Annotated in this window: 55 protein-coding genes and 1 tRNA gene (1 of these 56 only partly in view); 32 read left to right on the top strand and 24 right to left on the bottom strand. The window is 63.3% G+C overall.

Features of this window, described 5'->3' with window-relative positions; translation table 11 throughout:
• On the top strand, positions 1–1,746 hold the 3' portion of the coding sequence (locus CXY83_RS01520; protein WP_104195656.1) for a DEAD/DEAH box helicase. 138 nt of this gene lie to the left of the window's left edge; only the last 1,746 of its 1,884 coding nucleotides appear in the window; its start codon lies off the left edge, out of view; it ends in the stop codon at positions 1,744–1,746.
• 470 nt (positions 1,747–2,216) lie between these two features.
• On the opposite strand, the gene CXY83_RS01515 is transcribed toward CXY83_RS01520, so the two are convergent.
• Both CXY83_RS01515 and CXY83_RS01510 read right to left on the bottom strand, forming a co-directional pair.
• Positions 2,217–3,248: an NADPH:quinone reductase gene (locus tag CXY83_RS01515; protein WP_104195683.1), complete on the bottom strand. Its 1,032-nt coding sequence runs from the start codon at positions 3,246–3,248 to the stop codon at positions 2,217–2,219.
• Positions 3,249–3,613: 365 nt separating this feature from the next.
• Entirely contained in the window at positions 3,614–4,243 is a 630-nt protein-coding gene (locus CXY83_RS01510; RefSeq protein WP_104195655.1) for a DUF1992 domain-containing protein, read from the bottom strand.
• Between CXY83_RS01510 and CXY83_RS17285 the strand changes: the two genes are divergently transcribed.
• Positions 4,242–4,676: a hypothetical protein gene (locus CXY83_RS17285; protein WP_146069806.1), complete on the top strand. Its 435-nt coding sequence runs from the start codon at positions 4,242–4,244 to the stop codon at positions 4,674–4,676. The genes CXY83_RS01510 and CXY83_RS17285 overlap by 2 nt on opposite strands.
• On the opposite strand, the gene CXY83_RS01505 is transcribed toward CXY83_RS17285, so the two are convergent.
• Entirely contained in the window at positions 4,580–5,710 is a 1,131-nt protein-coding gene (locus tag CXY83_RS01505; RefSeq protein WP_104195654.1) for a DMT family transporter, read from the bottom strand. The genes CXY83_RS17285 and CXY83_RS01505 overlap by 97 nt on opposite strands.
• An 84-nt stretch (positions 5,711–5,794) precedes the next feature.
• Between CXY83_RS01505 and CXY83_RS01500 the strand changes: the two genes are divergently transcribed.
• Positions 5,795–6,379: a CGNR zinc finger domain-containing protein gene (locus tag CXY83_RS01500; protein WP_104195653.1), complete on the top strand. Its 585-nt coding sequence runs from the start codon at positions 5,795–5,797 to the stop codon at positions 6,377–6,379.
• Here the strand turns inward: CXY83_RS01500 and CXY83_RS01495 are convergent.
• A complete protein-coding gene (locus tag CXY83_RS01495) occupies positions 6,345–7,325 on the bottom strand; it encodes an NAD(P)-dependent alcohol dehydrogenase (protein ID WP_104195652.1) in 981 nt (326 codons plus the stop codon). The two genes, CXY83_RS01500 and CXY83_RS01495, sit on opposite strands and share 35 nt — an antisense overlap.
• Before the next feature lie 215 nt (positions 7,326–7,540).
• Here CXY83_RS01495 and CXY83_RS01490 point away from each other — a divergent pair, with 215 nt between their 5' ends.
• Positions 7,541–8,428: a 1,4-dihydroxy-2-naphthoyl-CoA synthase gene (locus CXY83_RS01490; protein ID WP_104195651.1), complete on the top strand. Its 888-nt coding sequence runs from the start codon at positions 7,541–7,543 to the stop codon at positions 8,426–8,428.
• Between the two features lie 267 nt (positions 8,429–8,695).
• A complete protein-coding gene (locus CXY83_RS01485; protein ID WP_104195650.1) occupies positions 8,696–10,567 on the top strand; it encodes an FAD-binding monooxygenase in 1,872 nt (623 codons plus the stop codon).
• A 33-nt stretch (positions 10,568–10,600) separates the two neighbouring features.
• On the opposite strand, the gene arfB is transcribed toward CXY83_RS01485, so the two are convergent.
• From arfB to CXY83_RS01455, 6 genes are all read right to left on the bottom strand, one after another.
• On the bottom strand, positions 10,601–11,023 hold the full coding sequence (gene arfB / locus CXY83_RS01480; protein ID WP_104195649.1) for an alternative ribosome rescue aminoacyl-tRNA hydrolase ArfB: 423 nt from the start codon (positions 11,021–11,023) through the stop codon (positions 10,601–10,603).
• Positions 11,024–11,142: 119 nt separating this feature from the next.
• Positions 11,143–11,910 (bottom strand): SCO1664 family protein, encoded by a 768-nt coding sequence (locus CXY83_RS01475; RefSeq protein ID WP_104195648.1) that lies wholly within the window; start codon positions 11,908–11,910, stop codon positions 11,143–11,145.
• The gene (locus tag CXY83_RS01470) at positions 11,910–12,449 is read right to left on the bottom strand and encodes a DUF3090 domain-containing protein (protein ID WP_104195647.1); all 540 of its coding nucleotides are present in this window, start codon (positions 12,447–12,449) and stop codon (positions 11,910–11,912) included. Before CXY83_RS01470 ends, CXY83_RS01475 begins: the two co-directional genes overlap by 1 nt.
• Before the next feature lie 132 nt (positions 12,450–12,581).
• Positions 12,582–13,502, bottom strand: coding sequence for a pseudouridine synthase (locus tag CXY83_RS01465; RefSeq protein WP_104195646.1), 921 nt, complete (start codon positions 13,500–13,502; stop codon positions 12,582–12,584).
• A 227-nt stretch (positions 13,503–13,729) separates the two neighbouring features.
• Positions 13,730–14,395 (bottom strand): SDR family NAD(P)-dependent oxidoreductase, encoded by a 666-nt coding sequence (locus tag CXY83_RS01460; protein ID WP_104195645.1) that lies wholly within the window; start codon positions 14,393–14,395, stop codon positions 13,730–13,732.
• A 70-nt stretch (positions 14,396–14,465) separates the two neighbouring features.
• Entirely contained in the window at positions 14,466–16,154 is a 1,689-nt protein-coding gene (locus CXY83_RS01455; protein ID WP_104195644.1) for a long-chain-fatty-acid--CoA ligase, read from the bottom strand.
• Positions 16,155–16,435: 281 nt separating this feature from the next.
• Here CXY83_RS01455 and CXY83_RS01450 point away from each other — a divergent pair, with 281 nt between their 5' ends.
• Complete coding sequence (locus tag CXY83_RS01450) at positions 16,436–17,503, top strand: NAD(P)-dependent alcohol dehydrogenase (protein ID WP_104195643.1); 1,068 nt, start codon at positions 16,436–16,438, stop codon at positions 17,501–17,503.
• Positions 17,504–17,615: 112 nt separating this feature from the next.
• Entirely contained in the window at positions 17,616–18,593 is a 978-nt protein-coding gene (locus CXY83_RS01445) for an aldo/keto reductase (RefSeq protein WP_104195642.1), read from the top strand.
• Positions 18,594–18,597: 4 nt separating this feature from the next.
• On the opposite strand, the gene CXY83_RS01440 is transcribed toward CXY83_RS01445, so the two are convergent.
• The gene (locus CXY83_RS01440; RefSeq protein ID WP_104195641.1) at positions 18,598–19,476 is read right to left on the bottom strand and encodes a helix-turn-helix transcriptional regulator; all 879 of its coding nucleotides are present in this window, start codon (positions 19,474–19,476) and stop codon (positions 18,598–18,600) included.
• Positions 19,477–19,750: 274 nt separating this feature from the next.
• On the opposite strand from CXY83_RS01440, the gene CXY83_RS01435 reads away from it, so the two are divergent.
• Entirely contained in the window at positions 19,751–20,476 is a 726-nt protein-coding gene (locus CXY83_RS01435; protein WP_199184851.1) for an SDR family oxidoreductase, read from the top strand.
• 67 nt (positions 20,477–20,543) lie between these two features.
• Here the strand turns inward: CXY83_RS01435 and CXY83_RS01430 are convergent, their stop codons facing one another.
• Positions 20,544–21,305 carry an MOSC domain-containing protein gene (locus tag CXY83_RS01430; RefSeq protein ID WP_104195639.1) on the bottom strand — a complete coding sequence of 254 codons (762 nt, stop codon included), beginning with the start codon at positions 21,303–21,305 and terminating at the stop codon, positions 20,544–20,546.
• Between the two features lie 150 nt (positions 21,306–21,455).
• The gene (locus CXY83_RS01425) at positions 21,456–22,154 is read right to left on the bottom strand and encodes a bifunctional 2-polyprenyl-6-hydroxyphenol methylase/3-demethylubiquinol 3-O-methyltransferase UbiG (protein WP_104195638.1); all 699 of its coding nucleotides are present in this window, start codon (positions 22,152–22,154) and stop codon (positions 21,456–21,458) included.
• Between the two features lie 199 nt (positions 22,155–22,353).
• On the opposite strand from CXY83_RS01425, the gene CXY83_RS01420 reads away from it, so the two are divergent.
• Positions 22,354–23,361, top strand: a complete 1,008-nt coding sequence (locus tag CXY83_RS01420) for an NYN domain-containing protein (protein ID WP_104195637.1) — start codon at positions 22,354–22,356, stop codon at positions 23,359–23,361.
• On the opposite strand, the gene CXY83_RS01415 is transcribed toward CXY83_RS01420, so the two are convergent.
• Positions 23,358–24,098, bottom strand: coding sequence for a hypothetical protein (locus CXY83_RS01415; RefSeq protein ID WP_104195636.1), 741 nt, complete (start codon positions 24,096–24,098; stop codon positions 23,358–23,360). The genes CXY83_RS01420 and CXY83_RS01415 overlap by 4 nt on opposite strands.
• Before the next feature lie 381 nt (positions 24,099–24,479).
• On the opposite strand from CXY83_RS01415, the gene CXY83_RS01410 reads away from it, so the two are divergent.
• Both CXY83_RS01410 and CXY83_RS01405 read left to right on the top strand, forming a co-directional pair.
• Positions 24,480–25,388: a hypothetical protein gene (locus CXY83_RS01410; protein WP_104195635.1), complete on the top strand. Its 909-nt coding sequence runs from the start codon at positions 24,480–24,482 to the stop codon at positions 25,386–25,388.
• A gap of 40 nt (positions 25,389–25,428) precedes the next feature.
• The gene (locus CXY83_RS01405; RefSeq protein WP_369831113.1) at positions 25,429–26,058 is read left to right on the top strand and encodes a class F sortase; all 630 of its coding nucleotides are present in this window, start codon (positions 25,429–25,431) and stop codon (positions 26,056–26,058) included.
• Here CXY83_RS01405 and CXY83_RS17980 read toward each other — a convergent pair.
• The gene (locus CXY83_RS17980; RefSeq protein WP_233200510.1) at positions 25,955–26,407 is read right to left on the bottom strand and encodes a DUF6328 family protein; all 453 of its coding nucleotides are present in this window, start codon (positions 26,405–26,407) and stop codon (positions 25,955–25,957) included. The two genes, CXY83_RS01405 and CXY83_RS17980, sit on opposite strands and share 104 nt — an antisense overlap.
• A gap of 145 nt (positions 26,408–26,552) precedes the next feature.
• Between CXY83_RS17980 and CXY83_RS01400 the strand changes: the two genes are divergently transcribed.
• A tRNA-Pro gene (locus CXY83_RS01400) sits at positions 26,553–26,629 on the top strand.
• Between the two features lie 235 nt (positions 26,630–26,864).
• On the opposite strand, the gene CXY83_RS01395 is transcribed toward CXY83_RS01400, so the two are convergent.
• From CXY83_RS01395 to CXY83_RS01385, 3 genes are all read right to left on the bottom strand, one after another.
• Entirely contained in the window at positions 26,865–27,170 is a 306-nt protein-coding gene (locus CXY83_RS01395) for a hypothetical protein (RefSeq protein WP_146069805.1), read from the bottom strand.
• Between the two features lie 581 nt (positions 27,171–27,751).
• Positions 27,752–28,462, bottom strand: a complete 711-nt coding sequence (locus CXY83_RS01390) for a hypothetical protein (RefSeq protein ID WP_104195632.1) — start codon at positions 28,460–28,462, stop codon at positions 27,752–27,754.
• Positions 28,463–28,767: 305 nt separating this feature from the next.
• Complete coding sequence (locus CXY83_RS01385; RefSeq protein WP_104195631.1) at positions 28,768–29,226, bottom strand: DUF732 domain-containing protein; 459 nt, start codon at positions 29,224–29,226, stop codon at positions 28,768–28,770.
• 243 nt (positions 29,227–29,469) lie between these two features.
• Here CXY83_RS01385 and CXY83_RS01380 point away from each other — a divergent pair, with 243 nt between their 5' ends.
• From CXY83_RS01380 to CXY83_RS01340, 8 genes are all read left to right on the top strand, one after another.
• Positions 29,470–29,952, top strand: a complete 483-nt coding sequence (locus CXY83_RS01380) for a hypothetical protein (protein ID WP_104195630.1) — start codon at positions 29,470–29,472, stop codon at positions 29,950–29,952.
• A gap of 707 nt (positions 29,953–30,659) precedes the next feature.
• Positions 30,660–31,202, top strand: a complete 543-nt coding sequence (locus CXY83_RS17975) for a hypothetical protein (protein ID WP_233200509.1) — start codon at positions 30,660–30,662, stop codon at positions 31,200–31,202.
• A 23-nt stretch (positions 31,203–31,225) separates the two neighbouring features.
• A complete protein-coding gene (locus tag CXY83_RS01370; protein WP_104195629.1) occupies positions 31,226–32,374 on the top strand; it encodes an SPFH domain-containing protein in 1,149 nt (382 codons plus the stop codon).
• A 452-nt stretch (positions 32,375–32,826) separates the two neighbouring features.
• Complete coding sequence (locus CXY83_RS17780; protein WP_199184850.1) at positions 32,827–33,510, top strand: PASTA domain-containing protein; 684 nt, start codon at positions 32,827–32,829, stop codon at positions 33,508–33,510.
• Between the two features lie 433 nt (positions 33,511–33,943).
• Positions 33,944–34,144, top strand: a complete 201-nt coding sequence (locus CXY83_RS01360; RefSeq protein ID WP_233200508.1) for a helix-turn-helix domain-containing protein — start codon at positions 33,944–33,946, stop codon at positions 34,142–34,144.
• Positions 34,145–34,880: 736 nt separating this feature from the next.
• Complete coding sequence (locus CXY83_RS01350; RefSeq protein WP_104195627.1) at positions 34,881–35,225, top strand: hypothetical protein; 345 nt, start codon at positions 34,881–34,883, stop codon at positions 35,223–35,225.
• Positions 35,226–35,234: 9 nt separating this feature from the next.
• Positions 35,235–35,759: a hypothetical protein gene (locus tag CXY83_RS01345; protein WP_104195626.1), complete on the top strand. Its 525-nt coding sequence runs from the start codon at positions 35,235–35,237 to the stop codon at positions 35,757–35,759.
• Positions 35,760–35,859: 100 nt separating this feature from the next.
• Positions 35,860–36,327 carry an SRPBCC family protein gene (locus tag CXY83_RS01340; RefSeq protein ID WP_104195625.1) on the top strand — a complete coding sequence of 156 codons (468 nt, stop codon included), beginning with the start codon at positions 35,860–35,862 and terminating at the stop codon, positions 36,325–36,327.
• Positions 36,328–36,437: 110 nt separating this feature from the next.
• Here the strand turns inward: CXY83_RS01340 and CXY83_RS01335 are convergent, their stop codons facing one another.
• The gene (locus CXY83_RS01335) at positions 36,438–38,351 is read right to left on the bottom strand and encodes an ABC transporter ATP-binding protein (RefSeq protein WP_104195624.1); all 1,914 of its coding nucleotides are present in this window, start codon (positions 38,349–38,351) and stop codon (positions 36,438–36,440) included.
• A gap of 567 nt (positions 38,352–38,918) precedes the next feature.
• Here CXY83_RS01335 and CXY83_RS01330 point away from each other — a divergent pair.
• Both CXY83_RS01330 and CXY83_RS01325 read left to right on the top strand, forming a co-directional pair.
• Positions 38,919–39,167, top strand: a complete 249-nt coding sequence (locus CXY83_RS01330; protein WP_233200507.1) for a helix-turn-helix domain-containing protein — start codon at positions 38,919–38,921, stop codon at positions 39,165–39,167.
• 189 nt (positions 39,168–39,356) lie between these two features.
• Complete coding sequence (locus CXY83_RS01325; protein WP_104195622.1) at positions 39,357–40,001, top strand: hypothetical protein; 645 nt, start codon at positions 39,357–39,359, stop codon at positions 39,999–40,001.
• 7 nt (positions 40,002–40,008) lie between these two features.
• Here CXY83_RS01325 and CXY83_RS01320 read toward each other — a convergent pair whose 3' ends face one another.
• The 3 genes from CXY83_RS01320 to CXY83_RS01310 form a co-directional block, all read right to left on the bottom strand.
• On the bottom strand, positions 40,009–40,470 hold the full coding sequence (locus CXY83_RS01320) for an SRPBCC domain-containing protein (RefSeq protein WP_158251795.1): 462 nt from the start codon (positions 40,468–40,470) through the stop codon (positions 40,009–40,011).
• A gap of 285 nt (positions 40,471–40,755) precedes the next feature.
• Positions 40,756–40,977 carry a hypothetical protein gene (locus CXY83_RS01315; RefSeq protein ID WP_233200506.1) on the bottom strand — a complete coding sequence of 74 codons (222 nt, stop codon included), beginning with the start codon at positions 40,975–40,977 and terminating at the stop codon, positions 40,756–40,758.
• Positions 40,978–41,109: 132 nt separating this feature from the next.
• The gene (locus CXY83_RS01310) at positions 41,110–42,540 is read right to left on the bottom strand and encodes an NAD(P)/FAD-dependent oxidoreductase (RefSeq protein WP_104195619.1); all 1,431 of its coding nucleotides are present in this window, start codon (positions 42,538–42,540) and stop codon (positions 41,110–41,112) included.
• A gap of 85 nt (positions 42,541–42,625) precedes the next feature.
• Between CXY83_RS01310 and CXY83_RS01305 the strand changes: the two genes are divergently transcribed.
• From CXY83_RS01305 to CXY83_RS01265, 9 genes are all read left to right on the top strand, one after another.
• A complete protein-coding gene (locus CXY83_RS01305) occupies positions 42,626–43,264 on the top strand; it encodes a class I SAM-dependent methyltransferase (RefSeq protein ID WP_104195618.1) in 639 nt (212 codons plus the stop codon).
• Positions 43,265–44,000: 736 nt separating this feature from the next.
• Positions 44,001–44,351 carry an NADH-quinone oxidoreductase subunit A gene (locus CXY83_RS01300; RefSeq protein ID WP_104195617.1) on the top strand — a complete coding sequence of 117 codons (351 nt, stop codon included), beginning with the start codon at positions 44,001–44,003 and terminating at the stop codon, positions 44,349–44,351.
• Positions 44,342–45,544 (top strand): hypothetical protein, encoded by a 1,203-nt coding sequence (locus tag CXY83_RS01295; protein ID WP_146069802.1) that lies wholly within the window; start codon positions 44,342–44,344, stop codon positions 45,542–45,544. Before CXY83_RS01300 ends, CXY83_RS01295 begins: the two co-directional genes overlap by 10 nt.
• A gap of 10 nt (positions 45,545–45,554) precedes the next feature.
• Positions 45,555–46,490, top strand: a complete 936-nt coding sequence (locus CXY83_RS01290; protein WP_104195615.1) for a complex I subunit 1 family protein — start codon at positions 45,555–45,557, stop codon at positions 46,488–46,490.
• A gap of 2 nt (positions 46,491–46,492) precedes the next feature.
• The gene (locus CXY83_RS01285; RefSeq protein WP_104195614.1) at positions 46,493–47,056 is read left to right on the top strand and encodes an NADH-quinone oxidoreductase subunit J; all 564 of its coding nucleotides are present in this window, start codon (positions 46,493–46,495) and stop codon (positions 47,054–47,056) included.
• Positions 47,053–47,355 (top strand): NADH-quinone oxidoreductase subunit NuoK, encoded by a 303-nt coding sequence (gene nuoK, locus CXY83_RS01280; protein ID WP_104195613.1) that lies wholly within the window; start codon positions 47,053–47,055, stop codon positions 47,353–47,355. Before CXY83_RS01285 ends, nuoK begins: the two co-directional genes overlap by 4 nt.
• Complete coding sequence (locus CXY83_RS01275) at positions 47,352–49,313, top strand: proton-conducting transporter membrane subunit (protein ID WP_104195612.1); 1,962 nt, start codon at positions 47,352–47,354, stop codon at positions 49,311–49,313. The genes nuoK and CXY83_RS01275 overlap by 4 nt, the downstream gene beginning before the upstream one ends.
• Before the next feature lie 3 nt (positions 49,314–49,316).
• A complete protein-coding gene (locus CXY83_RS01270) occupies positions 49,317–50,807 on the top strand; it encodes a NuoM family protein (RefSeq protein WP_104195611.1) in 1,491 nt (496 codons plus the stop codon).
• A gap of 6 nt (positions 50,808–50,813) precedes the next feature.
• Complete coding sequence (locus CXY83_RS01265) at positions 50,814–52,259, top strand: NADH-quinone oxidoreductase subunit N (protein WP_233200505.1); 1,446 nt, start codon at positions 50,814–50,816, stop codon at positions 52,257–52,259.
• Between the two features lie 399 nt (positions 52,260–52,658).
• On the opposite strand, the gene CXY83_RS01255 is transcribed toward CXY83_RS01265, so the two are convergent.
• Positions 52,659–55,007, bottom strand: coding sequence for an FdhF/YdeP family oxidoreductase (locus CXY83_RS01255; protein ID WP_104195609.1), 2,349 nt, complete (start codon positions 55,005–55,007; stop codon positions 52,659–52,661).
• 67 nt (positions 55,008–55,074) lie between these two features.
• Complete coding sequence (locus CXY83_RS18495) at positions 55,075–55,332, bottom strand: formate dehydrogenase accessory sulfurtransferase FdhD (protein WP_146069801.1); 258 nt, start codon at positions 55,330–55,332, stop codon at positions 55,075–55,077.
• A 512-nt stretch (positions 55,333–55,844) separates the two neighbouring features.
• Here CXY83_RS18495 and CXY83_RS17545 point away from each other — a divergent pair.
• Entirely contained in the window at positions 55,845–55,985 is a 141-nt protein-coding gene (locus CXY83_RS17545) for a hypothetical protein (protein ID WP_158251793.1), read from the top strand.
• Positions 55,986–56,316 lie beyond the last annotated feature (331 nt).

Raw genomic sequence — 56,316 nt, 5'->3', positions numbered from 1 at the left:
GCCGCCACTATTCCCCCGCTGTTGGAGGGTCGCGACGTTGTCGGACTCGCCCAGACCGGTACCGGCAAGACGGCTGCGTTCGCGCTGCCTATTCTGAACCGACTCGACCTGTCGCAGAAAAACCCGCAGGCGCTCGTGCTCGCGCCCACCCGCGAGCTCGCGCTGCAGGTGTGCGAGGCGTTCGAGAAGTACGCCGCTCACATGCGAGGCGTGCACGTGCTGCCCGTTTACGGTGGACAGGGCTACGGCCAGCAGCTGTCGGCCCTGCGTCGCGGAGTGCACATCGTCGTGGGTACTCCCGGTCGAATCATGGACCACCTCGCGAAGGGCACCCTCGACCTCTCGGAGCTGAAATTCCTGGTGCTCGATGAGGCCGATGAGATGCTGAACATGGGCTTCGTCGAGGACATCGAGACCATTCTCGCCGACACCCCCGATGACAAGCAGGTGGCTCTGTTCTCAGCCACCATGCCGGCGCAAATCCGCCGTATCTCCAAGAAGTACCTGCACGACCCGGAAGAGATCACGGTCAAGAGCAAGACCACGACCAGCGTGAACACGACCCAGCGCTACCTGATGGTGTCGTACCCGCAGAAGCTCGACGCGCTCACTCGCATCCTCGAGGTCGAGAACTTCGAGGGCATGATCATCTTCGCCCGCACCAAGAACGAGACCGAACTGCTCGCCGAAAAGCTGCGTGCGCGCGGCTATTCGGCCATGGCGATCAACGGCGACGTGCAGCAGGTGCAGCGCGAACGCACGATCAATCAGCTCAAGAGCGGCAAGCTCGACATTCTCGTCGCAACGGATGTCGCCGCTCGCGGCCTCGACGTGGAGCGCATCAGCCACGTCGTCAACTACGACATTCCGATCGACACCGAGTCGTATGTGCACCGCATCGGCCGCACCGGCCGCGCCGGTCGCTCGGGCGCAGCTATCAGCTTCGTCACGCCGCGCGAACGTCGTTTGCTCTCCGCCATCGAAAAGGCGACCCGCCAGCCGCTCACCCAGATGCAGTTACCGAGCGTTGAGGACGTCAATGTGACGCGCCTCACTCGCTTCGACGACGCCATCACGGCAGCACTCGACGAGACCGACCGCATCAGCAAGTTCCGCGACATCATCGCGCATTACGTGTCCCACCACGATGTGCCCGAGGTTGATGTGGCCGCGGCTCTTGCCGTGGTCGGGCAGGGCGAAACTCCGCTGCTGCTTTCGGCCGAGGATGTTCGCGCGCAGCAGCGCCTCGAGCGCGACGAGCGGGTCGAACGCTCCGAGCAACGCGGCGACCGGCCCGAGCGCGGCGGTCGTTCGGACCGCCCGGACCGCTTCAACCGGGATGACCGTGGCAGCCGGGATGACCGAGGCAGCCGCGACGACCGCGGCAGCTACGGCGCCCGCGACGACCGGCCGGTGCGCAGCGAACGCCCGGTTCGTTCGAGCGGTAAGCCGATGGCCCAGTTCCGCATCGAGGTCGGCAAGCGTCACAAGGTAGAGCCGCGTCAGATCGTCGGCGCCCTCGCCAACGAGGGTGGGCTCAGCCGCGACGACTTCGGGCACATCAAGATCCTGCCGGAGTTCTCGCTGGTCGAACTGCCCGCTGACCTGTCGAGCGATGTGTTCTCCAAGCTGGAGAACACCCGCATCAGCGGCAAGCTCATTGAGTTGCGCGCCGACAAGGGCGGCGCCTCGCGTTCCGCCGAGCAGGGCGATCGCCCGCCGCGCGCTCCGCGCCGCGAGTACTAAAGCCTGCCGCACTCAAGCCCCCTCGTCGTTTGCGACGAGGGGGCTTGAGTGCATTGAGCGCAGACCGCCGCCGGGGCCAATTCAAAAAAGCTCACTGCTTTACCCTCGACGACCGTGACCGCGCAGAACTCATTCGCTACCCCGCGGGATTTTCTGGACCGACCACTGACCAAGGCCTCTCGTCCGACCACCGAGCAGGGCCTCGCGGCGCGCATAACTCCTGCAATTCGCACCGGGCCCCCGCAACATCCGCAGAAACACACGGGGGTTCCGTTTACGCCACACAAATTGCAGGAGTTATGCGCCGGGCCAGCTGCGAAACCCGACGATCGGCGGCCAATTCAGGAGAATCGGCCGCCGATCCGGCCCGTACCGCCCGATCCTGGGCAGGCCATGGCCCACACCGGCGGGATGTCCTGATTCAGCCACCGCGGGTCAAGCCGCGGGCCAGACCACGGTCAGGCCGCGAGTCAGACCGCGGAGACGTCGACGAGCACCTTGCCGGTGACACCGCTTTCGACGAGGGCGTGGGCGTCTGCTGTGTGGGCCAGGTCGAAGCGGTGCAGCGGCAGACCCGCATCCGCTCCCACCGGCAATGCGCCGTCAAGGAGTGCCTCGTTGATGGCAGCAGCCGCTTGCTGCACGACCTCGATGCCGACGGTGTACAACAACACGAACTGGTACCGCACATTCAGGCTGAAGTGCTTGCGCACATCGAGGGTCATCTGGTCGCCGCCGTTGTTGGCGTAGACCGCGATGGACCCGCGGTTGCGAATGACCGCGAGGTCGAGTTCGGAGTTCTGGGCGGGAGCCACCTCGACGATGAGGTCGACGCCATCGGGCGCAATGCTTCGGATTTCGGTGGCGACGTCGGAGTCAGTGTAGGTGAGCACGTGGTGTGCCCCGGCAGCTGTCGCGAGGGCCGCCTTGGCCGGCCCACTCACGGTCGTGATCACGGTCGCGCCGGCCCAGCGGGCAAGCTGGATGGCGGCATGGCCGACGGCGCCGGCACCTCCCGCGACGAGCACGATCTTGCCGTCAAGCGCCCCCGGATGCAGGCGCGTCGGCCCATCTTCGGCCACGGTGAGGGCCCGGTAGGCGGTGATGGCCGGCACGCCGAGGCTGGCTCCCTGATCGAAAGTGGCCGCGGAGGGCAGCAGAAAGACGCGCTCGGCCGGAAGCACCGCGTATTCCTGGGCAGTTCCGCTGTTCGCACGCTGATAGGCGGCGAGGGCGAGCCAGACGCGATCGCCGACAGCTACGTTCGACACACCGGGGCCGACGGCGTCGGCGACGCCAGCGCCGTCCTGGTTCGGCACGACGTCGGCGAATGCGAGAGCCTCCCCCGGGCTGGTGCCTCGGCGCGACTTCCAGTCGGTCGGGTTCACCCCGCCCACCACGATGCGCACGCGAACATCCCCGGCACGGGGCTCTGTCACTGGTCGATCGACGAGGTGAAGCACGGACGGGTTACCGGTTTCGCTATACACAATGGTCTTCATATAAGACCTAACGCCAAAGACGTCGGAATGTTTCCCGGCGGCGGCGCCGCACGTTCGAGCGTGGCGTGCAGATTGGTCTGAATGGTGCTCCTGGTCTCGGTGAGCGCCAAGTCGATGTCGATCTCGAATTCGTTCGCTCGCTCGCACGACGGTCCACCAGAGCGATTCAGCCGGTGTGAGCTGAAGCTCGGCGGTCGCGTCTGCCTCGATCTGCCCGGAGCGAAAATGGTCAAACTCCTTTTTTTTCACACAGTTCTAGCGTGGTCGTCGTCACCTCCATCGGCGTGTCGGTCACATCGCCCACCACCCATCTGCGGCTCGAGCAGAACGAACGGCATTCACTGCATCGCCGTGCAGGGCGACGGTCAGCGGGAGCGAGCGCGGCGGCGTTCCCGCCAGGTCATGGCGGCGAGCGCCGCGGCCGCACTCTCGCGCTGCTGCCTGGCCGCTTCGCTGCGCACGGCGCGGCGTTCCCGCCAGAGAGCGAGCTGTGTGGCCACATCCCGGGTGGGGGTGACCACGGGCGGTCCGCCCTGCAGCTGCCGGCGTGCCGCCACCACTCGGCTGTTGAAATCTTTGAGAATCTCGGTCACCGCAGCCTCAGTCTGCACGCTATCCAGCCGGGCATCGAGCTCGGCGTTCTCGGTGCGCAGGGTGAGGGCCGGCGGACCGAGCCCGGTGATCTTCTCGCTTTCGATCTTCTGGCGAATCCACCAGTCAGGGTCATACCCACGCTCGAGGTTCGCCAGCGGCTTGCCGGCGCCGGGCAGATTATCGAACTCGCCACGACGAATGGCCTGCTGAATAGCCATTTCCACATACTGGGCTCGGGCTTCCATCATGGATTGCCCGGCCGTGTTTTGCTCGGGGTCGTTTACTTCTGGCGCAGCGGAGTCTGCCTGGTCGGGCGGCACCATGCGTTTGAGTTGGTAGCGGGCCACGTTGAGTCGGGCGTCGCTGGGTTGCGCATCGCTGCGGTCCTTATTGCCGGTCATGGCTGCCAGCCTAGATCGACGTGGTGGCCGAGTCGACTTGGAACGCTGCTCGGGAGGGCACTTCGACACGAACGAACTGCGGGCCGGGCGGCGGGTCGTGTTTCTAGCTGCAATCATTTGGGCTCGCCTCGACATGTTCGACCGTCAGCACGCCCACACGCGCATGCTCACGCTGCGGTTCGGCGCGGAGGGCGGGCCGCGGGCATCCGTTCGTCTGCGCGGTCGCACCGGACAGACACTCCGTGCCGCGGTGACCGACGTCGTTGCCGAGGTCATTCGCCGTTCGTCGATCGTCGTGCCTTCGACGCCCAATGACCCCGGCGGGCGCTTTGCCCGCTATAACTTTCCCGGTTCGCTCGGCCGTTCTGACGTTCTCGAGGTCGTGTTGAACCCGCCGACCATCGACGATCCCGCGCCGGTGCTGATCTCCTGAGCGGATGCGCCGGCCGTCGCCTCGTCGGAGCGCGCGGCCTCGTCGTTCTCGTCGCTCTCGTCGCCATGAGCGTCGCCGTGTGCGTGCGGCAGTCCCGGCTCGTCGGGCGGCAGCGCCTCGGCGGCCAGCTCGACGCGTTCCTCCCCCACAGCGGCGATGCCGCCCAGAATCAAAAGCCCGCCGAGCAGCTGCAGCGGCGTCAACACTTCGCCCAGCAGCAGCCAGGCGAACAGCGACGCGAAGATGACCTCGAGCAGGCCGACGAACGAGGCGAGCCTCGACCCGAGAATTCCCGCCGCCGTGATGCCCGCCACATACGCCAGCGCGGTGCTGATAATGGCGAGCGCGAGCAGCGGTGCCCACCAGGGCACAACCGTGCCGAGCAGGGACAGGTCAAGAAACGATGCGGTGAAGGGGAGCAGACCGGTCAGGCCGAGTAGGCCGAGGGCTGTTCCCCCGACCAGCAGCCCGAAGGTCGCGAGTGCGATCGGGGGCAAGCCTTCGCCCGGGCGCGCGGCCACCACGAAGAACACCGCGCAGGAGATGGCCGCGCCGAAGGCGAACAGCACCCCCATCGGGTCCACGGCCCGAATGGCACCGGGCCCGATCACGAGCAGCAGCCCGCCAACGGCGAGAGCCGATCCGAGCAACACTGTGCGGCGGGGCATCCGTTGTGTCGTCACCCAAACGAACCCGACCAGAATCAGCGGAGCGAGAAATTCAATCAGCAGCGCGGTCGAGACTGGAATGGTCTGCAGCGCGGCAAAATAGGCCAGCTGAGTACCCGCGACACCGACGATGCCCATTCCGAGCACCCGCCAGCGGGCCCGCCACAGGGCCGCCCGACGCCCGCGCAACGAATACAGCGCGAATGGCAGCAATACGAGCCCGGCGGTCCACGCGCGGGCGGTCACGGCGGCCGTCGGTGACCAGCCAGCCTCGAGCATCGGCTTGACCAGCGCGCCGGAGGTTCCAAACGAAATGGCAGCAATGGCGGCAACGATCACGCCTCCCGGCAGGGACGAGATCTTCATGCTCCTCCTTCAAGCGACGTGGGCCTGTCATGGTCTAAACTGTTTTCACCACTGACAGTAGAACCCTGTTGGCAAGGAGTCAACTTGCATTTTGCCCCTGACACCGAGGAAGCACTCGAATTCGTGGTGCTGCTCGGCGCCACTGACCCCGGGGCCTCCCGAAGCGGCCGCGACGAACTCGAAACGCTCGCCGACCTCGCCGCCCTGCTCGCCCCCATTTTGTTCACCGGCCGCATCGACGGAGATGATGCCGAGCTGCTCGACGTGCAACAGACCCGCGCATTGCTGCGCCGGGTCTGGACTCTCGGCCGCGACGACGCCGTCAAAGAGGTCAACCGCATGCTGCGCGAGGCCAGGGCGCTCCCCCAGCTTGCCCGCCATGATGTCTCGGACTGGCACCTGCACGCGACCGTGCCCGAGGCTCCACTCGGGGAACGCATGCGCGTCGAGGCAGCGCTGGCGTTGATGGACGTGATTCGCAGCGACGAAATGGGTCGCCTGCGAATCTGCGAAGCGGATGCCTGCAGCGGGCTGGTTCTCGACCTCTCCCGTAACGGGTCCAAGCGTTTCTGCAGCGTGCGCTGCGGCAACCGCATGAACATGATCGCTTTCCGCGAGCGCCAGCCCACCGGCTCTACTCCGTCGCCGCCTCGTCGCGCACACGGATAACGACGTTGCCGATCTTCTGCCCCGTCGCGACATATTCGTAGGCAGCGCAAATCTCGTCGAGCGGGTAGATCCGGTCGATTATCGGCCGAAACTCGCCCGATGCGACCAGGCCCTGCAGGAACATCGCATCGTCGCGGGTGTCCTTGGGAATCGGAAACAATACGCGCCTCCTCCTCAGCACCGGCGTGGTCAGCGCCAGGATCGGATTTTGCCACAGCGTACCAAGTTCGGACGAGAGGTAGATTCCGTTGGGAGCGAGCACCCGGCGGCAGCGTCCGAAAGAACTCTTCCCGACCGTGTCGAGCACCACATCAAACTCATCTTCGAGCGCGGTGAAGTCCTCGAGCGTGTAGTCCACCACCCGTTCAGCCCCGAGTGATTCCATCATGGATAGGTGCGGGGTGGCGCAGACCGCTGTGACGCGAGCGCCGAGATTCACGAGCAATTGCACCGCAGCTGATCCGATCCCTCCCGTACCGCCGTTGACCAATACATTCTGTCCGGCGGTAACCCGTGCCGCGCGCAGCATGTTGAGCGCGTAGTGGGCGCCCTCCAGAATCGGTGATGCCTCAACGTAGGAAACGTCTGCCGGTATCTCGGCGACCATTCCTGTCGCGGTAACGGTCAGATAGCCAGCGTGACCACCAAATTTCACGCCGCTGTAGCCGAACACCCGCTGGCCGACCGCAAACGCACTGACGTCGGCGCCGACACCGGCGACCTCGCCGGCGAACTCGCAGCCAAGAATCGTCGCCCGAGGCGCCCGCAGTCCGCTGAATAGCCGCACCACGAGTGGCTTGCCGCTGAGAAAGCCGCAGTCGGTGCGGTTGACCGTGCTGGCGAAGACCCGCACCAGCAGTTCGTCGCGCTGGGGTATCGGCTGCGGCGCAGTCTCGACGTGCACGAAGCTTGGTGGTCCGTAGTGACGGTACACGGCAGCTCTCATGCGGCTCAGCGTACCCTCGAACGCCCCGTCGCGACCGGGTGGGCTCGGGACCGGGCCACGGTGGCGGCTGCGCAGTCGACATGCTCGATTCGACCAGCCAAACCCACGACTATTGCTACGCCGCACGAGGATACTTCGCGTGCTCCTGCGATCGACAAATTAGAGTTATCAGCATGCGCGCTGACCAATGATCCGAGCACACCTAAGCTGAAACCATGACTCAGGTTTCCGAAATTTTTGACCCTTCACTATGGAAGCCCGTCGATGGCTTCACCGCGCTGCAAGACATCACCTACCACCACGACAACGCCGGGCGGGTCGCCCGCGTGGCCTTCAACCGCCCGGAGGTGCGCAATGCGTTCCGCCCGCAGTCTGTCGATGAGCTCTACCGGGTACTTGACGACGCCAGGCAGAACACGCGAATCGGCGTGGTACTCCTCACGGGTAATGGGCCGAGCCTGAAGGACGGCGGCTGGGCATTCTGCTCCGGTGGTGACCAGCGCATCCGCGGGCGCGACGGTTACCAGTACCGTGACGGGGTCGCAAGCACGGGGCGGCTGCACATTCTCGAGGTGCAGCGACTCATCCGGTTCATGCCGAAAGTCGTCATTGCCGTCATTCCCGGCTGGGCGGCCGGCGGCGGTCACTCCCTGCACGTTGTCTGCGACCTCTCGATCGCCAGCAAGGAACACGGCATGTTCAAGCAAACGGATGCTGACGTCGGGTCGTTCGACGGCGGCTACGGCAGCGCCTATTTCGCCCAGCACGTGGGGCAGAAATTTGCCCGGGAGGTCTTCTTTCTCGCGCGTCCCTACGACGCTCAGCGCGCCTACGAGATGGGCGCCGTGAATGCCGTGGTGCCCCATGCAGAGTTGGAGACGACCGCACTGGAGTGGGCAAACACCATCCTGACAAAATCACCGACCGCAATCCGCATGCTGAAGTTCTCGTTCAACGCCGTCGACGACGGAATGGTCGGCCAGCAGATCTTCGCCGGTGAAGCCACCCGCCTGGCCTACGGCACCGACGAGGCCGTCGAGGGCAAGGACGCGTTCCTGGAACACCGCGAACCCGACTGGTCGCCCTTTCCCTGGCAGTTCTAGCGGGCAGCACGAACTCTCACCACCAAGTACCGACACACCTTTTTCGGCGGCCACCGCATCCATCCAGAGGGCGCTGAACTCGTTGCTGAGCGGATGCCCATCCGTGCGCTGGTTGCGGAACTCGCCCGGTCATATATGATTCAAAAAATGATAATAGAACGCCGCATTCTATTATCGAACACAGACGATGCTGGCGTTCGAATCGCCGGACCGAGAGACCGTACCGAAAGACCACACCGAAAGTCCACACACAGAAGTGAGGAAACCGTGCAATTTCACCACCACGGATACGTGTCCACTGATCCCCGCAGGCAGGATGCGGCCGGAGTGGGCATCGATCGCCCCGTCGAACTCCCCGACAACGTCGACGTTCTGATCGTGGGAACGGGCCCGGCCGGCATGATCACCGCCGCCCAGCTCTCCCAGTTTCCCGGTATCACCACGCGCATCGTCGAGCGCCGCGGCGAACGCCTCGCGATCGGGCAGGCCGACGGAATCCAGGCCCGCAGCGTCGAGACCTTCCAGGCCTTCGGGTTCGCCGAGCGCATCATCGCCGAGGCCTACCGCATCACGGAGATGGCGTTCTGGAAGCCCGACCCCGCCAACCCGGCCAACATCATCCGTACCGCCCGCGCCATCGACGACCCCACCGGCATCAGCGAGTTTCCGCACCTCATCGTCAACCAGGCACGCGTGTTGGACTACTTCGCCGAGGTGATGGCCAATTCGCCGACCCGCATGACCCCGGATTTCGGCTATGAAATGCTCAGCCTGACCCACAGCAATGAGGGCGACTACCCCGTCACCGTGACGCTTCGGCACACCAGCGGAGAGCTGACCGGCCAGGAGCGCAAAGTGCACGCGAAGTATGTGGTCGGCGCTGACGGTGCCCACAGCGCCGTGCGCGATTCCATCGGCTGCACGCTGGCCGGTGACGCGGCCTTCCACGCCTGGGGCGTCATGGACGTGTTGGCCGTCACCGACTTTCCCGACATTCGCACCAAATGCGCCATCCAGTCCGGATCCGGCGGAAGCATCCTGCACATTCCGCGCGAGGGCGGCTACCTGTTTCGCATGTACGTCGACCTCGGCGAAGTGGCCGCCGACGACAATGGCGCCGTACGCTCGACGACGATCGACCAGATCATCGTGAAAGCCAACGAGATTCTGCACCCGTACACCCTCGACGTGAAAAACGTGGCCTGGCACAGCGTCTACGAGGTCGCCCACCGTCTCACGGACCGATTCGACGACCTGCTACCCGCGGAGATCGGAATCCGCTCCCCGCGGGTCTTCATCACCGGCGACGCCTGTCACACCCACAGCGCCAAGGCCGGCCAGGGCATGAACGTCTCAATGCAGGACGGCTTCAACCTCGGCTGGAAGCTCGCCTACGTGCTCGACGGCCGCAGCCCCGACAGCCTGCTCAGCACCTATTCCGCCGAGCGCCAGGTCATCGCGAAGAACCTGATCGATTTTGACAAGGAGTGGTCGAGCCTGATGGCGGCAAAGCCCGAAGACCTCACAGTTCCGCTCGAGGACTTCTACACCCAGACAGCGGAGTTTCCATCGGGCTTCATGACCCAATACCCGCCGTCGATGCTCATCGGCGAAGCGACCCACCAGGCGCTCGCCACCGGATTCCCCATCGGCAAGCGTTTCAAGTCCGCCCCGGTCGTGCGCGTCGGCGACGCCAACCCGGTGCAGCTGGGCCACCACCACCGCGCCGACGGCCGCTGGCGCGTGTACGCGTTCGCTGACGCATCCGCTGAAATACTGGCCACCTGGGCCAAGTGGATGCGGACCGCCCCCGATTCGCCGCTGCTCGCGCACACCCCGGCCGACAGTGACATCGACAGCGTCTTCGACCTGAAGGTGGTGTACCAGCAGGCACACACCGAGGTTGACCTGGGCCGGGTTGACGTGGCGTTTTTGCCGAGAACGGGCCCCTTTGGGCTGATCGACTACGAGAAGGTGTACGCCGCCGACCCGGATCGCGACATCTTTGAGCAACGCGGCATCAACCGCGGCGGCGTCGTGGTGATCGTGCGTCCCGACCAGTACGTCGCCCACGTGCTTCCCCTGGCGGCCACGAACGAGCTGGCGAGGTACTTTCGGCAGATGTTGCTTGTTCGGTAGGGCTCAGCGAGCGGATGCCGGTGGGTCGCCCACCTACTCGGCCGCGGGCCGTTGCCGATTTTGCTTCGTGGCCGAGCGCTGCTGTTTGACCGCGAGGTGCCGCCGCGCGGAACCGCGGGTGGGCTTGGTCGCGCGCCGCGCCGCCGGTTCCGCGGCTACACCCGCAGTCACCAGGTCGGCGAGCTTTCGCAGGGCAATCTCGCGATTGCGCAGCTGGGAGCGCTGCTCGCTGGCGGCGATGGTGACCACCCCGGAAACGAGACGGTGATTCAGGCGGGTGAGCAGCAGCATCCGCTCGTCGTCGGACAGCACAGTGGACTCGGCGACGTTCCAGGACAGCTCGACGCGACTGTCGGAGGTGTTCACGTGCTGGCCGCCGGGACCGGACGAACGCGAGAACCGCCAGCCGAGTTCACGCTCGGGAATGGTCAGCGCCGCCGACACCTCAAGATCCATGCCCCTAGCGTTGCACACCCCAGGATCCCCCGCGCACGACAAGCATCACAAACCCTGCGCAACCGGCCTCAGAACAGAGGCCAGCTCAGAACAGTGGCGAGCTCAGAACAGCCGCCAGCTCAGAACAGTGGCCAGGGCACGGCGGGCATGTCGCCGCTCGGGGCGGGGAATCGTGCGTCAGAGCGCAATTGGTCGCAGCGCGCGGCAAACGCCGTGAGTTCTTCGGCGCTGACCAGGCCAGCGAGGGTGTTGCCGAGCTCGCCGGACAGGCCGGCTGTGACCCGGTCGATGCCGTCGAGCTCGTCGGTGGTGAGAGCGTCGCCCAGCCAGCCCCACAGTACGGTGCGCAGCTTGTGTTCGACGTGAAAGGTGAGCCCGTGATCGACTCCGTGTCGGTGCCCATCGGTCATCGCGAGAATGTGGTCGCCCTTGCGATCAGCGTTGTTCACGACCACGTCGAACACGGCCATCCGCCGAAGCGGGGCGCTGTCTTCGTGAATGAGGGTGACCATCCGTTCGTGCTCGTCTCGCCCGTCGAGAACGTGTCGCCACCCGGTTTCCGGAACGGCGTCCGCTGCCACCAGGTCGACGGGACTCTGGGCGGGGTCACTCTCCTGCCAGAGCTGCACCATGCCTTCGCCCATCGGACCCTCGCGCAGCCAGGTGCGCGGTACGACGTTCCAGCCGAAGGCTTGCGAGACCAGATACGCCGCCACTTCACGATTGGCAAGGTTTCCATCGGGAAAATCCCAGAGCGGATGCTCCCCCGCCACCGGTTTGTAGACGACCATCGCGCCATCGATGCTGCCCAGGAAGGTTGCATTCGAGGCCGTCGTGATTCGTCCGGTGAGTGTCAACTCGCCGTCGACCAGGTCAGGAGTCGGCATCAGTCCCCGGGAACGGTGCAGGTGTGGCCGTCGGCGTCGATGGGGTAACCGCAGAGGGAGCACATCGGCCGCCCGGCGCCCACGATCTCACGAGTGCGCTTCGCGAACGCGCGAGCGGTACCAACAGGTATGCGCACGAGCAACGCATTGGCCGCTTCAACCGGTTCGAGTAATTCCTCGTCTTCGTCGACCATCGGGTAGGCCTCGATCACCACTTGAACCGTTGATGGATCCCAGCCCAGGCTCATCGAGCCGGTGCGAAATTCCTCAGCGACCGGTTGCTCGAGCGGGTCATTATCGACGAGCTCGATGGGGGTCGTGGCCGGGATACTGAACGGGTTGCCCTCGAAGGTGATCAGCTGGTCGAGAATCTCGTCGATCTTCTCGGCGAGCAGCGCCGACTGCTGTTTCTCCAGCGCGATGCTGATGATTCGCGCGCCGCTGCGCACCTGCAGATAGAACGTGCGCTCCCCGGGCAAGCCCACGGTGCCGATGACGACCCGGTCAGGCCAGACGAACTCATGAACGATTTGGGGCATGTAGACATTTTAGACGCGAGAGCTGCGTGACGTCTGCGGCTCGGCCCGTTACCGATGAGAACGTCAGCTGAAAGGATGCATTGCGGTTATCGAATCGCTGGTCATAACCGGCGCAGGCATCAGTGACGCCGCTCAGTCGACCTCGCTGCGCACGGGGAGCGTGCGCACGCTGACGAAGTGCCGCGCTCCCCCGTCGATGGGGTCAGTGAAGCGCACCTCGTTCGCCAGCAACTGCAGCGGGCGGGTGAAATCGTCAAGCGCGATATCCTGCATAACGGGATAGAGCGGGTCGTCACTGATCGGAATTCCCAAGCCCAGCATGTGCAGGCGCAATTGGTGCGTGCGACCGGTGCGGGGCGTCAGCCGGTAGCTGCCCAGGCCGTCGATCACCGATTCGAGTTCAATCAACGATTCAGCGTTGACCGGCGCGCCCGGCAGCACCTCGGCTTGCCAGCGACCAGGACGCGTGGTGAGGTGATTGCGCACCGTCACGGGCAGCTCGAGGCCCGTTCGCAGCGGAGCCAGCGCACGGTAGGTCTTGGCGACCTCGCGGCGCTGGAACATCGACTGATATGCCCCGCGCCATCGTCGCTCGGTCGCCAGAATCAGCAGCCCCGACGTCACCCGGTCGAGCCGATGCAGCGGGGACAGCTCCGAAAGCTGCAGTTGGGCGCGCAGGCGCACCACCACGCTCTGCACGACATGGCGCCCACGGGGAATGGACGAGAGAAAAGCGGGCTTGTCGATCACCACGATCCGATCGTCGCGATAGATCATATGAATGAGACCCGGAACTACGGATTCCTCGGCCAGATCGCGGTGGAACCACACAAAGGTGTACGGCTGGTAGGGGTCGCGGCCGCCGACTGCGGCGCCGGTGCCATAGACAAAACGTCCCTGGGCCAGAAATCCCGCCACGTCCACGAACTCCGACAACCGCTCGTCGAGCCAGGCCCCCATGGTTTCCCAGAGCGGATGCTGCGACCGTTCCGGCGTGCACACCCACGCGGCATCGAGCCCGTGCCGTTGCGGGACCGGAGAACGCGGGGGCATCCACTGATCGTACGTGGCTCAGCCGTCACTGCGGGTGTACGGGCGCCGATCGAAATTGGGCCGATATGCCTGCGTGATTCTTCGTTCACAGCACCGACAGCTGCTGCCACCTGGTCTCGTTGCGCCAGTTATCTAAAAGCCCGCCCATGTTCGAACACGGGCGGGCTTTCTATACGCGTGCCGCGCGGTGTTCGCGGTCGCTCACGTGCACGTGCACGTGACGAAGGTCAGTCGGCGCTGATCTGCAGGCGGAACCGGTCACGCTGGGTGTGAAGGTTCCAGAGGTGCTCGGCCAGCTTTGCCGGGTCTTTTTCGGGATCACCCGCGATGATTCGACCGCCGATGATGAGCTGGGAGACCTGGATCCCCTCTTCGCCGAGAACCTCATTCAGAAGCTGCGCGTAGGCGGCCTGTCCAGCAAAGGCAATGGATGTGCCCGCCAGGCTCCGTACCGGAGTCACGGCCGTGCCGCCGTTGACGAAGAGAATGGTGCCCCGGTTCTTTCCCAGAAAACGCATTCCGGGAACGACCTGGTGCACGGCCGCGACGGGGCCGTAGACGGAGAATTCGATCGGCCCAACCAGATCAGCGGGCGTGGTTTCCAGCACGGGACGCATGAAGTCCTTCTGCGGCAGAGGGCTGTACTGCAACACCTCGATCGCGCCGAGGGTCTCCGTGACCTGCTCGAGCACCCGGCTAATCGACGCCGGGTTCCGCACATCGGCGACGAAACCCTTCGCCGTGATTCCCTCTGTGCCCAGTTCCTCGGCCAGCGCATCCACTCGGCCCTGGTTGCGCGAAATCAGCGCAACGGAAAATCCTTCTGCTCCGAAACGACGCGCTACTGCTGCGCCGAGTCCCTTGCCTGCACCGATAATTGCGATAGTAGTCATATCGGTTGCAAGACCCCTCCCTGGGGAAATATTCCCCCATGATCAACCCAGCACCACCGTGGGCCCGGTGTCAGAGCAGCGGTAAAACCTGCTCACGAACCTGCTTGCGCAACACCTTGCCGAGCATCGAGCGCGGTGTGTTCTCGATGTGCACGATCCGCCGCGGAATCTTGTAGGCCGCGAGGTGTTCCCGGCAGTGCGCCCGCAATGCATCTTCATCGAGGGTGGCACCGGCCTTGAGTTCGATCGCGGCGACAACCATCTCCCCGCCGCGTTCGAGCGGTCGGCCGATCACTGCGGCGTCACTGACGCTCGGGTGCAGTCGCAAGACGGCCTCGACCTCAGAGGGCGACACGTTGAAACCACCGGTGATGATCAGCTCCTTGGCGCGGTCTACGATCGTGGTGAAGCCATCCTCATCCACGGTCACGATATCGCCGGTGCGCAGCCAGCCGTTGGGTAAGAGCGCCTTCGCGGTCTCCTCCGGGTTGTTCCAATAACCCTGAAAAACCTGCGGGCCCTTCAACAACAATTCACCCGGCTGCCCCAACGGCACCTCAACGTTCGGATCATCCAGATCGACCACTTTCATCAGGGTCGATGGGAACGGCACCCCGATCGTGCCCGTGCGTCGGCTGGCATGAAACGGATTACCCAGGGCGACCGGAGATGACTCGGTCATGCCATAGCCCTCAACGAGAAGTCCGCCCGATACCGATTCCCAGAGTTCCACGACATGATCGGGCAGATTCATGGCGCCCGAAATGCAGTATTTGCACGAGCGCAGCGAGATTCCTTTTTCCTGTGCGGCGAGCGCCGTGCGCTCGTAGATCGGCGGCACCGCGCAGTAGACCGTGGCGGGCGACTTTTTCATGGCGTCGAGAATCAGCCCGGGCTCAAACTTGGGGAACAGCACGAGCAGGCCCTGCTTGCGGATGCCGTAGGTCAGGTAGAGGGTCATCCCGAACGCGTGGAACATCGGCAGGATCGCATAGAAGATTTCTTTGCGGTACTGCGCTCCGTGCATCCATGCCTCACCCTGCAGGGCATTGGAATACAGGTTGAAGTGGGTGAGCATGGCGCCCTTGGGGGTTCCCGTGGTGCCCGAGGTGTACTGGATGGCGGCCAGGTCATCGACCGAGGGGCGCGGATGCTCAAAATCGATCACGCCGAAAGCGAGCAGGTCCTTCCAGGCCATCGTGCCCGGTGCCGGGCCCGTCAGCGCCGCGCGTGATTGGCGCAGCCCCTTCACCGGCAGGTGCAGGGCGAGGCGCTTCAGGGTGGGAAACGCCGTGAGGAGATTGACCGAGACAACGTGGTCGATCTCGATGTCGGCCGGGAACTCCCGCACGGCGGCCGTCGCCTTGTCCCAGGCGATAACAATGCGGGCCTGATGATCTTCGAACTGGTGGCGCAATTCCCGGGACGTATAGAGCGGATTGTGCTCCACCACCACCGCGCCGAGGCGCAGCACCGCGTAGAAAGCGACGACGTGCTGGGGGCAGTTCGGCAAGATCAGGGCCACTCGATCGCCAGTTTTCACCCCGAGGCGACGCAATCCCTCCGCGGCCCGGTCAATCTGATCGCCGAGTTCGGTGTAGGTCGTTCGACGCCCGAAAAACTCCAGCGCGGGGTGAGTGCCGGCTTCGGCCACTGCACGCTCGAGCATGGCCACGAGGGACTCCGTGGGAAGTTCAATCTCGGCGGGAACGCCCGGTTGATAGTTCTTGACCCACGGCTCGTGCTCAGTGTTTGCCATGACACCATCCTCCCCGATTTCAAGCTGAATCCTGCGCGTGACGAGCGGATGCCGTGACACCGCGAACGCATTACCTCAGGCATCCGCTGCCTGCGCCGCACCTGCACGCCCCCGCTGGTTGACACGCAGACATTCCCTGGGTGGGTCAGACAGTGCCACGTTCCAGACTCGATCGGGTCGGTGAAATCACGTAACGTTGAGCGAGCGGATGTCACCGTCGACACGTGCCACGGCACGGGATTTCCTCGCATCTCATCATCGGCACTGAAAGACTTTTTTTTATGACGACCACTGTTCCTGCACTCGCCGCCCCCGCGGCCAACCAGCCCCTCGTTCGCACCACGATCGAGTTGCGCACCCCCGGCGCCCACGACGTGGCGATCGACATCAAGTTCGCCGGAATCTGCCACTCCGACATTCACCAGGCTCGCGACGAGTGGGGCGTTGGACTGTTCCCGATGGTTCCCGGCCACGAGATTGCCGGCATCGTCTCTGCCGTCGGCAGCGACGTCACCCGTTACCAGGTGGGCGACCGCGTCGGCGTCGGCTGCTTCGTGGACTCTTGCCGCGAGTGCGTCAACTGCCTCGCCGGCGAAGAGCAGTACTGCCTGAAGGGCGAGGTCGGCACCTACAACGACCGCAACCACGACGGCTCCCCCACCAACGGCGGCTACAGCACCGCGATCGTCGTCGACGAGAACTACGTGCTCGGCATCCCCGATGGCATCGAGCTCTCCGAAGCCGCTCCCCTGCTTTGCGCCGGCATCACGCTCTACTCCCCTCTCGTGAACTGGGAAGCCAGCCCCGGCAAGAAGGTTGCCATCCTCGGCATGGGCGGCCTCGGACACATGGGTGTGAAGATCGCCCACGCGCTCGGCGCCGAGGTCACCGTTCTCAGCCAGACCCTCAGCAAGAAGGAGGACGGCCTGCGTTTCGGCGCAGACCACTACTACGCCACCAGCGAACCGACCACCTTCACCGAGCTCGAGAACCACTTCGACCTCATCGTGAACACCGTGGCCGCGAACCTCGAACTGGAGGGCTACCTCAAGCTGCTCGCCCTCGACGGCACGCTCGTGCACGTTGGAATCCCCACCGAGCCTGACAGCGTGAAGATGGTGTGGCTCGCCGCCCAGCGTCGCTCCATCGCCGCCTCCAAGATCGGTGGCATCCGCCAGACCCAGGAAATGCTCGACTTCTGCGCCGCCCACGGAATCGGCGCCGACATTGAGATCATCTCGGTCGATCAGGTGAACGAAGCCTACGAGCGTGTTATCCGCAGCGACGTGCGCTACCGTTTCGTTATCGACGTGGCCACGTTTGCGAACGAGACCCGCGCCGACGCGTAGGCGCCCTGACCGGCGCGGCAGAAGCCACACCGGTCGATAAAAAACCCAGGCACGAACTGCCCCGGGCCGCAGATACAACGCGGCCCGGGGCATCCGTCATTTAAGGAGTCCCATGAAGTATGTGAAGCTCGGAACCACCGGTCTGGATGTCTCAGCGCTCGCCCTCGGCTGCATGAGCTATGGCGAGCCGGAGCGCGGAAACCACGCTTGGACGCTGACCGAGGCGACCAGTCGGCCCTTCATTCGGCAAGCCGTTGAGGCCGGCATCAACTTCTTCGACACCGCAAATGCTTACTCGGCCGGGTCGAGCGAGGAAATCCTCGGGCGCGCCCTCGCGGAGTATGCCAGCCGCGACGAGATCGTCGTGGCCACCAAGGTCTACTCGCCGGTCGGCGAAGGTCCCAACCAGCGCGGCCTGTCACGCAAGGCGGTGCTGCAGGAGATCGACAACAGCCTGCGTCGCCTCAACCTCGACTACGTGGACCTCTATATCGTGCACCGCTTCGACCCCTTCACTCCCCTCGAGGAGACGCTTGAAGCCCTGCACGACGTGGTGCGCTCGGGTAAAGCGCGCTACCTGGGCGCCTCCTCGATGTTTGCCTGGCAGTTTGCGAAAGCCCTGCGCCTGCAGCACGTGAACGGCTGGACGCCGTTCGTGTCAATGCAGAGCCAGTACAACCTGATCAGCCGGGAAGAGGAGCGCGAAATGTTCCCCCTCGCCGCCGACGCTGGTATCGGTCTCACCCCGTGGAGCCCGCTCGCGCGTGGAAAGCTGACCCGGGACTGGGACCAGACGACCGCCCGCACCGAAACGGACCTGATCAGCCAGGCCTTGTACGCACAGGCAGAGGTCGGCGATCGCGCCGTTGCTTCCGTCGTCGCTGACATTGCTGCCGAACGCGGAGTGCCGCTGGCTCAGGTAGCCCTGGCCTGGGTGTCGGGTAACCCCGCTGTGACGGCGCCGATCGTTGGCGCCACGAAGCCGCAGCACCTCGACGATGCCATCGCCTCGCTCGACCTCGAACTCAGCGCCGACGAGCGGGCGCGCCTTGAAGCATCGTACGTTCCGCGTCTCCCCGAAGGGTTCTAAAGCATCAGCGGGTGGACTCGAGCGCGGGGGCATCCGTCTGATCTGTGCGCCAGGAGGCCAGGATGCGCAGCGCGTCGTTTGAGGCGGATGCCGGCTGGGTGCTGTAGACGAAGAGTTGCTGGTCTGGTTCGCCTGGAACAGGGAAGGTCTCGTAGTCCACATCCACCCGGCCCACGATCGGGTGCTCGAAGCGCTTCACGCCGAACGTGCACTCCCACACCCGGTGCTGGCTCCACCACGCGCGAAATTCGTCGCTCTTGACGGTCAACTCACCGATCAACTCGTTGAGAGCCCGGTCGTTGGGGTGGGACCGCGCGTCGTGACGGAGCATAGCCGCCACATCGCACGCCACAATGTCCCAGTCCAGGTACAGCGTGCGCGCCGACGGGTCGAGGAATGTCCATCGGGCCATGCTGCGCCCGAGCCCCGAGGCCTTCGTGAAGTCCTTGAGCAGCAGCTTGGCGAGGTCGTTCATGGCCAGCACGTCCATGCCGACGCCGAGCACGAATGCCGGCTGCGTGGTGAAGGAATCCATGATGGTGCGCACCGACGTTCGCACTGCGTGGGTGCGCCGCCGCTGCTGGATGCGGCCGCCGGTCGAGGCGGATAACAGCGAGAACAGGTAGCTGCGCTCCGCCTCATTCAGGTGCAGCACCCCGGCGAGCGCGTTGACAACGGCAACGGATGCCTGCGTCACCCGGCCCTGTTCCATGCGCGCGTAGTAGTCAACGCTCACACCGGCCAGCCCCGCGACTTCGTCACGGCGCAGTCCGGGTACTCGCCGGGCAGGCGCGTGGGGGTTGACCGACACGCCGACGTCGGCTGGGGTGAGTCGGGCCCGGGCCGAGCGCAGAAAATCGGCGAGGGTATCTTTGTCGTCCATCCCTTAAGTATCTCAAACCAACGCACGTCGAAGTGGGAAGGGGCGGCCCGGCCGGCTCGTTGTCGACCAGGACCTCAACGCACATGCACTCTCGCGATTGCGTTGCTGTTCGCTGGTGTCATCAACTGTACGATTAGGTATTCGCGCAAGTCTGGGTTCTCCAGCGTCTGTCGGGTGTATAGCTGCACCGTGTCTTCTGTTTCCACCACCTGATGGATCAGCGCCGGGTCGCCTTTCTTGCCTCCTCCCGAGCAAGAGAGCCACACACATGAAAATGCAGGATCTAACCGCCAAAATCGCTGTTATCACGGGAGCCTCGAGCGGAATCGGAGCAGCAGCTGCGCGCCTTCTCGTCGAGGAGGGTGCCCACGTCATCCTCGTCGCCCGGCGCGTGGAACGGTTGCAGGAGCTCGCCGCCGAACTCGGAGACTCCGCGACGGTCATGCAGGTCGATGTCGCGGATGCCGCCGCCGTCACATCGATGTTCGCCACGATCAAGACTCGTTTCGGTGGGGTGGATCTGCTCTTCAACAACGCCGGCCTGGGCATCAATTCGCCATTTGAGAGCAGCGACCCGGATGACTGGAAGTCAATGATCGATGTAAACCTGTATGGCGTGCTGAACTGCACCCAGGCGGCCATCCCCCTCATGCGCGGTCGCGCCGGCGCCATGATCTGCTCCGTTTCGAGCGTCGGTGGCCGCTACGGCGCAGCCACTTGGTCGGTCTACAGCGCAACGAAGTATGCCGTCGTCGGTTTTCACGATGCCCTGCGCAAGGAACTGGGCGAGGAGGGGATTCGGGTGTCGGTCCTCGAACCGGGGGCCGTGTGGACCGAGTTCGGCGAGAACGTCAGCGATGCGCTCCTGACCCGCCGCACCCAGCTGGAAGCGATGCAGTCCGAAGACGTCGCCCAGGCCCTCGTCTTCGCTTTTGCGCAGCCGGCCAATGTGCTCATCCAGGAGATTCTCATGCGCCCGGTCAAGCAGATCGCTCCCTGACCTGCTGCCGCTTGGCGGCCGGCACCGTATCAACCGCGGACAGAGTCGATATCGGCCCGGCCTCTCGTCAGCGAACGGGGAGTAATCGCACCGGGTCGCCGCGGCCGACGCTTCCCGGGCGAATGACCTGCGCGTAGACACCGAATGGAATGTCACTCCCGCTCAGCCGGTAGCGGGCGAGGGTCTTCAGCAGGTTCGTGCCGCGAGCGCCGGTGTCGGGCTCCAGGTCGATAACCGCGCAGCGCGGAATGCCGGCGCCCACGCGCAGGCGTGCGCTCCCCAGCTCGAGTTCACGACCAGCCCAGGAATCTTCCACGTATGCAGCCGCGCCGCCCGTGTCGATTGTGAACGTCGCCCGAAACCGGCGAGCGTCAACGGTCGTGGCCGCCTCAGCGGCGAGGCGGCGCAGCGAACTCGTCGTCACGATGGTGACGGAGTCGCCGTAGACCACGCCGCCCGCGCCGTTGACCTGTGCCACAGCGACATCCTTGCCGAGCAAACGAGAGAATACCCGGGCCCACGGCCCGTCAACCACGTGCATGCCAACGGCGCGACCCCAATAGTCGAGGGTGACAGTTTGACCGTTCGACTCGGGCCTTGCGGCGACCAGCTGCCCGCCGATGTCGACCGAGAGTACCCCGTCATCCCACCGGGCTTGGCAGGTGGGCAATAACGGATGCTCGACGGTCTTCAACACCCGGCCGTTCGCAAGGTCAACGACCGCGAAGAGTCGGTCCCCCACCGGACCGTATGCTTCGAGCAGCACGTTTTCGCGCGTCGTGTGTCGGCCACCCTTGAGGGCCGACAGGCCAATGTCGCGAATCTGCATAATAGTGATCACCCTAATGGCAAACTGCTCCCGGGCCGCGTCAGCAGGGGCATACCGCGGGTACTGCCTGGGGGCACTTCCAAACGTCCCCCAGACGCAACCGCGCGCGTGGCGGTTACGGAGCGCCGGCCACAATCTTAGGGCGGCCGATCAGCGCAGTCGTCGAGCCCGTAGGACAACGTCGTGGGTGTGATGTGACCCGGCGCCGGTTGCGACATGGCGCGGCCGGGTCTCGTCGACCTCGACCTGCCAGCTGTCGTCCAACAGTGCAGCGACCTCTGCGGGGCCTACATAGTCGTCAACATGAAAACCGTGGGCCGCGGCCTCCTCCTTCGTCGGCGCGGGGTGATGCACAAAGAGCAGCACACCATTGGGAGCGACCGCCGCGAGCAGCGCGTGCTCGGCGACGTTCCCGTCGGTGCGCAGCAGCGCGGGGTACTGCGCAGAGACGAGATCAAAGGACGCCCGCGGCAGCGCCGCGTCGACCAGGCCGGCGTGTAGCCAGTTCACCGTCACGTTGCGAACGGCGGCCTGGGCTACTGCCCGGTCGAGCGCCACCTGCGACACGTCCAGCGCGGTAACGCGCCAGCCGTGTTCCGCCAGATAGAGGGCATCCGCTCCCTCGCCACAGCCGACATCCAGAGCGCGCCCGGCCGGTAAATCCTGCATCTCGGTCAGGAGTGTCCCGTTCGGATGCCCGCTCCACAGCTGTGCCATGTCGGCGTAGCGCGCGTCCCAGAATTCCTCGACCACGCCGGGATCGCGGGGGGCGTGAACAGCACTTGCCGCCTCCGCGTTGTCGTGGTCGGTCTCAGCGTGATCGGGTAAAAACTCGTTCGTGTGCTCCATGGTTCAAGCATCCGGCTTTCACGGGTTTGCGACAACTTCTGATGCCCCCCGGAGCGATCACGGCCAGGTACACCTGACGCCCACGGCAGTCGATTGCTGGTGCAAGTGGCCAGCCGAGTTGCCCTGCCCCCGCCGCTCGGCGCAGACTGGAGGCACCGGATCGCAACTGAGTCTTCCGCCTGTGGCTAAGGAGCTCACTATGACTGAACCGAACGATGCGCGCGTCGGCCTCTACATCGATTTTGACAACATCGTTATCTCGCGTTACCAGCAGCTGCACGGGCGCAATGCTTTCCAGCGCGACGGCATCCGCGATTTCAATAAGTCGAGTGCGGATGCCGACCCCGAGGTCGCCGCGCGGCTCGCCTCCGCCACGGTGGACTTCAACGCCATCATCGACTTTGCCGCATCTTTTGGCACCTTGGTCGTCAATCGTGCCTACGCCGACTGGTCGGTGCCGGTCAATGCGAGTTACCAGCGTCAGCTCATGTCTCGAGCGGTGGACCTGACCCAGCTATTCACCACGACCACCCGCGGAACCAAGAACGGTGCAGACATCCGTTTGGCCGTCGACGTGGTCGAAGACCTCTTTCGACTGCCCGACCTGACCCACGTGATCATCATCGCCGGCGACTCGGACTACATTGCCCTGGCTCAGAAGTCGAAGCGGCTGGGTCGGTTTGTGGTGGGCATCGGCGTTGCGGGCTCGACGAGCACATCACTCGCCGCTGCGTGCGATGAGTTCGAGGACTACGACTCGCTGCCCGGAATTGGCAAGGGCACCGCTACGACCAGCACGGGAAGGCCCAAGGCCAGCAGGAAGGCTCCAGAAACTGCCGAGACCGTACCCGACCCGGCACCTGTCCAGACCCGTATATTCACCACGATCCCCATGTTCTCTCATATCGAGGACGCGCAGTTCGACGAGCCTGAGGTCGGCGACGACATTGACCCACAGACGCTCGCCACGGAGCTCCTGGTGCGTGCGCTGCAGATCGGTCACGCCAAGGGTGACGCCGACGAGTGGCTCAACACGGGCACGATCAAGAACCAGATGCGCCGCATGGACCCCTCTTTCAACGAGAAGCCGTTAGGCTTCCGGTCCTTCACCGACTTTCTCTCCTCGCGCAGCGAGCTAGCCGAGCTGAAAGAGGATGGCCCGCAGCGGCTCATCCGGCTGCGCCCCGAGGCAGAAAGCAGACGCTAAAGAGTCAACTCACTCTGCGCAGCGGATCGGCGACGAGAGAGCGCTGCCACCCCTGCCGCCACGAGCGTCGCCACGCCCGCCGCGGCCGTCGACACGGCGACGATCGTCTCGGTGAAGGGGGTCGTGTCGTGCGACTGATAGCCCACGATGGCCGGCGCGATCTGAAAGGTGACGACGATAGTGCCGGGCAAGGTGACGGCGAGCAGCAACAGGCACGCGACGGATGACGCCCACGACACGAGCAGCCAGCGCACGCTCAAGGCGATCAAACCGGCGAACCCGACCAAGCTCAGGAACAGCTGCACCGGCAGAAATTGCAGCGGAGACGGAACACCGATCAGGCCCGAAACGAGGGCGTGCACGCCGGTGATGCCGAAGGATGCCGCGGTCGCGACGGTGAGCATCCGCTCAAGGCCGCCGTCGCGATGCGCGACCGATCGCGCCACGGCCGTGATGCCCAGCGCCAGCAGCAGAAGACCCACGCCGAAGAATTGCGCGGTCGTGCCGAGGTCTTGCCACGGGTCCGCGGGGTAGGAGTAGTCGAATCGGTGGTCTTCAATCGAGATGTCGGTGCTCGTCCGGGAAGCGCTGAGCACGACCCACCGTTCCAGCGAGGCGACAAGCTGCAGCGCGGCCGCTGCGAAAAACAGCCCCGCTGCAACGAGCGACCATTGGGCCGAAACACGACGGGCACGATGTGTCTGCATGTCGTTATCGGTGCTAGCGATGGCTGCCATGCGCCCAGAGTAGCAACATGGTGCGAGCTTGCAAGCAATTTGCACGCAAGCGGCGGGCATCGACCGTCACCTCGGATTCGCAAGCCAGCCGGGCCCGTCAACCACCTGATATCTCGAATTCGCATGATTGACGTCAGCTTGGCGAAGCGCGTGGCTGTGCACGAGCACAGCTGATCTGCGACTGCTCCCGCATCCGCCGAGGAGTGAGTAAATGATATAGATTTCCAGCGCACCATGAGTTTTTTGGCAGCTCAAGTGTGGGTCCCGCCGAAATCTCTTGGCGGTCGCTTCCGGAGAACCGAACGCAATGAGCGCTGCGCCCACAATTAATTCCACTCCATCACATGGCGTGTTATTGTCTGAGCCTATGTGAGGAGAAATGTGCACACAGCTATTTTTATTCCCGGTCTCGCCAACGCAACCCGTCCCGGTAAGTCGTTCACCAGAGTGTTCGTGCTCGCGGCGGTGGTACTCCTTGCCGTTTTTGGCTTGACGTTCGCTCCCTCCGGTTCGTCCGCATCAGCCGCGCAAACGATCGCCCAGTGCAACAATGTTGCGAACACTGGTGGTTTGGGTCTGAACTGTGATGTCACCGTTGTTAATAATCTCGACGCCAGCACCGGAGTGGCCAGTTCAACGGTGACCGTCAAGGAATGTCGCGCGGCTGCAAACACTGCTCCCATCTGCACAACCGCGACAACGTCGTATGACGCGCTCACCACATCGGTGAACCAATGCAACGATGCCGCCAATGGCGGAGGGTCCAGCGTGATCTGCAATGTGACCGTCACCAACAATGTGACCGGGGCGGCATCCACTGATGTCACGCCTGCAACGGTCAACCAGTGCAACGGAACTGGTGCGGAAGGCCCCGAGCCGACCTTGAGCTGCGACCCGTTCCCCGCCAGCACCACTAGCGCAACGATCACGCAGTGCAACGGATCAGTCAACGGCGGCGGCGCTTCCGACCGAGTCAACTGCACCGTGACCCCGTCAACGACCAGCGCGCTTCTCCCGGTGTCGATCAACCAGTGCAACGGCACGGCCAACGGCGGCGGATCCGTTGTCACCTGCGCCGCCTCGTTGACCAATATCACCGTCGCCGCCGCGCCGGCGCCAACGGCGACGCCGATCGCGAAAAACACTCTGCACGATTCCAAGACCGACGGTTTTAATCCCGCCCCTAGCGATGACGCGGGCGCTCCCGTGTTTCTCGGAATTGGCGCACTGCTTCTGGCCGCGCTAGTCGCTGCCGCAATTGGTGCGCGCCGAATCAGTGCTCGGCACTAAACGGGCAGCGCTTATCGGCGCATCTGCCCTCCTCTGTGTGATGTCGGTCGGATGGTTTCTTATGCCACCGACCGACTCTGCGCCAACGCCAACGGCCACGGCCACGGCCACGGAGTCACCAAAAATTCACCGGGCGGTTCCGGCGACGCCGGCTCCACCCACGGCAGCGTCGTCCACAGAAGTAACGATTGCAGCTTCAGCGCCGCTGCGTCTCCGGGTACCCTCCATCGGGCTCGACGGAGCCGTATCCGAATATACCCAAGCCATGATCGAAGAACGGGGTGGATTTGACCCGTCCGAACTCACCACGATTTCCTGGGACACAACTATTTCCGGCGGAACGGCAGGCACGGACTCGACCAACACGGTGTACCTATATGGGCACTCCGCAGTCGAATCAGCAGTATTCAACAGCCTCAAAGATGTGCCATCCGGGGCCGTGGCGAGCGTTGACACGGCGAATGGCCGTCTGTGTTACGTCGAGCAAAAAACGCTTCAACTGAACAAGTCGGAGTACAAGTACAACGACGAACTCACCGACGCCATCCCCAACCGCCTGGTGCTCGTCAGTTGCTATCGCCCTTCCGACTACAACCCGGACGCGGCCACCGTGCAGAACATCGTCGTTGTGATGCAATTGGATCAGGCACAAACCACATCCGGCTGCTAACTACCGTCGACCCGATTACCGGTCGGGTCGTCGGCTCTCGGGAGAATGACCCAGAACAAGAGGATGGCAAGGCCTGTTGCGCCGCCCGCGATAAAGCTAGCCGCTGCACGACGCCGGCGACCGAGAGCCCGAGGTAGAAGTTGATGTTGATGTTGATGTTGATGTTGATGATGATGATGATTAGATCGTGATAAAGGTCGGTGAATCTGGTCTGGAAAGTCAGCGGCAGGAAAAAGCCAGTGATTATTTGGGTACAAGTCTGCGTAACTCGGAGCTCTTGAAGGGTGTCGCCTTGATTACGGTCTAGGCGCTCAACAGTCGATTCGTCTCGACCGATCCTGGGATCCACGCCCGATGTCTCAGCTGCGAGCAGATGCCAGTGCTGGTGAGCGAACGGGTTCCGACGATGTGTTCATGGAGCCTCACATAAGGCGGTAAGCTCTTACAGTTGTCTTCCGCAGGTTTCGGTTATCGAAATCGCTTTGCGGAAGCGGCGGGCTGTGGCGCAGCTTGGTAGCGCACTTGACTGGGGGTCAAGGGGTCGCAGGTTCGAATCCTGTCAGCCCGACCAAAGGGCCGTTCGCGAAACTGTTCACGAAACGGCCCGGTCGGAACAAAAAGAAATCGCTCCTGAGGATTCTCAGGAGCGATTTCTGGTTTAAGCGGGGTGTTCGTGGAGTTGTGTTGGCGATTCGTCGACCGAGACCGTGTCGCCGGTGGTTTTTTGTGTTTTGGGGCGCGTCGGATTGTTCGTAATGCGGGGAGGCGTGCCCTCTCGGGCGCTAGTCGACGGCGTATGTGGCCGGTTAGGTTCTTCGCGGCGGTCCGCCGCTGCCATCGCCGTCTGAGCGTTTGGGTTTGGTCGGCCGCTCCACATCGGGTGGGTAGGTGTGCGTGTAGGGATTATGGAATTCTCGGTCGCGACGCCGGACGGGTGAGACTTGAGGTTCGCCGTTGACCTGTTTCTTAGCGTCGTCTTTGATCTTGTCGCTAACGAACGCGGCGATCTTGCGCAGGTTGAAGTTGGTGAGCAGCATGGTGACGATGATTTGGGCGGCGCCGAAGCCGCGGACGCGGCGGCGGCTGGCGGATTCGATATGCCCGACGTTCACAACGCTAAGAATAGCGATGGGCGCGCGCAGAGGTACGACTATCGGCGGGGCGTGCTCGGTAACCAACCAGAGAGATCCTCCACCCCAGCGGGCTTCCTGCTGGCGGCATCGGTGACAGTGGAGTACCGGTCGGGTGGCCGGGGTGCGGAGGGGGCGGCGCTCCCGAACCAATTCGAACAAATGGCGCAGCCGAACTGACCGCCCTCGGCGTGGTGAGGGCCTGCTGCATCGCAGAAGGGGCAGTCGCTCATGGTGTAACTCGGCATATGGAGGATCCTATCGTGCGGGGAGTTAAGAGCCGACGTCCCCATTCGGGCAGTCGACCGGTGAATTCCGAACACACGGACGGATGAAGTGCAATCGGCGAAGCTGCTCACTGGCGCGGAACAGCTTCGCCCACATGCGAGCGCTGAGCGACTTTCAGACGTGCTGTTATGACCACACTTGTCGGCTGAGATCTCTTCGCTGCGCATTCAGCAGGGAGGTCTGACTTGTCAGCTGTTGGTTCGTGCGACTTCCAGGGCGGGGCCGGTTCGGCCGACTGTCGCGATCGTGGCACGCTCGACCCTAGGATCGATCACCTAATTGAGGCTGTCCGCGATCTGGCCGTTTCTCGCCTGGACGAACCCGACGCTCTGCGCGCGGTAGTGCTCGTAAGCAGCGAGAATTCCTGGCATCGCCGGTGTGGTGAAGTTGTCGAACGGGGTAAAGAACTCGACGGCCGCGTAGTCATGGCTGACCAGGTCTTGCAGGAAAAAGAAGTCAACGTAGCCCTGAAAATCCTCGAACAGGCGAAAGAAGCCCGCATACCGGAGGAGCGTTTCGTCAAGCGGGCTGGGTGCGCCTTCGTAGTGCCGGCGGATGCATTCAAGTGTCGAATCGAATCGATCGCGAATCTGCGAATGCATGCCACGCGCACCATTGATCGTCGGCTTCCCATCGATCCGATTGCCCGGGAAGAGAATCGCCCCGCCGATCGTGCGACCGATGCGATGGAACGCCGCTCGGTCCTCGACGTCCACCTGAGCGATGATGTCCGCCATCCGAATCCATGACGCGAACGTGTGGATGATCGTGTCGCTTGCCAGGAAGAACTCGCCGAGATCGGAGCGATGATGTAGGTACGCCCCCGGTCTGGACGCGTCCAAGGAAAGTAGTGCGCCGCTGGGCAGCGGTTTGCTCCAGAGGAACTGGTGGTAGCGCCGCAATGTCGGACTGTGTTTGTCGGGGTCTCGTCCCCCGGCATCTGAGCGGACGTCAAAAGCAGTGTCGATCACCGGCAGCGGAACCATGCTCGCAACTCTAATTTAGGAGTCCAGAACGTCAGCTCTCTACAGCCACGTTCAGCAGCCACTTCCGCAGGACACGAAACGCAACCGGTCGAAAAGTCCCGGGCTTGACCGATGCGATCGGTCCAGCCGCTTGCCCCGCGTTGACAACTCCCCCACCCAGGACCGCCGCGCTCGTTAGCTCTGTTGTCATATGAGGTGTTATCGGCGTCGATCCCGTACGCGACGCCAAAGACGTACGTTCGCTTCCGCGCGCCAGGTTTGTCAATCAGGAGTAGCAAATGAGCGGCAGCGCGCACCGGCTCGCACTAGGCAGGGCAGAGTGTGGCTACGGCGATCGTGATAATGGTCGCAGCCTCCTCCTCGGTAGCCGGTGTCACCACGTCACCGCCGACGACGTAGGCCTGGGCATGGCTGATCTGGCTGGCTTGGTCAGTGCCGGCCTGAATCTCGGCGCACGCCGCGGTCCCATTCTTCAGCACGTATTTGTCCGGCCGCTCGGCGCCGCCTGCGACGGTGGGGAGAGCAGCGCGGAACTGGGCGACGAAATCGGCCGCCTGAGGGAATTCTGGGGTCACCATTGAGAAGGCGATTCGCCCATCCTCACGCACCGGGAGAATGCCGCTTGCGGGGTCACCGGCTACGGCCGAGCTCGAACTGGATACCTCCGATTCGGCCGCCGGTGAGCTGGCAGACGAACAGCCGGCGAGTGCGGTCAGGGAGACGAGGGCGGTGAGTGCGGCGGTGGTCTTCGTGCGTGCGAACATGGCGTCCTTCGGTGGTGGTGTGAGTGTCAGGCTACTGGTCGCCTACGTTGCGCGGGCCTTGACCCCGGAAAGTGGACGCGGGGTAAGTGGCGAGTTGGATCTCTGCAGCCTGTGACGAGTATTGCATCTCGAAGTCCACTGGGGTGAAATGCCCGATCGAGGAGTGCCGGCGGCGGCGGTTGTTGCGGTCCTCGATCCACTCCTCGACGCGACGGATCGCGCGGGGCCACGAAGCTCCCGGGGATGATCGACAGCAGGGTGCTGTTCGACTTCACCGTTGCGCACCTCGTTACCCTGGTCGACAATCAGGACCTACAGCAACTTGGTGCGGCGTGCGCGCAAGCGCTCGAGAATCGAGTATCCGGCACCCTCGAAATGGCAACCTTCGGTCTGGCCGACGCCGTGCTCGGTGACGCGGACGAAGCTCGATTCCTCCGCGAGTGGCTCACCTCAGCGCTCCGGACCGGGGTCGAGAGTCGCGTCACACCGTACAGTCTGAAGGCCAAGGACGTCATCGAGTACGTTTCGGTCGGCTCCCTCATCGACACGCACGCGTCCGGGGAGGACTTGCGGGCGGAGCGTGCGGCCGCTCTCGCGGCTCGAAACGGATCGCCGAAAGACTTTAAGAAGTGGCTCGAAGCGACCTACAAGGTCGTCATCACCCCGGACCTGCTGCGGGAGGTAGCCCGGACGTGGACCGCGCGCCGCAGGAACTCGAGCGGCTGATGAAGACTCTGGAGGCGATCGCGGACCAGTGACGCCGCGTGCCCGGGGACGAGAGTAGGGCGCATACTATCCGGTGGCCGGATAGTTCCGAAGTTATATGCTCGCGGCCGGGCGGCCGGGCGGCCGGGCGGCCGTCCGACCTGATGCTCCGTCGCCGGCCGGCCACCACTGGCGGGTTTCGGACTTACTGACATAACCGCTCTTATCGGCCCGCCCCGCTGGCTGAGCAGCGTCCATCAACGGGGCTTTTGCGGCGAGCTTGCTCAGCTAGCTGACGCGGTGTTTCATGCGCACGAGTTTGCAGCGGCGATTCCGACTCCGATGACGCTGCGCCTTCTCCGGCGAGCGCGAGCCTCCGTCTGGCTAACGTGCTGCGTCTGCGCTGAGCTACCTGGCGATCGAGGCAGTGAAGGTCGTCGGGGTTCTCAGCCGGGCGGAGGACTGGTCGCCCTCGCTCCGAGGAGACATCGCCCACGCTCCTGAAGAGTTGGAACGGCTGATCAAACCCTCGAAGCCATCGCGCACCGTGGCTCCCGGATGTCGCTTCCCGGCGAGATCATCCGCACTGCACCTGTGGGTGTTTGCGCGGATGCGGATTCGCCCCTGAGCACCCCTAAGATTGGGGAATCGGCAGCGCCGGGGGATATCGGCAGCGCAGAGGGAAGCGGGACTGGGTGGCGGCACGATAGAACTTGCATCCGAATGAAGTGGTGCTAATCAAGGACGAGAGCGTTATGCATGGCGGCTTTTTGGCGTCATACACGGATGAGTTGATCCTCACCAACCTCAACCTCGTGCTGCTCAAGAAGGGCGTTTTCGGCAACTCCAAGGGCGTCCATACCTTTCCGCTCAACCAGGTCAAGGTCTACAACCAGCAGGCACAGGCGACGATCGGCAAGGCGCCCAATCACTCGGACTTGCTTGAGGTCTACTTCCTGAACGGACAGGAGAAGTTCAGCTTCCAGTCCGGTGGTAAGAAGAAGCTCAACGAATGGATCGCCAAGATCAACCAGGTTGTCACGGGCCAGGACGCCCCCGCGCAGCAGGCTTCGGTCATGGCGCTACCGGGTGCCGAGCTAATTGCGGGTGTGTTGAAGGACACGCTTGGCGTGTTCAGGTCGAAGTTGGGATCCAAGTCGGGCGCTCCTATGAAGGGTGCGGGCAAGTGCCGTGCCTGCGGCGCGCCGATGACGGGCTACCAGGGTCAGACGGTGACGTGCGAGTACTGTAGCTCGGCTCAGCAGCTGTGAACGTCGACTAGAAGGAGTCACCAGTGGGAATCATTCAGGCCTTCACCGGCGCGCTTGGCGGGGGCCTTGCGGACCAGTGGAGGGACATAATTACCGCTGGCCACTTCAGCGAGTACTCCGTGGTCGCGCCGGGGGTCTATCAGCAGACGAACAACGGGCGCGGGACGAACTTCCGCGGTTCAGCCGACGTCATCTCCAACGGCTCGAAGATCTTCGTCCCCGAGAACACGGCCGCAGTCATCTTTAGCCAAGCCGGCATCGAGGACGTTGTCACTCAACCAGGTGGATACGAGTACCGTGCGGGGCAGCCGAGCGTTTTCAGCGGTGACGGTTTCACAGCATCGATAGTGAATCAGGCGGTCGACCGCTTTCGCTACGGGGGACAGACCCCCGACCAGAAGTACCTTGCTTTCGTAAACCTGCGCGAGATTCGCGGGATCAAGTTCGGCACGCGCGGGCCGATGGTCTACCACGACCGGTTCTATGGAACCGACTTGGAGCTCCTGGCGTTCGGGACTTTCTCACTTAGGGTGATCGATGCCGTTGCATTTGTCCGGAATTTCCTGCCTGCGAACACGCGCTCCTACGCGTTCGACCGTGCGGAAGCTCGGCAGCAGATCTCCTCTGAGTTCGTGCAGGCGTTCATTGTGGCCGTCAACTCGCTTTCAGCGACCCATCGTGTTTCCGAGTTACCTTCCCAGACCGGGGCCGTCGCCGAGCTGATCGCTGACGACAGTTCTGCTCTCGGCTCATGGATCACTAGGTACGGGCTCGACGTGGTTCAGATTGGCATCGAGAGCATCACACTCTCGCCCGAGTCGCGTGAGCTGGTCAAGCAGTACTCGGCGAACAAAATGAACCTCTCTGCGTTCGAGGGCATCTCTCAGCGGGCATCGAACGTCGGAGCTCAGCAGAAGGTCGCCCAGGGCGTTCAGGATCATGGGCTCGGAGATGGAGGCGGCATGCTCTTCGGCATGAACTTGGCCCAGGCCATCAGCCCCTTGACTGCCGCTCCTCTCGCGCAGACTGCTGCTGCGCCCATCGAGCAGGCTACGGGCCTGACTATCGACCAACAGATCGAGTTGATCAAAAAGCTAAAGGACCTGGTCGACGCCGGGGTTTTGTCGCAGGACGAGTTCGACGCGAAAAAGAAGGAGGTCATGGGACTTTGATGACCTGTGACCAAGAGAGCAGAACTGTGCGATGAGGCCAACCGCGGCGATCCACTACAGGATCGGTGCCGGCCTGAATTACGCGATCCTCGGCAGCGTCGCTGCTAACGCCGACTGAAAACAGTGCCAGAAACGCCAACCCTGTCTAGGCCGTTGTCGCGTAATCCGCCTACGAACCTAGAACGCCTGGGCTCGGCCGAGCCGTTAGGCGGGCCCAGTGCGTACCGTGCCCCCAAGTGGGGTGAAAACTGGGACTGAGGCATGGTCGTCCTCTGGCAAGCTCGAAATCAGGTGTCAAGAACGTCATGGCCTCCTCGTTCTACGGAGCCAAGCAGGAGCCTCAGTACCTGCACAAGAGTCTGTTTGATGTCCTGGCGGAAAAAGCACACATCTGCTGGGCGTCGGGCGTGCCACCTTTCACATGTAAGTCAACTCATCCCGGGGGAATACCAATGCACCGTCTTGCTGTCACGATCGCTGCCTTCGCCGTCACGCTGCTACTCACGGGGTGCTCTGACGAAGGTGCCGTCACCATGCCCGACGTCGTCGGAAAGAGCCTCGAAGTTGCACTCAGCGACGTGGAGCGGGCTGGAATCAACGACGAGGTCGAGGTCCTCGGCGGCGGCATGTTCGGTGTTCTCGACGAGTCGAATTGGACGGTGTGCAATCAAGAGCCTGAAAACGGGACGGAGATCTCTTCTGCCCCTCGCCTCACCGTAGACCGAACCTGCGCATCCGCGGTCGTGCCGAGCGAAGAGCCCTCCGAGGAGCCAGCCCCGGAGCCGGAAGAGCCTGAGCCTGAGGCTGAGGCTGAGGCTGAGGCTGAGGCTGAGGCTGAGGCTGAGGCTGAACAGTCCCAGCCTGCCAAGCTCGATGAGATCAATGCCGCCCAATACCTAGCGTATGCGTGGGAAGACCGGATGATCTACGGTGGCACGGTCCACTGGATCGCCGACCGTTTCACCACTGCCAACGGCGATGGAACCTACACGTTCAAAATCGGTGCCACCCTCAAGAACGAATACGGTACTGAGTATCACGGCACGATCGAAGGCGACGTAGGCGGAACTAACGACGCACCAGTGATCATTGACTCCATCATGTACACCGACAGCGGCGAAATTATCGACTACTAGGGCTAGCGGCGCGGCTTGCAGATGTCGGCCAGCATCTTCTCTTCATTGCTCGATTCGACAGTCACAGCGGCGCTCAAGGACTTTTTTTCCTGATCCAATGTCCATGAAGTGTGTCAAAGGCATCCCATAGCGGTAGGTGCTCCAGCTTCCATTCGGGCGCAACCGAAGTAGAGGAAAACTTGGAAAGCGTGGAGAAAAATGCGTTCTGCGGTCGGCCGCGATCCGCACCCTGCTGGCTTTCGTGAACAGCCCACCAAAAGTCCCGGAAACTCACGAGTTTCCGGGACTTTTTAGGTTGAAGATTTGATTAAGTCATCACTGCGTCATCACTTTCAGCGTTCCAGAGCCGGTGATTCGATCCCGCCGTGCGAGTCGCCGACGTCGGTTTCGGTACCTCCCGATCGTCCGGGATCATCGTGCACACCTTCTGGGCATGAGTATCCACGACGACAAGCTAACCTCCCCTCCCACCGACGGCCGGGGGCTCGAGCTCCTGATGGACGTTGCCGAGCTGGCGGCCTACCTGGGCATCCCCATCTCCACGGTCTACGACTGGCGGGTGCACGGCAAAGGCCCCACGGCCTACCGGTTCGGCAAGCATCTGAAGTTTGCCATCTCCGACGTGCGAGCCTAGGTCGCCCAGCAGCGCGAGCCTTCCTCCAGCGAGCCCAGGCGCACCGATCGGCCGTGAGCTGAGATGGCCCGGCAACGGTTGACGATTGGCACCTTGTCTGGCCGTCGACGCAACCCGTGGGGTCGCTGGGCAATTATGCGTGCGTACCTTCTCGACAGGGAGCCTCGATCCCAAGTCGAGTTGGCGAAGGAAACCGGCGTGACGCAGTCTGCGGTGTCCAAGTCAAACAGCGCACTCGGTGGCCTTATTGTGCGGTCAGCTTCTGGTTGGAGGGCGACAGATCGCTTTGCGCTCTGGGAGATGTTCATGGCTGAGTACGCGGGCCCGGGCGGGATCACAACACACTGGTACGGCTGGATGCTGTCACTGACCAGTCGAATGCGGTTGTGGCCGCCGGCGCATCCGCTGGAGTGCAGGTTTTGGTCTCTGGAGATTCCGCAGCTGACCAGTTGGCGCCGTGGCGTGTGCCCACGCGTGCTGTCATCTACGCCACGTCGGGGATCGCCCTGAGCAAGCTTGGCTTCGCGCAGACCACTAAGGCGCGTGCCACGCTCACGTTTACCGTTCCGGCCGACCAAACGATTTGGGCAACCGCAGCCTCGTGTTCGCAACGAACCACCACGCCGACCGTCGATCCGGTCATCGCGGCGTGGGATGTCAGGCGAACGGGTGGCCCGGACGCGGATGAGGCTGTTCAACGGATCCGTGATTTGGTGCTTGCACGAGGAGGATCTTGATGATGCGACGCTCGGTGGAGACGGTCGCGACCTCCAATGCCGACGACGCCGCGTACCAGGCGTTGGAAGACGTGGCCCGTATCACCGAGCACCTCAAGGATGTCCGTGTCGTCGGCGGCCACATGGCCAGCTTGCTGCTGACCGCATTCCCCGTCGCGGGAGCCATCATCCGGCGAACAATATGGCTAGATGAGTCGATCGAACCGGCCGCAGTCCCAAGTGGCGTAGGGGTGTGTTGTCGGATAGCGTCGCATTTATTTCGCGGTTCGCGGGCTTGTCCATCTGTGGAAGTGCGCACGCGCAAGAACTTCCATGGCTACGGTTGTAACGAGCATAGTGATTGAGAGCGCGTAATGACGTACAGCGTAATTCGAGTTCGCGCGACGCCTGGTGCCTCGCGCTCAGGGCACATGGGTAACGTGCTCGTGGTTGCTGGTATCGCGGTGGCCGCGTGGATCTCTTTCGGCCGCCACCTCTTCGGGATCGGTGGCGACCTCACCATCATCTACGCGGCGACGCTGGGTGTGATTTTTGCCGCCTTGCTGGTGTTCACGGGGCTCGCGGTACGACGCACGGCACGTCGAGGGTTCGAAACTCGCGCGATAACATACGCGTTTTTCCTTGTATCAGGCGTTAGCGGACTCTTGTTGGGACTCACGCTTCCCGATTCAACACCTCGCGGTTTGCAGACAATCATCAGCGGACCCACACAGCCTGCGTTGGATATCGCTATTGGTATCGCGAACCCCCTGGGCGTTATCGGAATCGCGACCGCGATCATTGCGCTCGTGCTTTCGATTCGCGATTCGCGCGGTCGAATCACGCTTGTTGAGTCTTGGGGCGACGAGGATGACGGCGCCCTTGTCGACCCCGCGTAGCGGCAATTCGTTGCATCGACGCCGCTCCCGAAAGACCCACGTGCAGCGCGTCAGGCCGGAAACACCGTCTAAGAGACAGCCCGCACCTAGGCTAAGCAGTATGACGGTCGAACAGGTTGAGCAAGGGCCCCGCCAAGTCGCGCGCACTGTTGAGGTGCCGGCTTCGGCCGAAGACATCTTCGCGTTGGTGGCTGATCCGCACCGTCACGGTGAGCTGGACGGCTCGGGTACCGTCGGCGGTACGGTGTCGGGGCCGCGGCGGCTCACCCAGGGCGCAAAATTCTCGGTAGCGATGAAGCAGTTCGGCGTCCCGTATCGCATCACCAGCACGGTGACGCGCATCGAAGACGGTCGGCTTGTAGAGTGGCGTCACCCCGCGGGACACCGGTGGCGCTGGGAACTCACGCCGCTCACGCCCACGTCTACGCGCGTTACGGAGACGTTTGACTACAGCACCGTCCCAGCCGTTCAGGGAAAGGTCTACGAGCTGCTCGGCTTTCCTCGGCAGAACGCCGCCGGCATCGAAGCCACCCTTCGCCAACTCACGTCGCGCTCCGCCCGCGCTTGACGTGAGGCCACCGGGCCGGAGTCGGTCACGCGGCCGTGATTACCAGCGCCACCGACTCGTCGGTCGTCCGGCTCAGGCGCCGGACCGCATGGTGGCGAAGTGCTCAGTGACTAGATCCCGCTTAGCGCATCCGCATCCGCATCCGCATCCGCCGCAACATTCTTCTGCACGGCGAATTGGGTCCGGTGCAATTCCTCGTACCGCCCACGCACAGCCAGCAGTTCCTCGTGCGTACCGCGCTCCACGATCGAGCCGTCCTCAACCACGAGGATCAGGTCCGCGCTGCGGATGGTGGAGAGGCGGTGTGCGATCACCATCGCTGTCCGTCCCTTGAGCGCCTCGCTGAGCGCCGCCTGCACGGCGGCCTCAGACGTCGAGTCCAGCGCTGCCGTCGCCTCGTCGAGGATGACGACGCGCGGCTGGGCGAGCAGGAGCCTCGCGATGGTCATCCGCTGGCGCTCACCCCCGGACAATCGGTAGCCACGCTCGCCCACCATGGTGTTCAGCTGGTCGGGCAGGGACCGGATGAGCGGCTCGAGCCGTGCGCGGCGGACGGCGTCCCACACCTCCTCGTCGGACGCATCCGGCCTCGCGAGGCGCAGATTGGAGAGGATGGTCTCGTGGAACAGATGGCCGTCCTGCGTCACCATGCCCAGGGTATGCCGCATGGAGATAAAAGTGACATCGCGGACATCCGCCCCCGCGAGGCGCACGGCGCCGCTGTCGACGTCGTACAGGCGCGAGAGGAGCTGCGCAATCGTGGACTTACCGGCACCGGACGTACCAACGAGGGCAACGGTCTGCCCCGGCTCGATCCTGAAGGACACGCCGTGCAGAACCTCGTCGCCGCCGCGGGTGTCCAATGTGGCAACCTCCTCGAGAGAGGCGAGGGACACCTTGTCCGCGGACGGGTAGGCGAAGCGCACGTTGTCGAACTCGACGGCCACCGGGCCTTCGGGCACGGCGACGGCATCGGGCTTCTCCTTGATGAGCGGGTCCAGGTCCAGCACCTCGAAGACGCGCTCGAAGCTGACCACCGCGCTCATGATCTCCACCCGTGCATTTGCGAGGCTGGTCAGCGGCGCGTAGAGGCGGGTGAGGAGGAGCGCTAGGGTGACCACGTCACCGGTATTCAGTTGACCGGCGAGTGCGAGGAAGCCGCCGAGCCCATACACGAGCGCGAGGGCAAGAGCAGAGACGAGCATCAGGGCGGTGAAGAAGACGAACTGCAGCATCGCGGTGCGCACCCCGATGTCGCGGACGCGGGCGGCGCGGACACGGAACTCCTCGGCCTCCTCGTCGGGCCGGCCGAACAGCTTGACGAGGGTGGCGCCGGGCGCCGAGAAGCGCTCGGTCATCTGCGTGCTCATGGCGGAATTGTGATCGGCGGCCTCGCGGCGGAGCGCGGCGAGGCGGCTGCCCATACGGCGGGCGGGTACCAGGAAGATGGGGAGCATGATCACGGCGAGAACCGTCACGAGCCAGGACGTGCTGAGCATGACGATCAGGGTGAGGATCAGCGCCACCAGGTTCGTGACCACGCCGGACAGCGTGCCGCTGAAGGCCTGCTGAGCGCCGATCACATCGTTGTTGAGGCGGCTCACGAGGGCGCCCGTCCGTGTGCGGGTGAAGAACGCGATCGGCATCTTCTGCACGTGGTTGAAGACGGCGGTGCGGAGGTCGAGGATCACGCCTTCACCGATCCGCGCCGAGTACCAGCGCGTCACGAGTGACACGGCGGCGTCGGCCACGGCCACGAGCGCGATGACGACGGCGAGCCACACAATCGTACTGACCGCGCCCTGGGCGACGATGACGTCGACCACCTGGCCGGCGAGTACCGGCGTCGCGACCGCGAGGAAAGCTCCCACGGTGGAGAGGGTGATGAAGATCAGCAGCTTGGACCGGTAGGGCACCGCGAACGTCATGATCCGCCGCACGGACTCACGGGAGAAGCCGTGTTTGCCGTCCCTGGCGCTCGAGATCTTTTGCAGCGAGCTCCAGGCCGCGCCTTCCATGCTCATGATGGTTCCTTCCGTTGGTACCAGGCCAAGTTTAGATGGCGAGTTACCCGAGCTCGGGGTTCTTCCCAGCGGCGGCGAACCGGGGCTTCCTTCATGAAACGGCTCGGCCGGCAACGAGCGCGTGGGCGGGGTTTGCAACGCGGCTGCCGAGGTGACGCGCGGTGCGCCGGTCAGCGTTGGCAATGAAATACGCCCGCCAAAAGCGGTTCACAAGGTCATCATTTACCCATCACATTCATCACTGAATTACCCAAAACGATGACGTACAATTGGCAGCAGCGAACCGCTCGGTTCCCTGTAAACACAAGGGAATCCGCGGGTTTTCGGAGACAGTCGGCAACGACATAATGAAGGCAAAAACCTCCAAGGGGTCGCAGGTTCAAATCCTGTCAGCCCGAGAGAAAGTCCCGGAAAATCACTAGTTTCCGGGACTTTTTAGGTTAAACAATTGATCACCCCATCAAAAACTCCTCCGAGAAGGCTTTCTGGCCGCTCGGCCGTGCGAGGCGACCACGTCACATTTGGTCCCCTGTGATTGCTTAGGTGCGCCAGTCGCACCTACGGAATATGAACACAAACGAAGCAACTTCAGCCCCCGTCTCCCCCGAGGGGTTGGAGCCGCTGATGGATGTCGCCGAGCTGGCGGCCTACCTCGGTATACCGGTCTCGACCGTCTACGACTGGCGCGTGCACGGCAAAGGCCCTGCTGCGGACCGGTTCGGCAAGCATCTGAAATTTGCGATCTCCGACGTGCGATCCTGGATGGCCCAGCAGCGCGAACCGTCTGGGCAACCCGATACCCCCGCTCAGCGGTGAACTGATGTCGCGGCCACGTCAGACGATCGGCACCTTCGGCTACATCATCACCCGCAGGCCGTCGGGCCAGGTCGAGGCCCGCACCACTATTGAGATTGGGACGACCAGTCGCGCCTGGTGCAATCCACCGGCACCTCCGCCCGGGCCGCCGAACGAGCGCTGAAACGCAAACTTTCTAAGAGGAAACTGATGCAGCCCACGAACAGCTTCCTAACCCCGGACAACCCGTTCACCGAATTGGTGACGTACTGGCTGGATGACATCGACGCGGAGGGCCGAATCTCCAAGACCACCCGCAATCTGTATGAGCGCAACATGCGCACGCTCGTGCCGCCGGTCTTTCAATACCTCACGCTGCGCGAGATCGGCGTCGTTCGCTGCGATCAATTCATCAAGCAAATGGCGAAGCTCTCCTACAACCGGGCCAAGCAATCGCGGGTCGTGCTGCGTCTGGCGCTCGAGTTGGCGGTGCGGCACGAGATCCTTCCGACCAATCCGATGGACCACGTGGCCCGCCTGCACCGCGAGCCTCACATCCCCGATGCGCTCACCGCGGTCGAGGTCAACAAGATCCGCATTGCGATCGCGCGCTGGGAGGCCGGCGTCGGCTACGTCTCCCGTTCCCGGCCCGACGGGCAGCTCGGTTCGATAGTCGAGGTGATGCTCGGCACATCAGCTCGCATCGGAGAAGTGCTGGCCATCCGGAGGTTGGATGTTGACGTCACCAGCGCCGTACCATGCATTCGCCTGGCCGGCACGATCGTGAGCCGCAAGGGCGAGCCGACCTTTCGGCAGGACCACCCCAAGACAGCTCGTCGAGCGACTCCCCCGTAATCGTGAACTACTCAGTGACACCCTCGAGTAGGATCGCGAGCTCGTCGAGTTCGACGTCCCAGCCCTCTCGGTTCTGCTCAAGACGTTCGCGACGGTAGCGGGTTCCGCCGGGGAGTGTGTCGAAGCCCGATTCGATGACCGTGACATCCGTCCCGGAACCAGTATCGGCGATGGTGAAGCGCACGTGCGTCGAGTACTCGTCGAGCTGTTCGGCGGGGATTCCCGACCACCGGAAGCCGAACGAGGCGTCGGGAACGACCTCGGTGATTTCGATCGGAAAGCTGCCGTAGTCATCCCAGTGGATGCTGCCCGTTGCACCGGGCTCGAGCGCGGCGAACACCACACCGTCGCCAAACCACTTGACCATTACCTCGGGGTCGGTCAGCGCCTTCCAGACGTGCGCGCGAGAGGCTTCGATGTGCACGGTGCGGGTCACGGTGTGCCCCTTGATTCTTGCGTGATCAGACACGGTATTTCCTTCACGTTCAAGCCGAGCGCGACGGAACATTACCCGCCGAGCGGCACGTCAACAAGTTCTGCAAACGCACCTCTTCGAGCGTACCCATGATTGCGTATCTGTTCACAGCAGGGCGAGCGCCGTGAACGCGGGGGCAACGCAGCAAGGGCCGGTCCTTGGGAGCCCATAACGCATGGACGTCTCACGAGCTCAATCAGTCGCCTGACCTGATTCCCGCCTCGTCCAGCACCGGCATTCGGAAGAGCCCGGTTTGCTCGGGCCTTTCGTCGCCATCGACTACGAGAGCGCCCGTCGATGAACCGATTGGTCGACCACGTCGCGAGATTCGAGCGAGGTCGCGATGTGCAGGCCCGCGATGCGGGCCGCGGTCCGAGCATCCGCTGTGGTCAACCTGCTCGTGGGCACACGCTCGATGACGTCCTGAAGCGCAAGCTGCACCACCAACGACTCGGCCGGCACCCACGGCATCACCCGATGTGCCCGCGCCCGATTCTGCATCGATCTCGACAGCTCTGGCCGCGGAGAACTCGCGCATGCGGGCGTCGTTCTTGAGTATGTGGTCGGTCAATAAAGGTGGTCTTTTATGGCAACGCACGAACCGGTAGATCGATGACGGCTGCTTCCTCGATTTCACCGCAGGCGCGCACTCCGCAACCGTCGGAGGGTGCGCGTCGCCACCAGAAAGAGACCGGAACTGAGTCGGTGGCGAACATCGGCCACTGCCACATTCCAGAGGCCGTCGTTGTAGGTAGGGTATGCGTGCGTGGTTCCGGCGATATTGCTCGTGGTGAGCCGGTTCTTGACCGCCAGGGAGATCTCGCCGAGAGTTTCTCCGGCTCGGGGACCCACCACGGTGCCGCCGAGCACTCGGCCGCGTTTGTCCACGACCAGCTGCGTGTAGCCATCCGTTTTCGACTCCGTCACAGCCCGGTCGACGTGCTCGTGGTGGCAGGTGACGATGCGGTGGCCTCCGGTCACATCTTTGGTTTGCAGGCCGACGGCGCCTACCTCCGGGTGGGTGAACGTGACCCGGGGGACCACCGCACTATCGAACTTGCGGGTCAGGCCGAGGATTGCGTTGGTCGCGGCCACGCTGGCATTCACTCCGGCGGTGTGGGTGAACTGGGGCAACCCGGTCACGTCCCCTGCAGCCCAGATGCGAGGGTTGGAGGTGCGCAGCCGGGAATTGACAACGACGTTGCCGTGAGAGTCGAGTCGTACTCCCACAAGCTGCAGATCGAGACCGGCGGTGTTCGGGCGGCGGCCCAGTGCGGCAAGCACCCGGTCGAAAGACAGGGTGCTTTCGTCGGTGAGGGTGAACGTGCCTGAGCGGCGATCGGTCGAGGAGACCTTGGTCACGCTGGAGTTCGTGCGCACGTCCACGCCGTCCGCAATGAGCGCGGCGTGGATGATGGCGCTGGCCCGTTCATCCTCCTTATGCAGGATACGTGGCCCGTTCTCTACGAGCATCACGGCCGATCCGAGACGAGCCATCGCCTGGGCGATCTCACAACCGATCGCCCCGCCGCCAAGCACGACGAGCCGCTCGGGAAAAGTACGCAGGTCCCAGAACGTTTCGCTAGTCAGTAGATCGACCGAGTCGATCCTGGGGATAGCTGGCAATCCCGGCGAGGCGCCGGTGGCGATCAAGGCCTGCCGAAACCGCAGCTCGCGACCGTCGACGTCGACGGTGTCGGGACCGGTGAAACGTGCCCGGCCCCGCACCACCTCGACGTTGTCCTCCACGAGCGACTCCTCGGAATCAACCGGAGCGATTTCGTACATGGCGGCCCGCACGTGCTCCATCACCCGAGCGAAATCCACGACAACATCGTTCACGCTCACCCCGAGGCTTGCCGACGAACGGGCCGTCGTGGCGGCATCCGCGGCCGCGATTAGAGACTTCGAGGGCACGCAGCCGGTCCACAGGCAGTCCCCACCGAGGCGGTTGTCCTCGATCAAAACAGTCCTCGCCCCGAACCTGGCTGCGGTGCGGCTGGCCACGAGACCAGCCGTTCCTCCACCGATGACGACGAGGTCCCATACGTGCGTTTCAATCATGTCTGCGAGCGTAGACGGTCTACGCTGCCACCAGCGAGAGCGAGCCTGGTTAGGCTGATGGGAACGAAAGGCCGGTCGAGCACTCATGGTGAATGTCTACGAGGCTGCGGGCCGCCTCTACGATGCGCTGTCCGGAGAACGTGTCGTCTACCGAGCCGGCCGACAATCGGGTGTGGCGCTGTTGAATCTGCGTGCCGGCGACACAGTCCTGGACCTCGGCTGCGGCACCGGCCTGAACCATGCCCTACTCGTCGACGCCGTCGGGCCGTCGGGCACAGTGGTCGGGCTGGACCGCAGCCCGAAAATGCTCGAGATGGCCCGCCGCCGAGTGGAAACCAACGGGTGGACACGCGTGTGCCTGATCAAAGCGGATGCCACCACGTTCGATCTGAATGAGGTCGCGAAAGAACTCCCGGCACCGTCGAACGGACTCTTCGACGCCGTGTTCTCCAGCTATGCGATGAGTGTCTTCGACGACTGGCACCCGGCTTGGGATCGGATGCGGGCGCTGCTCAAGCCCGGCGGTCACGCCGGCATCGTGGACATGCAGCTGCCCGTCGGCCGCGCCCGGATATTCTCTCCACTCGTGCGGCTGGCCGCCTCGGTTGGTGGGGCCGACCTCCACGCTCGCCCGTGGACCGTCATCGAACGTGAAGGTGTGGATGTTCGCTCCGCGTCGCTGCGCGGCGGCCACATCCAGGTAGTGGCGGCCACGATCCCCTAGCCGACGACTTGGGTCGTGTGTGTCTCAGATCACAGAACTCCGGGGAGGCAAGATCAATCGTTCGAAGATACAAATCTGGGAGATTCATCCCCTGAAACCGAGCCTGGACCATTCACGGCTGGTCCCGCTCGATGCGCAGACCGGCGACCTGATACGCCTGGCGCTTAGCGCCGGGCACAACTTGGACTGGGACGCTCCGGCTTCATCTGCACCCAGCAGTGCCAACACGATAGCGCCACGCTCCGAAGCTGAATGAATGGGCAAGTTGGCGTCAACGCCGTGGATAAAATCTACGTCGGGACGTCAGACGTAAACGAAGCGACCGCCGACTCGAAATTATCGAACAGGACATGTCGTCGCGGTGCTTCTATGTTCATGACGTCAAAAGCAGAACCACGTTTTCCGATGTAACCGAGGACCTTTTTTGGTGACCTTTCGTGGCACCGGCGATCACCGACACGCCAGTCATGGTCGGACAGACTGCGAACCTCAAGATCTCCCGGTGAGCATGGTTCGTGGCTCTGATTCGACATTGAATCTCCTTCGTGATGAGCGGTTGCGGCTGGCCAAGCCATGACCGGGTCCAATACTGTTGCCAGCAAACGCACCGCCTACCGATTGCCACCATCGTACCGGTGCTGCACAAAGTCCCGACTAGCTTCACGCAGATGACTAGGTTGGAGAATGCATCGATCTAAAAAAGCTATGAGGCCGAGGAGTGGTGAGAGGGAGGCGCGTGTCCACCTACATCAGCATTGCCGTTCTTCTCGCAGTCGCGCTGCTGACAGTGGGCGGCCTCTACCTGGTGGCGCGGTACACCGCGGTGGCCCCCGACCCCCTTGAGCGGTTGCCGTTCCTTTCCGGCTGGGAGCCGGAGGAACATGCGCTGTCCAGGTACCACGCCAGGTGGTACCCGCTGACCCTGCTCTTTCTAGCCTTTGACGTGGAGATGCTCTTCATGTATCCCTGGGCATTGGTCGTGGCGAAAGACGGAATCGGCGCCGTCGTGGAGATGTTCGTCTTTCTCGGTGTGCTCATGGTCGGTGTCGTCTGGGCTTGGCGAGAGGGTGCGCTGCGGTGGGTCTAAGAAGCACGCTGGCAGGACGCGCCACCCGCAGAGTGCACGTGCTCGTGCTGGAAGTTCCCGGCTGGGGTGAGACTCGTATGCGCGTGGAGGCGGAGCTTGCTCGTCGGGGCTGGACATCGGCGACATCCCCGGCGGATGCTGACGTTCTGCTGGTCTGCGGGGAACCGGGAGAGGAACTCGAGTCCGCGCGCGCCCGCCTTTGGTCACAGCTTCCCGGCCCACGGGTGCGTACGGCAGTGAACACCGCAAGCGATGTCGCTTCGACTCTCGACCGTGCCATGGATGAGCTCCTCGATGACGCCAGACAACACAGCGATGCGCGAACCCGCTCGCGCCAGCCGGCAAAACCACGTGACGAGACCGCGCACACCGAGCACGCAGCGCCTGGCGACAGCATCGAATCGACCGAGCATGACGCGGATATGAACATGAACATGGACATGGACATGGACATGGACATGCCGATGCCGGGAGGTATCCCTTTAGCGTCGGGCGGACCCGATCGCGACGGCCTCGAAATGGATGTGCTTCACGTTCCTCTTGGCCCGGTACTCCCCCACTGGCCCGCCGGTCTCGTTGTGCGCTGCGTGCTCCAAGGTGATGTGATCGCGAGCGCTCAGGCAGAAATCCTTCCCGCAGCCGCGCAACCGATTGGTGACGGCCTTGTCGCGGGTGACAGCGGCCGGTCGGTGGACGACACAAGGCGGCTGGCTGTTATCCGTCGTTCCGATGCTGCTGCGTCGGTGCTTGCTCTAGCCGGGTGGTCGTTCGCGGCAGGCCGCGCCCGACGGATTCGCGACGCCGTGGCGTCGGGCACGGCGCTGCTCGACGTGGCAGCCGACCTTGACAAGCTTGCGCAGAGCGTCGGCCGCTCCTGGACTCTGCGTTGGACGCTGAAAGGCATCACGGTCGGTGACACACTCGCCCAAGCGGAAAACGTGATGGGGCAGAGCGGATCCGAGACGGTGAGAGGCCGCCTCATCGGCTGGCTCGACGAGGCGCGACGCACTGCCCGAGACGACAAGGCTGAAGGAGCGTACGAGCTGCAGAACCCCCTGGCGTTGCAACGCAGCCTGCTGAGCGAGATCCCGCGACTGCTCAACGGCACGGATATCGCGACCGCGCGGCTCATTATTGCCGCTCTGGAAATCGAGACGGCCCCCGTCACTCAGACTCCACCGTCGCGCATATGAGTGACAAAACATGATTGACATCATCGAGGTGAATCCTGTCTGGGCTCTGTTTGCTCCGGTCGCACTCGGCGTTCTCGCCCTGGCCGGAGCCGCGCTCAATGGGATCCTCGTCTCTCGCGCCGAGGGCCGGTCGTTCCGTTCGGGAGCGGCCATCCCGGTGTTCGAGATCGCCCGTCTGATGCGCCAGCGACGCCGCACGACCGTCGCGGCCGATGTTCTCCTCTGGCGCATCGGCTGCGCCGGCCTCGTGGTGGTCGCGGTGCTGAAGACGGCGGTGATCCCGGTGGGTCCATGGGTTCTGGCGGATATACCGGTCGGGGTTGTCTGGTTCAACGCAATGGACGTTCTGGTGTGGGCGCTCGTGTGGCTGATCGGCTGGGGCGCCAACAGCGCCCACGCGCTGGTGGGCGGCTACCGGTTTCTCGCACAGGCCGTCTCCTATGAGTTGCCACTGATGTTCGCACTGGTGACCCCCGCCGTCGCAGCGCATAGCCTGCGGGTGGGCGATATAGTCGCCGCGCAACAAGAGCTGTGGTTCGTTATCTGGATGCCCATCGCCTTCGCCGCCTTCTGCATGAGCGTCGTCGCTTTTTCCAACTGGGGACCCTTTGCGACAGCCGCGAGCGGAGACATCGCGGGTGGGATCCTGACCGAGGTATCCGGCGTGGACCGGCTGCTGATTCTCGCGGGACGCTATGCTCTGCTCACGACAGGCGCAGCCTTCGCCGTTGCCCTCTTTTTCGGCGGTGGGGCCGGTCCGCTGTTGCCGAGTTGGCTGTGGACGCTCGTGAAAACCCTGCTGTTGCTTGCGGCGTTCGTCACCCTGCGGCATCGTATGCCAGCTGTGCGTCCCGAACGCCTCGCTGAAGTCGCCTGGATAATCGTGCTGCCGGCGGTACTTGTGCAAACGCTCGTTGTCTCCATCGTCGTCGCAGTGAGGGGCTGAGCATGCTGTCGGTCATTGTTTTCTCGGCACTGGCGGTCATTGCTCTCGCCTCGGGAATCGCGGTCTTCCGCGTCGACTCCATGGCGCGGGCAACCTACGCCCTGGCTGTGTCCTTCGTCGCCGTCGGCGCGATGCTGCTGATGTTTGATCTCGACTACATCGGCGTCATCACGATTCTCATGATGGTGATGGAGATGGCCATCATGGCGATCTACATGATCATGTTTATGGGGATGAACCCTGCCCTCATGCCCATGAGCATGGTCCACAACAAACGATGGTCGGCGATCCTCGCCGTTGGCACCTTCCTCCTGCTCGCCGGTGGCGCATTACTCATCCCCTGGCCCGCACGCAACGGTTCGCCGGCCGCCGACCTAACTGCATCCCTCGGCGAGGCAATCATGGGATCCAAGATGCTCGTGATGCTCACTGTGAGTCCGATTCTGTTCGCAACGATCGTCGCTGCCCTCGTACTCGCAAACCCCAGGGGCCGCTACGACCGTTGGGGCGACGATCTGGATCGTCCCACTCCTGACGACCCACAACAGGGCGGGTTGGGACGATGACCCTGCAGCTCGTCCTTATCGCCGCCGCGGCACTATTCTGCGTCGGGCTCTACGGCGCGCTCTCCCAGCAAGTCGTCGTCATGGTGATGATGGGGCTGGAGCTCATGCTCAACGGCGTCATCCTCGCGGTCACCGCATTCTGGTGGTTCCTGACACCGATCCCAGACGGGCAGGTTCTCCTGCTCGTGGTGATCGCGGCGATGACCGTGGAAATGGCGATGGGGTTCGCCGTTGCCACTCTCCTGCATCGTTCCCGGGGATCAGATATGACCGACTCAGCAACGGACCTCACCGGATGAGCGATGCAACGGTAAGCACGTTGGGCGTGGCTGCGCTGTGGCTTCTCGTCACTCTGCCTGCTCTGGCGGGAATTGCACTCTGCCTCACGGGACGGCGCGCGAATCTCGTCGCCGTTCCGGTATCGCTCGGCACCGCGGGCTTCACCGTGGCGGCGGCGTTCGTCGTAACATCCTTCCGCCCGTCCGTCGAAGTCCCGTTCTTGGCCGGTGCTTCATTCGGGCTCGCGGTCGACGGACTCTCCGCCCTGATAGTGCCGACGGTCGCAGTTATCACCCTCATGGTCCTGGTCTTCGCGGCCGCTGAGGGAACGGAATCGCCAGCGCGCTTCCACGGACTGATGCTCATCTTTGCGGCGGCCGTGGCGGTGACGGCCACCGCCACGACATTGCCCACTCTGCTGTTCGCGTGGGAGATCATGGGCGCCATGTCTTACGCGCTGATTGGCTTTCACTGGCGGGAGGACCACCGGGTCGGTGCCGGACTGACCGCGTTCATCACGACCAGGTTCGGCGACCTCGGTCTCTACCTCGCGGCTGGAGCCGCCTTGGTTGGCGGCGCCGGGTTGGGAATCGCTGACCTGGCTGCGGCTCCGTCCCCGTGGCGTCACATCATCGCCGCGGGAATTCTGATGGCCGCATTCGGCAAGGCAGCGCAACTGCCCTTTAGTTTTTGGCTTTCTCGGGCGATGGAAGGCCCGAGCCCGGTTAGCGCCCTCCTGCATTCGGCGGCGATGGTGGCGATGGGTGGCTACCTCCTGCTGCGACTCGCTCCGCTGCTGGAGGTCACGGGCTGGGCTGCGACGACGGCAGCGTGGGTGGGCGCCCTGACCGCTCTGGTGCTGGGCGCCGTCGCAGTCACCCAGACAGACCTCAAACAGCTCTTGGCGGCATCCACTGCAGCGCAGCTCGGTTTCGTGGTGCTGGCTGCCGGCGTCGGTTCCGTGGCGGGCGGGACGGCCCACCTCATCGCTCACGCTTCAACGAAAGCGCTCCTGTTCCTCGCGGCGGGCGCCTGGCTCGCGGCGCTCGGCACTAAGCAACTGCCAGCGCTCCGGGGCGCCGCTCGCCGCTGGCCGCTGGTCGGGGTGACGTTCGCTGTCGGCGCCCTGTCCCTGGCCGGAATAGCCCCTCTGGCCCTATGGGCGACGAAGGATCAGCTCCTGGCCGCCGCCTTGGAAACCAGTACGGCCCTGTATATCGTGGGCTTGGCCGCCGCCGCACTCGCCGCGGCATATGCGGGCAAAGCTCTCATCATCGTCTGGAGCCACCCACTGGCGAATGCCCGCGACGAGTACGACACCGAGCAGCGCGGTACGCGGCACATCGGCGCCTGGGAACGGGTACCGCTTACCGTCCTGGCGGCGGGCGCGGCGCTCCTGGGGGTGCTCACCTTGCCGCCGGTCGGCGAGTGGGTACGGGGTGTGCTCGGAGCAGAATCAGATCCGCGGCCCGGCATGCTCGAACTGGTCGGCTCGACCCTGCTGGCACTCCTCGTACTCGGTCTGGTGGCTTGGAAGGGAGCGCCTCGGTCTTCCTGGGCCGCGAACTGGCTCGGGCTCGAGCAGATGACCCGGGTCATGGTCGTCGACCCGCTTCTTCTCCTCAGCAAACGACTCGCCCGTTTCGATGACGCAGTGCTCGATCGTGGAATCCACGTCGCGGCGCGCGCAGTAATGCTCGGCGCCCGTCGACTCGGCCGGTTCGATGACCACGGGCTCGATGCGGCAGTGACTGCCGCGGCACGCGGCAGTATCGTCACCGGTTCCGCTGCTGCCCGGGCAGACACCGACGGTGTGGATGCGGCAGTCGAGGCTATCGCGGGCACCGCGCGCCGGTTCGGCGTGATCGCCCGGCGTCCCCAAACGGGCCAACTGCATCAGTATTACGCGCAAATCACCGTCGTTCTCGCTGTCGCCGTCATCCTTCTTCTCGTTCTCCTTCTTCCCGTTATGAGGTAATCCATGCTCAGTCTTGTCGTCTTCCTGCCGGTACTGACCGCGGTGATCCTCGTTGTCGTGCCCCGGGTTCCGGACCGGGCCGCCCGGTGGGCCTGGCTGGGAATCGCTCTTATCGATCTGGCGCTACTGGTGGGAATGTGGATCGCCTTTGACAGCCCGAAACCCGGCGACCTCGCGTACGAGGAACAGCTGCAGTGGATGCCAAGTGTTGGCAGTAGTTACCACCTCGGAGTGGACGGTCTGTCCCTGCCGTTGCTCACTCTGACCTCCGTGATCTTCGCCGCCTGCGCGATCTATGCCCTCAGGGAGAACGACCGACCCAGGCCGCAGGCCGCTCTCTTCCTGTTTCTCCAGTCGGCCTGCCTCGGCGTGTTCGCCGCGCAGGACCTGATCTTGTTCTTCGTCTTCTTCGACCTGTCACTGGTCGGCATGTACTTCGTCATCGCCGGTTGGGGCCATGGTAACGCCGCGCGCTCGGCGCTGAAGTTCTTCTTGTACACGTTCCTTGGGTCTTTGGCCCTGCTACTCGGTTTCATCGGCTTGTATCTTGGCGCCGGCCCGCACACCTTCGATATGGTCGAGCTCGCCCAGTCTCCCCCCTTCCAGAACAACCCCGTTGCAGGGGGCTTCGTGCTCGCCGCCATCCTTATCGGCCTCGCGATCAAGACGCCCACGTTTCCGTTTCACACCTGGCTACCGCCGGCTCACACCGATGCCCCCGCCATCGGCTCTGCCGTGCTGGCCGGCGTGCTGCTGAAAATGGGCACCTACGGTTTCGTTCGCATCGCGATGCCTCTACTTCCCGACGCCTGGCGATCCTGGGCCTGGGTCATCATCGTCGTCGGCATCGTGTCGGTGCTCTATGGCGCCCTCGTTGCCTTGGCCCAGACCGATGTTAAACGGATGATCGCCTACACGTCGGTCAACCACATGGGCTACATCGTTCTGGCCGTCGGCGCCGCTGGCGTCGTCAGCGACAGCTCCGCCCAGGCGCAACAGCTCGCCGTCACCGGTGCTGTCGTGCAGATGGTCAGCCATGGCCTGATCACCAGCGCACTGTTCCTCCTCGCTGGCGTGCTGTACGAACGACGGCAGAGCTACGATCTCAACGCTTTCGGCGGGCTCGCGGCACCGGCACCCCGGTACGCGGCGTTCTTCGCCGTCGCCGCATTCGCGTCCCTCGGACTGCCCGGCTTCAGCGGGTTCATCGCCGAATTCCAGATTTTCACCGGCAGCATTGGAACCGTACCGCTGAGCCTGCTCGCACTCCCTGGCATCCTGATTACCGCGGCGCTGTTCCTCCTCGCATCGCAGCGTCTCCTCACGGGCAAACCGCGCGGGTTGTCCACCGGGTTTAGCGACCTGAACACAAACGAAACACTTTCCATCGGCTCGCTGCTGGTTCTCTCGGTAGTCATCGGGGTGTTCCCGCGGTTCCTACTGGACATCATCGAACCCGCAGCATCAGTCGTCGTCAACCTGGTCAGCCGTTAGTTGCCCGTGAACGTAGCACTGGACACGCTCTCCCTTTTACCGGAAGTTTTCGTTCTCGGCGGGGCGATCGTCGCGCTCCTCGCCGGGTCGTTCCTTCCCCGAAACCGCCAGGTCGCGACCCGGTGGATAGCCATCTGGGCGCTGATGGCGAGTGTGGTCGCGGCCGCAGCCGGGATGATGCAGCCGTCGACGACGATTTTCGAAGCGAGCTTCGCCGTGGACATCGGCTCCGGTTTCGGTCGAATCATCATTGCCCTGGCAACGATCTTCGTCATCGTGCTCGGAATCGAGGAACTCAGCGGCACGCGTCGGGAAAGTGAAACGTACGCCCTGCTGCTTCTCGCCGCCCTCGGCGCCATGCTCCTGTCTGGCGCCAGCGACCTCCTCATCCTCGTAACCGGGTACCTGCTCACCTCGATCCCGTTATATGCCCTAATCGGAATGAGTCGTTCCCCCCATGCCGCCGAGGCTGCGATGAAGACGTATCTACTCGGCGCGCTGCTCGGAATCATGATGATGCTGGGCGTCACCGTGCTGTTCGGAGTCGGCGGAGGCACCTCGTACCGTCAGCTGGGCCCCGCTCTACTCGGTGCTCCGGCTGCCGCCGTGGCTGTGGGGGTCGTCGCAGTGCTCGGAGGCTTGATGTTCAAGGCTGGCGGCGTGCCGGGACACTTCTGGATTCCGGACGCGACACAGGCAGCCGGAACGGCTGTCGCAGCTTTCCTCACCACCATTCCGAAGGTCGGCGCTCTCATTGCGGCCTACCGACTGCTCGACATCATCCCGGCAAGCATCGACTGGCCACTGTTGGTCGGGCTTCTCGCCGCTGCCAGCATGACCCTCGGAAACCTGGCCGCATTCTGGCAAGACGACGTTCGCCGGCTGCTCGGCTGGTCGACAGTAAGCCAGGTCGGCTACCTCCTGCTGCCGGTCGCGGTCGCCGGGAGCAGTGACCTCGCCCTACCATCGCTGCTTCTCTATCTCGCAGGCTACGCCGCCACCAACCTCACCGCCTTTGCGGTGGTAGCGGCACTTCCCACTCGCCGCGCCATCACCGACTATCGCGGGGCGGCCAGCTCCCATCCCTGGCTTGCCGGCGCCCTCGTCGTGAGCCTGCTCGGCCTCGTCGGCACACCCCCGACCATCGTGTTCGTCGGCAAACTCACCACGCTCGCCGCTGCCTGGGACGGCGGCCTCGTCTGGCTCGTGGTCATCGCCGTAATCAATAGCGTAGCGAGCCTGTTCTACTACCTGCGCTGGCTGGCACCGATGTTTTCCCGCACTCCTGCGCTTTCCTATCCCACGGCAACCTTGTCACCGGTCGCCGCTGCAGCACGGGCGCGACGCCGCTGGGCAGCTCACTCGGCCATCACCGGAGCTGTATTCGTGCTCGTTCTCGGCGTCGTCGCCGGCGGCATCCTGTCAATCGCCGGGTCTCCCCTCGTTCACTGAATTAGCTGTGCTCACGCATCGACTTCAGAACATGTTTCTTGCCAACGAACATTTTTCGGTGAAGATGCCGCCTTGTGTAAGAGGGCGAACGAGGCGGGGACGCACCCGAAGGCACAGGTGAAGCCTCCGGTCAGTGCCCCTTGCATCCGGGCTCTTCAGCGCAGAGCTGAACACACTCCACGCGTCGACGGCGCCAATCGAGAACTGCAGCAACAGCGCTGCCATCACAAGCCCCATCGCATCACCGTCGGCTTTTTGGTCGTTCCGCCGATCGCAGTGGCTGATGATGACGTAGCTCTACCTTCCCGGTGGTGCTGGACAAGTCCCCCATTGAAACACTCGTGGCGCGCAGCCTTCGCTAGTTCGGCTCTTCGCTCTCCCGCGGCTGGAGCCACAGCGCTATATTCCCGCCAATGTTCCTTCTGGCGCACGGCGACTGCCCGCACGGTACGTCTCGACCGGTTCCAGACGTACGACGACCGCTTTCGAAGCCGGTGTGTTGCTCCCGTCGGCCGTGGATCCCAGAGGAACGAGCGGGTTCCCTTCGGGAAAGTAGGTAGCCGCGCACCCGCGTGACGTCGGGAACGCGACAACTCTGAAGTCGCGCACCACCCGGTCGACGTTGTCGGTGAACTCACTGTGCACGTCGACGATCTGGCCATCTTCGACACCGAGCATGGACAAATCGTCTGGATGGACGAAGATCACCTTGCGGCTCTTCTTGATGCCACGGTAGCGGTCATCCAGGCTGTAGATCGTCGTGTTGAACTGGTCGTGCGCGCGCATCGATTGCAGCAGCAGGCGTCCAGCCGGGCACTCGATGTATTCGAGCTCGTTGACCGTGATCATGGCTTTGCCGGTTGGCGTGTTAAACGTCCGCGAATCACGCGGCCCGTGGGGAAGGATGAAACCGTTGTCCCGGTGGAGTCGCTCATTAAAGTTGTCGAAGCCCTTGATAACGTGTTCGATATGATCACGGATCGTGTCATAGTTCTCTTCAAACCCGGCCCAGTTGATGGGCCCGTCGTCACCGAATACCTGGCGCGCGATCCGAGTGACGATTGACACTTCGGAGAGTAGCTTGTCCGAAATCGGCTTGATCTTGCCTCTGGTCGCATGGATCGCGCACACGGAGTCCTCGACAGAGAGCATCTGCGGGCCCCCTGCCTGGATGTCGATCTCAGTGCGCCCCATAGTTGGCAGGATCAACGCTTCGTCGCCCACCGTGAGGTGGTTACGGTTCAGTTTCGTTGAGACCTGCACGTTGAGGCCCACAGAGCGGAATCCTGCTTCGGCAGCTGCGGTATCTGATACCGCGGACACGAGGTTGCCGCCCATCGCAATCCACACCTTGGTTTTCCCTGCGAGCATCGCTTCCACCGACTGAACGGTGTCGAAGCCGTTCTCGCGCGGAGGATCGAAGTGAAATTCTTGCTGGAGGGCATCCAGAAATGCCGGAGGCATTTGTTCCCAGATACCCATCGTGCGATCGCCTTGCACATTACTGTGACCACGGATCGGAGAGGCGCCTGCGCCTGGCTTACCGATGTTTCCCCGAAGTAACAGGAGATTCATGATTTCTTTAATGATGGCAACAGCGTCTTTGTGCTGAGTCAGCCCCATCGCCCAGGTGATGATGACCTTGTCTGCCTTCATGTACCGCGCAGCAAGCTCGTCGATCTCCGCCGTCGTCAGTCCGGTTGCTCGAAGGACCGAGTCGTGATCGAGCGTGGCGACATGTGCCTTGAACTCCTCAAGCCCCGCGCAGTGTTCCTCGATGAACTCGTGGTCGAGAACCGTTCCGGGGTGTGCGGTTTCGGCTTCGAAGACACGTTTGGAGATTGCCTTCATCAACCACCCGTCGCCGCCCGCGCGGATCTGCACGTACTGGTCGGCAAGACCTGTTCCGTGGCCGATGATACCTTTCACCTTCTGCGGGTTCTTATAACGGATCAAGCCAGCCTCGAGGAGCGGGTTGACCGCAACGATATCCGCACCGGCCTCCTTTGCCTCCTCGAGGGCCGTAAGCATTCTGGGGTGGTTCGTACCAGGGTTTTGCCCCATGACGATGATCAGGTCCGCTTGAGCAAAGTCCTTATAAGCGACCGTGTTCTTTCCGATGCCAATGGCCTCGCCCATGGCTAGCCCAGTGGACTCATGGCACATATTGGAACAATCGGGGAGGTTGTTGGTGCCAAGTGACCGGGCAAGCAGCTGGTAGATGAATGCGGTCTCGTTGGCGGTGCGACCACTGGTATAGAACGTCGCCTCGTTGGCAGAATCAAGGGCTTTCAGCCGGTCGCCAATAAGCGTGAACGCATCATCCCAGCTGATCGGCTCGTAATGGTCTTTGCCTTTCGGCTTGTAAACAGGCTCAATCAGTCTGCCTTGCATGCCCAGCCAGTACTCCGACTTCTCCAGCAAACTGCTGATGGAGTGTGCCGACCAGAAGGTCGTCGGGATAGCCACCGGCGTAGCTTCCCAGGTAACGGCCTTCGCCCCGTTCTCACAGAACTCGAACGTCTTGCGGTGATCCGGGTCCGCCCAAGCACAACTCATGCAGTCGAAGCCGTCCTTCTGATTCATATCGGTTAGCAGCTTCAGACTGCGACCAATACCCATCTCCAAAAAGGCCGGCCCCATGGAATGGGTGACACCGGGCACTCCGGCAGCCCATGTCTTCGGATCCCCGACCACCATTTCAGTGGCATTTTCGTTGATATCCTCGATCGGGGCTTTCGCACTCATACCGCACCACTTTCTTGTAGTCTTGCCGGTATTTCGACGACGTGTTTATCGCCGGAATAGATCACCATCAAACTTTCCTGTGGAAGTCCTCCGATATTATTTGCACCTCGGACGCCAGTTCGGCGGCGCAGAAGAGTGGAGCCCAGATAGCGGCCAACACCGGGACGCTAGCCATCTCGGCCTTGTGCGTCAATACGACGCCCGTCCTGCTCGACACAGTAAACACCGTGCCCCGAGAAGACAACCTGTTCTGTGCGCAGTTTGTCAAAACATGTCGCCGAAAACCCGAGGCTATTGTCGCTTCGTTGTCGTTCACTTCATACATAGACTACGTACGCACCCTGTCAACACTCGTCTGGTGACAGACATCAGAAGAACTCGTGGCGTAGGAATTGAATTCCAGACGCCGATTTCTCTGCGGAACACCGATAGCCAGCGAGTCATCCAGAACGCTATATGTGCGCATGGTCACCGCGAGAGAAATCCCCCCACCCCTAATCTTCAGTGGCTTCACTCGAGTAAAAACATCTTCTTGCATAACTAACGAATCACCCACTCTAAAGCAGACAACTTTTCATCGAGCCACTCTCCCACTCATATTTCAGTCCTATCAGCTAAATGAGAACCACGCAAGCATTCGGTCCCGACCTAGGGGTGGAACAGAACGATTCCTACTATGTCAACCGATTGATAACGTGTCCGACTCCACTCCGTCGCACACCGACCGTCGAACGCGCTGGGTCGAACTAATCGACACCGCAGGAATCCACCTCTAACCACACCGAATCGTCTACAGCCAGCTCAGTCTTCGGCGCGGAGGTAGACATAAACAGTTTCTTGGCTGACCCCAAACTCACGAGCAAGACCAGACTGTGGAACGCCAACGGCAGCCTTCTCACGCAGCTCAGCCGCGCGAGCCATGTACAGCGATCGGGTAAAGGGCCTGCCCGCGTCTTCATCGAGCAGCACGACGAATAAGTGGCGGTTACTCGCTGCTTACCTCCCCGAGAACTCCACGTTTGATTGGACGTCTTCAACGCCGTACTGAGTGGCTCCGACGCCGGGCCGCTGACGAGGGTGGGTTCCATCCCTGAGCTCACTGCGGCATAATCGGAAAAACGGCCCCGTATGGTGACGATGAATTACCCACCCACCGGGACGTGACCGGAAGGAATGGTGTGGTGTGAATTCTGCAAGGTTGCCCGGACGTGGCGTGGGTGCACTCTCAGAATCTGACGCGGAGATATATGTTGCCTCCGTGTGCTTTAAGACCGGGCCGCCGGGTGCTGCCGGAGTTGAGGTCGAACGG

The organism is Cryobacterium sp. M15, from assembly GCF_002929675.1.
GTDB lineage: Bacteria > Actinomycetota > Actinomycetes > Actinomycetales > Microbacteriaceae > Cryobacterium > Cryobacterium lyxosi.
The sequence above is the reverse complement of the archived record's forward strand: the minus strand, read 5'-3'. Positions and strand labels throughout refer to the sequence as shown.

Excerpts from the sequence above, each read along its gene's own strand:
- CXY83_RS01360 (WP_233200508.1), top strand. The coding sequence starts at position 33,944 with ATGAGTATCCACGACGACAAGCTAACCTCCCCTCCCACCGACGGCCGG.
- arfB (WP_104195649.1), bottom strand. The coding sequence starts at position 11,023 with ATGGATCTTGAGGTGTCGGCGGCGCTGACCATTCCCGAGCGTGAACTC.
- CXY83_RS01325 (WP_104195622.1), top strand. The coding sequence starts at position 39,357 with ATGCAGCCCACGAACAGCTTCCTAACCCCGGACAACCCGTTCACCGAA.
- CXY83_RS01350 (WP_104195627.1), top strand. The coding sequence starts at position 34,881 with ATGATGCGACGCTCGGTGGAGACGGTCGCGACCTCCAATGCCGACGAC.
- CXY83_RS01290 (WP_104195615.1), top strand. The coding sequence starts at position 45,555 with ATGATTGACATCATCGAGGTGAATCCTGTCTGGGCTCTGTTTGCTCCG.
- CXY83_RS01380 (WP_104195630.1), top strand. The coding sequence starts at position 29,470 with ATGATCGACAGCAGGGTGCTGTTCGACTTCACCGTTGCGCACCTCGTT.
- CXY83_RS01310 (WP_104195619.1), bottom strand. The coding sequence starts at position 42,540 with ATGATTGAAACGCACGTATGGGACCTCGTCGTCATCGGTGGAGGAACG.
- CXY83_RS01465 (WP_104195646.1), bottom strand. The coding sequence starts at position 13,502 with ATGCCCCCGCGTTCTCCGGTCCCGCAACGGCACGGGCTCGATGCCGCG.
- CXY83_RS01390 (WP_104195632.1), bottom strand. The coding sequence starts at position 28,462 with ATGGTTCCGCTGCCGGTGATCGACACTGCTTTTGACGTCCGCTCAGAT.
- CXY83_RS01335 (WP_104195624.1), bottom strand. The coding sequence starts at position 38,351 with ATGAGCATGGAAGGCGCGGCCTGGAGCTCGCTGCAAAAGATCTCGAGC.
- CXY83_RS01505 (WP_104195654.1), bottom strand. The coding sequence starts at position 5,710 with ATGAAGATCTCGTCCCTGCCGGGAGGCGTGATCGTTGCCGCCATTGCT.
- CXY83_RS01475 (WP_104195648.1), bottom strand. The coding sequence starts at position 11,910 with ATGCCGACTCCTGACCTGGTCGACGGCGAGTTGACACTCACCGGACGA.
- CXY83_RS01455 (WP_104195644.1), bottom strand. The coding sequence starts at position 16,154 with ATGGCAAACACTGAGCACGAGCCGTGGGTCAAGAACTATCAACCGGGC.
- CXY83_RS01495 (WP_104195652.1), bottom strand. The coding sequence starts at position 7,325 with ATGAGAGCTGCCGTGTACCGTCACTACGGACCACCAAGCTTCGTGCAC.
- CXY83_RS18495 (WP_146069801.1), bottom strand. The coding sequence starts at position 55,332 with ATGTATGAAGTGAACGACAACGAAGCGACAATAGCCTCGGGTTTTCGG.
- CXY83_RS01405 (WP_369831113.1), top strand. The coding sequence starts at position 25,429 with ATGTCGGTCGGATGGTTTCTTATGCCACCGACCGACTCTGCGCCAACG.
- CXY83_RS01515 (WP_104195683.1), bottom strand. The coding sequence starts at position 3,248 with ATGAAGACCATTGTGTATAGCGAAACCGGTAACCCGTCCGTGCTTCAC.
- CXY83_RS01315 (WP_233200506.1), bottom strand. The coding sequence starts at position 40,977 with ATGCAGAATCGGGCGCGGGCACATCGGGTGATGCCGTGGGTGCCGGCC.
- CXY83_RS01470 (WP_104195647.1), bottom strand. The coding sequence starts at position 12,449 with ATGCCCCAAATCGTTCATGAGTTCGTCTGGCCTGACCGGGTCGTCATC.
- CXY83_RS01430 (WP_104195639.1), bottom strand. The coding sequence starts at position 21,305 with ATGCAGATTCGCGACATTGGCCTGTCGGCCCTCAAGGGTGGCCGACAC.
- CXY83_RS01330 (WP_233200507.1), top strand. The coding sequence starts at position 38,919 with ATGAACACAAACGAAGCAACTTCAGCCCCCGTCTCCCCCGAGGGGTTG.
- CXY83_RS01460 (WP_104195645.1), bottom strand. The coding sequence starts at position 14,395 with ATGACTACTATCGCAATTATCGGTGCAGGCAAGGGACTCGGCGCAGCA.
- CXY83_RS01440 (WP_104195641.1), bottom strand. The coding sequence starts at position 19,476 with ATGGACGACAAAGATACCCTCGCCGATTTTCTGCGCTCGGCCCGGGCC.
- CXY83_RS01345 (WP_104195626.1), top strand. The coding sequence starts at position 35,235 with ATGACGTACAGCGTAATTCGAGTTCGCGCGACGCCTGGTGCCTCGCGC.
- CXY83_RS01425 (WP_104195638.1), bottom strand. The coding sequence starts at position 22,154 with ATGGAGCACACGAACGAGTTTTTACCCGATCACGCTGAGACCGACCAC.
- CXY83_RS17285 (WP_146069806.1), top strand. The coding sequence starts at position 4,242 with ATGGCTGCCAGCCTAGATCGACGTGGTGGCCGAGTCGACTTGGAACGC.
- CXY83_RS01445 (WP_104195642.1), top strand. The coding sequence starts at position 17,616 with ATGAAGTATGTGAAGCTCGGAACCACCGGTCTGGATGTCTCAGCGCTC.
- CXY83_RS01285 (WP_104195614.1), top strand. The coding sequence starts at position 46,493 with ATGCTGTCGGTCATTGTTTTCTCGGCACTGGCGGTCATTGCTCTCGCC.
- CXY83_RS01490 (WP_104195651.1), top strand. The coding sequence starts at position 7,541 with ATGACTCAGGTTTCCGAAATTTTTGACCCTTCACTATGGAAGCCCGTC.
- CXY83_RS01385 (WP_104195631.1), bottom strand. The coding sequence starts at position 29,226 with ATGTTCGCACGCACGAAGACCACCGCCGCACTCACCGCCCTCGTCTCC.
- CXY83_RS01275 (WP_104195612.1), top strand. The coding sequence starts at position 47,352 with ATGAGCGATGCAACGGTAAGCACGTTGGGCGTGGCTGCGCTGTGGCTT.
- CXY83_RS01450 (WP_104195643.1), top strand. The coding sequence starts at position 16,436 with ATGACGACCACTGTTCCTGCACTCGCCGCCCCCGCGGCCAACCAGCCC.
- CXY83_RS01255 (WP_104195609.1), bottom strand. The coding sequence starts at position 55,007 with ATGAGTGCGAAAGCCCCGATCGAGGATATCAACGAAAATGCCACTGAA.
- CXY83_RS01420 (WP_104195637.1), top strand. The coding sequence starts at position 22,354 with ATGACTGAACCGAACGATGCGCGCGTCGGCCTCTACATCGATTTTGAC.
- CXY83_RS01340 (WP_104195625.1), top strand. The coding sequence starts at position 35,860 with ATGACGGTCGAACAGGTTGAGCAAGGGCCCCGCCAAGTCGCGCGCACT.
- CXY83_RS17780 (WP_199184850.1), top strand. The coding sequence starts at position 32,827 with ATGCACCGTCTTGCTGTCACGATCGCTGCCTTCGCCGTCACGCTGCTA.
- CXY83_RS01270 (WP_104195611.1), top strand. The coding sequence starts at position 49,317 with ATGCTCAGTCTTGTCGTCTTCCTGCCGGTACTGACCGCGGTGATCCTC.
- CXY83_RS01305 (WP_104195618.1), top strand. The coding sequence starts at position 42,626 with ATGGTGAATGTCTACGAGGCTGCGGGCCGCCTCTACGATGCGCTGTCC.
- CXY83_RS01415 (WP_104195636.1), bottom strand. The coding sequence starts at position 24,098 with ATGGCAGCCATCGCTAGCACCGATAACGACATGCAGACACATCGTGCC.
- CXY83_RS01435 (WP_199184851.1), top strand. The coding sequence starts at position 19,751 with ATGCAGGATCTAACCGCCAAAATCGCTGTTATCACGGGAGCCTCGAGC.
- CXY83_RS01510 (WP_104195655.1), bottom strand. The coding sequence starts at position 4,243 with ATGACCGGCAATAAGGACCGCAGCGATGCGCAACCCAGCGACGCCCGA.
- nuoK (WP_104195613.1), top strand. The coding sequence starts at position 47,053 with ATGACCCTGCAGCTCGTCCTTATCGCCGCCGCGGCACTATTCTGCGTC.